Here is a 57,671-nt window from a genome sequence, read left to right as displayed (position 1 = left end):
TGCGGTACGTAGTCCTTGTTGTGCTGCTGTTATTGCAGCAACATAGCCTCCTGGGCCAGCACCAATAACAACACAGTCAAAATCTTTACTCATAGCGAATCCCTAAGTTTAAGTATAAATCGCAAAATTAAAGGCTTTTACGGGGATAGTTTTAAGATGCTTTAGGTCATCGTAATGTTGTATAAGGAGCCTTTTGCTTATTCTAGATCCAAAGATTAATTTTCAGCATTGATTTTTTCCCAATAGGAATTATAATTTAAGTTATGTACTGTAATTGAATATAAAGTATACAAACGAATACATAAGGATAATATTTCTTATGTTGTTAAATTTAGAAGGGGAAAAGTAGGTTATCATGCCATTCGCTAAAGAAGCAGAAGTGCAGCGCACATGCTGGAAATGTGAAGGTAGTGTGTCTATGCATATGCCCCAATGTCCCTATTGTAGTGCATTTTTGCAAGATCCTCCCGTAGCTTCTGGAGGATTTTCTTCTTGTCATATTTCTTTCTCTGAAGGTTCTACTAAGGGGGAAACAGAAGATTTGTTTGCAGTTTCTTCAGAGGATTGGGAAGCTGTTCTCAGTGATCAACAGTCTTTTCAAAGACCAGATGAAAAAACAGAAATGGATTGGAAGTGGCTACAACATTGGCCTCTTGCCGCTCTATTTTTAGGTTCTGGATTGTTAGCTTTTGCTTTAGTCATATTGTTATTTGGCAATACTGAAGGATTAGTACTTAGCTGGCCGAAAAATCGTGCATATTTTTATGGTATTGTCGGGGCGATATGTGCTTATCGTGGGTATTATAAGTTGTCATAGATAAGATGATTACTTAAAAATCCTTCTTTATTCTAGAGATCCACCAATGCTGCTATCACCGCGGTCGTCTTTATAAGAGAGAATGGTTAAGAGGTCTTCTTTATTTAACATATGAAGAATGTTAGAATCTTGCGTGGCAATTACTTTATCTAGGAGACGAACTTTCTTTTCAATGAGGTAATGAATGCGTTCTTCTAGGGTATCCTCGGTCATGAGCTTATAAATAAAGACAGTATTCTTTTGTCCTATTCTATGTACGCGATCCAATGCTTGATTTTCTTTGGCAGGATTCCACCAACGGTCATACATAATGACTACATTTCCCGCTGTAAGATTAATTCCTGTCCCCGCAGCTAGTAGGGAACCTACAAATACACGGCATTCAGGATCCGAAGCGAAGTACGCAATTTCTTCTTTTCTATTTAATGATTTTCCTTGAATTGAAGCATACTTAACACCAATTTCTTCCAGGTATAGTGTAATAATACGAATCATGTGAATATATTGGGAAAAGATAACAACTTTGTATCCTGAGGATAGGGAATCTTGTAGAAGGCGTACGAATGCATTCCATTTTCCTGATTCATGCTCTCGATATTTTTCAGGAGTTTTTAAAAACAGCGCGGGGTGATTACAGATTTGCTTTAAGTGATTCAATAAAGCAAATACATGTAAATAATTTATTGCTTGTTCTTCTGGAGAATCTAATTGTTGAATCTGCATTTTTTCTCGTTTTAATGTAGCAAGGTAGAGTTTTTTCTGTTCTGGAGATAATACACAGGGAATAATAGATTCTACTTTTTCAGGAAGATCGGGAAGAACCAGTTTTTTTGTACGACGTAAAATAAATGGTCGCGTAAGTTTCAATAGCAAATCTTGAGATGAAGCCATCTCCTCACTGATTGTATTGTTGTGAGTTTTTGTAAATAACTTTTTAAACAAGGAATCAGAAGGTAAATAATTAGGCAGAATAATGTCCAAAAGACCTTTAAATTCTAGAAGGTTATTTTCTACTGGTGTTCCTGTGAGTCCTAGCTTCATTTGCACATTTAGGCGACAAAGAATTTTATGAATTTGGCTTGTTTTATTTTTTGCTACATGGATTTCATCAAAAACAGCTACTGTAAATGATAATTTATAAAACTTAGCGTAATTTTGTCTTAACGTTCCATATGAGGTAATAATAATGTCAGTCGGAGGAATGTTTTCTGGTTTGTTAGGCCCATGAAATGAAAAAATACTTACTGTAGGTAAGTGGGTAGCTAATATGTGTTCCCAGTGGGGAAGTACACTTGTAGGACAGACAACAAGAAATTTAGGTCGATCTGTACTTTCTGCAGAATGAAAAACAATATCCAACAGAGCTGCTGCTTGATGTGTTTTCCCTAGTCCCATTTCATCACAAAGAAGCCCCGATAAATGGTGGTTATACAGAAACCATAACCAAAGTAATCCGCTATTTTGATACGGACGGAGTTGATGATCTGTGGAGAAGAGATTTTGAGGAATTGGAGGCAAACACGCTGCTTTCAGCTGAGAGAAAAATGTTAAATCTGCTTCGCTAGCTTGAATATTTTCATGAGGAGATAGGGGAGCTAGAGCATCTAATTTAAAAATATCTGTAACCGTAGCAATGATAGTATCCTCAGAAATTTGGCATTTTTGTGCGATAAACTGTTGGAGAAATTGGAATAGACAGTGTTGAAAATTTAAAAAGCCCGCTGGAGTAAAAGCAAAGCTTTTTCTACTTTTTATTGCCTGAAGCACGCTTCCTATTGGGACGGAACCAACATTCGTCGTTAGTGCTAATCGCAAGTGTAGAGGAGATAGGGGATGAGGACGTTGTATAGCTAGGAGAGTCAATTGGAAGGTTTCAGGAGGACATAGCTCAGGGTCGGTGAATACAAGTCTGGTGTTATGAAAGTTTTGTGCTATAAACTCTGGAATTTGTTCAGATGAAACATTTTTAGGTAATAAAGATAGGGACTGCATATGCGTAGGAAGTAAATGAAATCCATGATTTTCCCAATAAAGAAAAGGACCAAATAATCGGCAGTTTTCCTTTTCCAGTCCTTCAAATATAGGAGTAAGCTGTAAACTAGAGTTCGACGCTTTGCGTACTTCAAATATTAAATTAGTTAAAGGAGGGGGAGAGCTAAAGAAATTGGGAATAGTAAGTAGAAATTCTTCATTATCTGTAATGAAGTTTGGGATATCCTGAGCCTCTACGATTAGGCCATCTTGAACTGGTGAGTCTGATGTGTTTTTTAAAAAGAATCCTTGGCCGGCGTAATAGATCCAAGTGCCATAGTGAATATTCATCACTGCAGAGTTCCCAATAGGATTATAATGGAAAAGGAGGACTCCTTCTTGGGTAATAGCATACGTTAGCTGTCTTTCGGGAGAATGATTCGTAAATACTTGGAATCCTGGCTCACGAATTAATGCCCCCTGATCATGTAAAAATTCTTCAACTTGATCAGCTTTAACTACAAAAGAAGCTTGAGGAGAAAGTAGGCCTGTGACAGTAAATAAGCCTTGGCTAGGTAGATAACAAAAGTCGGGATAAATTAGTTCTCCCTGATTTAAATCTCCTGGAGTATGTAAATAAGCAGAGAAAGAAATAGAACTATCTCGAAGTAAGTGAATATCGTAGTGTATTTGACGCTTTTCATCTTCGTAATGAAGAAAGGATAGTAGCTTTGTTTTAAACTCATGATCTAAAAAAGGAAGCATGTTTATGGAAATAGTTGCCTCTTTTTCAGGAAGAAGCACGTATTGAGATTGAGCTATATAGCCTACAGAGCCAATTTGAGTGATTGGCAAATTCTCGTGATCTTCCTGGATAGGTATTTTTGTAAAGTGGATGGCTGCTTCTTTTGGGGAGACATGGACCTGTGTTATAGAGAAGTCATGATAGTTTCCAGGGAATGTTGTTTGAGAGAAATTAATTTTTGGAAAGATATTTTCTAATGTTTCAAAATTTAGGATCTCACCTGTTAAGACGATTCCTTCCCATTGTAGGGTAAATTGCGTAGGGAATCCTTGACGATTTTCAGTAAAATCTAAACGTGCTCCCGATTCACAACAGAGAAAAAAATATTTAGCTATGCGGTACAGAGAGGATTTTGGAAATGCATTTTCTGTATATACCTCGGGATGAGTTGCTACCTGTATGATAGATAACCAGTGTGCATAGGATTTTGAAGATAATGCGGAAATATTACATACCACATCCTGATGAGATAAAGAATATCGAGAATTCCCTTCGGGGAGTAATTGTGTTTGATTTAAAAAGAACTTTAAAAATAGTGCATACCAAAAAGATTGTGCAAACTTGTAGTGTAGAGGAAGCCAGTTATGGACATCATAAATAGATAAATAAGCAATCATTAAATGGACACAACATTCTCCATCAGGACAACTACACGAGGCAAAAGTTAAATTATGATCACGAAATTTTAGGGTGCTTACCCAATTTCCTTCAGGGGAATCCTCATCGGGAATACGGATAATGTAGCAGTTCCCTGAAAAATCTATGGTAATATCCTGACGATGTTCAGCAAGATATCTTCTTGCTGCGTCGTAAAATTCAGATAAAGAACTTAAAATCATTGTTATTATGCTAACGCACGCATACACGTGCTATTTTAACCTATTAATCGCGAAATAATTGTAAAAGCGAATGTTAAATAAAACAAAGCTCGTACATGACGAAAATTCCATAATTTATACGCAATAGTTCCACATGTTAAAGCAATTAATGCAGGATAACTTAATTGTAATAGAGGTAATAGAAGGGAGCTAATATTTTCAAAATTTAAAATTGAAATGAAGTAAGAGGGTATCAAAGTCAAGATTACCGCATTAGAATATGTCATTTGTTTTGAGGAAATCACGCGAGATAAAAAATCTGCAATAATTCCAACCAAAGCAATTTCGGTAGTTAAACACGCAATAAAAACACAGATCCCAGTTAATAAACTATTTTTCCCAAGAACAATAGTAGAAATCTTTCCTAGAATTTGTCCTTTACTTACATGAGCCAATACACCAGCATGTCTAGAAGCACATAGGGTAAATCCAAAATAGATACATCCAAGAAGTATGGCAGCTAAAACAAAAGCTAATATTAAAGTACGTTTGTCTTTTTTGTTGATTTTTTGAAAATCTAGGGGGGCTTCGTCATCTTTACTATTAGCTAACATTTGTTGAATAGAAATCAATGCGATGGAGCAGAAAAAGAAGGAAGCTAATAAATCCATAGTATTAAATCCTTCAATAACTCCTGCCAGCCATGATTGTTCTTTAGTGAATGCGGGAGCTAAATTGGGGTGCGCTGGGATAGTTAATCCTTTAAAAATGATCCAAAGCAATATAGCCAACATCATAGGGAAAAATACTGTTCCTAGCCATTGAATCAATTTACTTAGCTTACAGGAAAAAATATAAATTAATAAGCAGCATCCTAAGCTAAATATAGGTAAGCTAGGCAACAGAGCGGTCTTAGTATCAGATAGAGATGCTAGGGTTGCATGGGATATAGCAATTGATCTTGGTAAGCCTCCAAAAGGACCTATAAGGCATAAAATAGCTACAACAAATATCGCACCAGGAGTCTTCCCGATCAAAGAAAACAATTTTCGGTAGTCTCCTGAATAGAGTAGCGCACTAAATAAACCCAAAAGAGGAACGCATACTGCAGTAATCATCATTCCCAATCCAGCAATCCATGGATGAGTGTAATAACGACAACCTAAAACAAGGGGAAACACTATATTGCCAGCTCCAAAAAACATAGCAAAGATAGAACCTCCGATAGACCATACGGACAACTTGTGTGCAGAAGGATCCCTACGATTAGAAGCGCGCTTAATCATTATATTTAAAACAATTATAGAATAAATAATTGCTTATTCTAAAATATTTCTCTGTTAGAAAGCAAAATAAATTTCGCATTTATTTAGATAAGCAAGAGTGGAAAAAATCTTAATTTATATAGAGAAACTAGCTTCCTTTAAGCTTACCAGAATTGTCTTGAGCACGAATATAAGCGCATATTACACATTTACTCATCTTATGATGAAGAGCGGGACAGTAGTGCCGCGCATAGTGGATAAGCTGCAAATGAAGCTTAGGAGAATTAGCATTTTCAAAAAAGCGTACAAGGTCTTTTTCTGCTGCTATGGGGCTACGTTTAGTAGAAATTTTCCACCGGTGAGCTAATCTTAAAATATGCGTATCCACAGGAAAGGTGGGTATGTTGTACATAATACTCAAAAATACGGAAGCAGTTTTTCTCCCTACTCCGGGTAATTGCATTAGCAATTCTAAAGAAGCAGGAGGTTCTCCACAGTATTTTTCAACAAGAATTTTCGCTATATGCTGCACATATAGAGCTTTTTTTTGCCCAAGACCACAGGGAGCAATTAATGAGTAAATATCTTCTAACGAACACTGGGCTAGAGCACAGGCATCTTCAGCAAAAGCAAATAATTTAGGGGTAACGCTATTTACGGCTTTATCTGTGGAATTCCCGGAAAGCATGATGGCAATTAACAATTGAAATGGTGTGTTCCATCCAATTAACGAGGGCTGAGGATTAGGGAATAGAGCATCTAAAGTTTTTAAAATGTATTTCTTAATGTGATTATTTCCCAATGCAAAACCTACTGAAAATTTCTCCTAACACAGATTCATTGATTTCTGATCCAGAAAGATTCCCAATGACTTCTAACGATTGCCTTAATTCTAAAGCTACAATCTCAAGAGGCAATTGTTTTGAGAGGTTGTCTTGAGCAGCTAATAGATGAGATTGTACTTTTTGAAGTATTGTGTGGTGACGAGAAGACACCAAAAAAATTTTCTCGCTTTTCCCTAAAGTCTGTTGCTGCATCCATTGTGTTAACCATTCTTTAAGCGAGTGAATACCTTCTCCTGTTTTTGTTGAGATAGCTAATTGAGGTAGGGATGTAGACAGAGTTGGGGGAGAAGCCAGATCGGATTTATTCCACACAAGAAGGGAAGGTTTTTGAAATAAAATATCTGGCAGAGTCGGGGGAGGTTGGGTAGCATCCATAACCCAAAGAATCCCTTCAGCGTGTTGCATTGCTTGAATAGCTCGTTTAATACCTTCTTGTTCAATAGGATTGTTTGTAGTACGTTGACCTGCAGAATCTATGAGACGAATACGCTTTCCTTGTAACGTCCAATTTTCTTCTAGAATGTCTCTTGTTGTACCCGGAATGTTTGTAACAATAGCACGATTTTTATTAGCGAGAACATTCAATAAAGAAGATTTACCCACATTTGGATGTCCTGCTAAAACTATACTTGTTCCTTGTGCAAGGCGTTGACCTTCGTCAAAACTAGACAGTAAATTAGAGGCTATTGTATGGGCTTCAGCTAAACGCTGGCTGGCGTTAGCTAGGTCCGGTTGTTCTTCTTCAGGAAAATCGGCAGCAACTTCGATAAAGGCAAGTGCTTCAATAAGCAAAGACGAAATGCGATGTATTTGTTTTGAAAGATTTCCTTGGAAATGATTTTGAGCAATACGAAAGGCATCTAGATTATCGGCTGAGATCATATTTTGAATAGCTTCAGCTTGGATGAGATCAATTTTTCCGTTTAAAAACGCTCTTTGTGAAAATTCGCCGGGTAAAGCGAGACGAGCTCCTAAGTAAATTAAAGCTTCAAGAATTTGAGAACATGCAAAATAGCCTCCATGGCATTGGAGTTCAATTACATCTTCTCCTGTAAAGGAACGAGGAGATCGCATAATGAGCAGCAATACTTGATCAATGAGCTGTTGATTATGGGTGATTGTTCCTACATGTGCTGTATGAGAGGCGAAGGTTGTAACAGGTCCTGAGAATATACGATCAGCAAGAAGGATTGCCTCGGGGCCTGACATGCGAACAATGGCAATGCTTCCCTCCCCTGGGGGAGTGGCAATAGCAACAATAGTATCGTGTTTAATCATGAAATAGAAGAAAAATAGAACTAACTTGCAGAGTAAGATACCAGATCATCTATTAAAGAGATAGTCTAGATAGACTAGTTTTCAATGATTTTTTATTAATAATTTGGAATATTTTTATTAACTTTTTATAGTCATTTGTTTGGATTACAAGGATTGAATTAAGGTGAAGAAGCCGCAATATATTGATCGGTTAACAAATCGTAAGGTTATTGAGCCTGTCTGTTACGAAAAAACTATGTCTTTGCTCTATAACTCTAAAATAGGAAGATGGATATCTCGTTTGTTATCTCGATCTCCTATTTTCACGCGTATCTATGGCTGGATGCAAAAACAACCATGGACACGTAGAAAAATTGTACGTTTTGTAAACAAGCACAATATTTGTACGGAGGAATTAAAAAAGCCTCTTTCTGAATACTCATCGTTTAATGATTTTTTTACAAGAGAGCTACGGCCTACAGCGCGTTCCATAGCTCCGGGAAAAGATGTTTGCATTATGCCTTCGGACGGCTTTTATCTTGTTTATCCTAATGTTGCCGAGTTTGGTGAATTTGTTGTTAAGTCAAAACGTTTTTCTCTTCCTAAGCTTTTAAGGGACGATGCCCTGGTTAAAAAGTATGACGCAGGGAGTATGGTGTTTTCTCGGTTGGCTCTTTTTAATTACCATCGTTTTCATTTTCCTGCAGATTGTATCCCGGGGAAGGCACGCTGCATTAATGGGTATTTATTTTCTGTCCATCCCATTGCTATGAAAGATAATTTTATTTTCTTCTGTGAAAATAAACGCATGATTACAGAATTGCGGACGGAGTTATTTGGAGATGTGTTGTACTTAGAGGTAGGGGCATTGAGCGTTGGCTCTATTGTACAAACATTTATACCAGGAAAACAATATTTTAAAGGTGATGAAAAGGGTTTTTTTGAATTTGGGGGATCCACAATTATTTTATTGTTTCAGCCCAATAAGATCCGGTTTGAAGCTGATTTATTAAAAAACTCTCGCATGGGATTAGAAACTCGTTGCTTGATGGGGCAGGCTTTGGGGCATGCTTTGAGAGAATAATTTTAAAGACTTTAAAGGTTTTTTTTGGTATTGCAAAGAGAGATAAAAGTGAAATTTGGCAAATTATGTGGCCAGTCATTTTATGGACTTTAGTTGCAAGTTTAACAATAGCTCTGATGTTTAGGATCTATTGTCGCGTTGTCCATTTCCGTAATTATGCGGCTCAGGTTATTCGAGACGTCCGTTTAAGCATGGAACTCAAAGAATGGTCTGCCGCTGAGAAAAAGCTCCTTCCTCTATTAAAAAAACGTTCTTACCGTCGTCAGTGTTTATTTGATTACATGCGCATTCTACGAGCGCTTCAACGCTTTGACGAGGCTGAAATATGCTTAGCTGAAGCCAAGAAACTCCATTTATATGGACCTCGATTTTTTTTAGAAATTGCTTATAAAGCGTATCGTCATGGAGCTTATAAGGAATCTTGTCAGGCTTTTTCTTTAATTACTAATGAGCTTTTTGAAGAGCAAGATGCAGCAAAGTATGCTTCGGCTTTGATGCATTTAGGGCATTTAAATGCGGCTTGTGGTGTTATAGAGCCATGGATTTCGCCTCTTTCCTGCCAGGAAACTTACATTACTGTTGGAGATATTTATTTCGTATCAAAACGCTATTCAGATGCTATAGAATTTTATAATCGTGCTTATGCTCTTGGTCCCTGTCCACTAGAAGTTGTTTATAATTTAGCGCATTCAGCACGAATTTGTGGTGACTATGTTGAAGCGGGAAAGTTATTTCGTAAGTTATTGAGTGAAACTAGCTATAGGGAAGAAGCTTTATTTAATATAGGCTTATGCGAACAAAAACAAGGAAGGTCACGAAAAGCATTATTAATATACCAAAGTAGTGATCTATGGTCTCGAGGAGATGCTTTATTAATGAAACATGCAGCGTTAGCAGCCATGGACCAACGGGATTATCACTTAGCCGAACATTGCTGGAGTTTAGCATTTCAATGTTGTACTTATGCTGAGGATTGGCAATGCGGGTTGAGCTATGGGTTTAGTCTATGTTGTTTAAAAAAATATGCTGATGCTGAAAAGGTGTATCTTAAAGTAATTCAAAGATTTCCTGATTGCCCCACAGCTTGCAAAGCGTTGGCTTGGTTGTCGGGAGTGGGCTATGCTTCTATTGTGACTGCTTCTGCTGGCGTAGAATATGCTAAAAAAGCTTTGCAAGCACAGCATTCTTCAGAAGTGTTGGAGTTATTAAGTGCCTGTGAAGCTCGTACAGGAAATTTTGATGCTGCTTATGAAATTCAGTCTTTTTTAGCAGGGCAAGATATTTCTTTAATTCAGAAAAAGCGGCGCGCACAAATTATGCGAAATTTACGTCAAAAGCTTCCTCTGGATCATCAGCATGTAGTAGAAATGGATACGCTGCTTGCAGCTTAAATTCTTTTTTGCTTTTCTGTGTCTATAAAAAATTTGTCTCTTGTTTTAGGAAGTGAAAAGTAGCACGAAGGAACTTTTGTTCCTTTTATTCATCGGAATCGAGTATGGTATTAATAAATGAATTGGAAGAGTTAAATTATTTTCTAAGCAATTATATTTTGAATTAAGCGACATATGTTAGATTTTCTTAAACGTTTCTTTGGATCTTCTCAAGAGCGTACCTTAAAAAAATTTCAAAAACTTGTGGATAAGGTTAATATCTATGATGAGATGCTTTCTCCCTTATCTGATGAAGAGTTACGCAATAAGACTGTAGAGTTAAAACAACGGTACCAGGATGGGGAGTCTTTAGATGATATGCTTCCTGAAGCCTATGGCGTTGTTAAAAACGTCTGTAGAAGGTTAATAGGCACCCCTGTTGAAGTTTCGGGTTACCATCAGAATTGGGATATGGTTCCCTATGATGTGCAGATCCTTGGCGCTATAGCCATGCATAAAGGTTTTATCACTGAAATGCAGACGGGAGAAGGGAAAACACTAACAGCTGTTATGCCTTTGTATTTGAATGCTTTAACAGGAAAGCCTGTGCATTTAGTTACTGTGAATGATTACCTTGCTCAACGGGATTGCGAATGGGTGGGTTCTATATTGCGTTGGTTAGGTTTAACAACTGGTGTTTTGGTTTCAAGCTCTCCCATAGAAAAGAGAAAAGAGATTTATCGTTGCGATGTTGTCTATGGTACAGCTTCAGAATTTGGGTTTGATTACCTGAGAGACAACTCTATAGCTACCTCTGCAAATGATCAGGTGGGAAGAGGATTTTATTTTGCTATTATTGATGAGGTGGACTCGATTTTAATCGATGAAGCGAGAACTCCTCTCATTATTTCCGGCCCAGGAGAAAAGCATAATCCTGTGTATTTTGAGCTTAAGGATAAAGTTGCTGAGTTGGTGCAGTTGCAGAGAGACTTATGTAATCAGTTGGCCTTAGATGCGCGAAGAGGGTTAGATGCATTTTTAAACGTAGATATCCTTCCTAAAGATAAAAAAGTTTTAGAAGGTATTTCAGAGTTTTGTCGTAGTTTATGGTTAGTAAGTAAGGGGATGCCTTTAAATCGTGTTTTACGTCGTGTCCGAGAGCATCCTGATTTACGCGCTATTATTGATAAGTGGGATACGTATTATCATGCAGAACAAAATAAAGAAGAAAGCCTAGAAAAGCTGTCAGAACTGTACATCATTGTTGATGAGCACAATAATGATTTCGAGTTAACCGACAAGGGTATGCAACAGTGGGTAGAAAAAACTGGTGGCTCGATAGAAGATTTTATTATGATGGATATGGGACATGAATATGCATTGATAGACAATGATCCCAGCCTTTCTCCAACAGATAAAATTAATAGAAAAATTGCAATTTCAGAAGAAGATACTCAAAGAAAAGCACGAGCTCATGGTTTACGTCAGCTATTAAGAGCACATCTGTTAATGGAAAGAGATGTGGATTATATCGTTCGTAATGATCAAGTTGTCATCATTGATGAGCATACCGGGCGTCCTCAGCCAGGCCGTCGTTTTTCTGAAGGGCTACATCAGGCTATAGAAGCTAAGGAGCATGTAACCATTCGTAAGGAGTCTCAAACTTTTGCTACTGTAACATTACAGAATTTTTTCCGTTTGTACACCAAACTTGCCGGTATGACGGGAACAGCAATTACAGAAGCTAGAGAATTTAAAGAAATTTATAATCTCTATGTTTTACAAGTGCCTACATTTAAGACTTGCCAGCGTGTCGATCATAATGATGAATTCTATATGACCGAACGAGAAAAATATCATGCGATTGTGAATGAAATAGTTCGGGTTCATGGGCAGGGTAATCCTATTTTGGTAGGAACAGAATCAGTTGAAGTTTCTGAAAAGCTGTCACGTATCTTAAGACAAAATCGTATTGAACACACGGTATTGAATGCAAAAAATCATGCTCAGGAAGCAGAGATTATTGCAGGCGCTGGAAAGCTAGGTGCTGTTACTGTAGCAACGAATATGGCAGGTCGGGGAACAGATATTAAGTTGGATGATGAAGCTATCATTGTTGGAGGATTACATGTTATTGGTACAAGTCGTCATCAATCCCGCCGTATTGATAGACAATTACGAGGGCGTTGTGCACGTTTAGGGGATCCCGGCTCTGCAAAATTTTTCTTATCATTTGAAGATCGCTTGATGCGTTTGTTCGCTTCTCCTAAGTTAAATGCTTTGATTCGCCATTTTCGCCCTCCTGAAGGTGAAGCGATGTCGGATCCTATGTTCAATAAACTTATAGAAACTGCTCAGAAGCGGGTTGAAGCAAGGAATTATACTATTCGTAAGCATACTCTGGAATACGATGATGTTATGAATAAGCAAAGACAAACAATTTATGCTTTGCGTAATGAAATCTTGCGCTCGGATGATATTCTTGGGTTAGTTACGGAAACAATTTACCATGTTTCTTTGATGGTTGCTTCATTGTTAGTAAGCTCGGATCGTCCTTCAGGACATTCTCTTCCTTTGTTAGAAAATTGGGTAAACTATTCTTTCCCCATAGAGTTAAATGTTAAGGAATTAAAAGCACTGCGTACGTTAGATGGTATAGCAGAGGAGGTTGCTAAAAAATTAGCGGGTGCTTTTCACAAAAAATTTGCTTCTATGGTAAAGGAAATCTCTACTGCTGCAGGATCTGATGTTGATGCTCAGAGTATGTGCCAAGACATTATCCGTTCGGTCATGGTCATGCATATTGATGAGCAATGGAAGATCCACCTTATAGATATGGATTTACTACGTAGTGAAGTCGGATTACGTACTGTTGGGCAGAAAGATCCTTTAATTGAGTTCAAACATGAGTCCTTTTTACTGTTTGAGAGTCTTGTCCGCGATATTCGCATCGCGATTGTTAAACATTTATTCCGCTTAGAATTAACTATGACAGAACAGCGTCCTCAAAACGTTATACCTGTAGTTGCAACATCTTTCCACAATAATGATAATTTTGGACCGATGGAGTTAACTATCGTAGGAGATAGTGACGAGACATAGGAGAAAATGTGGCATTGGGCTGGGCTAGCTTCCAGCCTGTTACCTTCTCTGTAATTTAAATAAATGAAGACCACGGTGACCAAGAAGATGATCCATCTTCAAGATGTCGAATCCAAAATGTTCTATGATTATCCCCAATTAGGAATTGTACACGATGCTTCATATCTAAAGCAGTCATGCAAATAATAATATTATTTAATGATTCCGATCCCTTAGGAAAGTCTTCAGGAGCATTAATAAAAGTTTCTACATCCGTGGTTAGTAAAAAGTCGGGCTCTAATAAAGTATTAAAATCGCATTGCTTACTTTGAATGGCTTTTGGCGGGATAGTAAACCATAACTCCCAATCTCCTCGAAGGCAACTGCGTGTGTAGGCATAGTTATCATTGCTAATATAAAACTGACGAATAACACCTTTTAAAATAGATTCTCCAAGAACTATAAGAAGATCACCAGCATCTTTATCTTCTTCGACATATACACCAGTTTCCTGATATTTATCTAAAGAGAGTGCTTCTTCTGAGCAGGAAAGAAACTCTTCGAGTAGATCTTGTTCTTCTTCAGCTTTTGATGCGTCAAAATGATCATAGTTCATAGTTAAAATCTCCAAGAAATAATTAATTTGTTTTTATTTTTTAAATAATAATAATTTATTTTTTTAACAAATTAATTTGTTCTTTTCGCTTTTTCTTTAAATTCTAAATCAAAAGGTATCCCGTACAAATTAAAAGAGGTTTTTAATGTATTTTTTAAATAATATTCGTAATGTTTAGTTAATAATGATTTTGCATTTATAAATAATAAGAATTTGAAGGGACTTGCTGTTTTGTGAATAGCATAATAAATACGCAGCCGTTTTCCATGAATCACTTGAGGATGGTGCTTTTGTAATGCTGTCATTAGGGTTTTATTTACACTAGATGTAGGGACTTTATTAGAAAGAGTTTTATAAAGTGCGTCAATAGAAGAAAAAATTTGATTGAGGTTACGTTTTGTAGTTGCAGATATGCAAAGGACGTGAGCATTGCCTATATACGTATCTGTGGCGCGTAAGTCACGAATAAAGTGTTCCATGCGTATTCCTCGCATTAAATCCCATTTGTTTATAAGGATAATGTGAGGTTTCTTATGTTTAGTAATTAAAGAAAGAATGCGTTTGTCGTAGGAAGAGAGTTGCTGTGTCGCATCAATGACTAATAAGCAAATATCCGCGCGTGCTATGGCTTTTTCTGTTCTTGCTGAGGAGATCCACTCTATAGAATTTTTCACGCTTTTCATTTTTCTCAAACCTGCGGTATCTATAAATAGATACGAATGTCCGCGATGAGAGTATAAAATATCCACATTATCTCTAGTTGTCCCAGGAGTGTTATCAATAATGCAGCGCTCTTCATTTAAGAGGCCGTTGATGATAGAAGATTTTCCTACATTAGGACGTCCAATGAGCGCAATTTTTAAAGGGCGGAGGTCTTGAGGAGGAGGAGCAACAAAGGGAATTTCAGTATCTTCGTATTCTTCAATTATATTGGCGTGCGTATCTAGATGATGAATATTTTCTATGCTTTCTGGTTCTATGCTGTGTGCAGGGATATGGGCCAGAGATTTGATTTTATCTAATAAGCGATCAATATATTTATCATGACTTGCTGATATAGGAAGAACTTCGGGGATTCCGATTTTATATAATTCGTGAATACGTTTTTCATCTTGTGGAGTGTCTGCTTTATTTGCGACTAAGATGATTGGTTTTTTTAGTGGCAACAGTTGTTTAGCAATTGTGGCATCAGTCTCAGTGATTCCGCAGCGAATGTCTACAACGAGAAGTAATATATCAGCTTCATTCGCTCCTGTTAGTGCTTGTTTATAAATATGTTTTTGAAAATGATCTTCAGAATGCTTATCGACGCCTCCCGTATCAATCACTTGAGCAGGGACACCCCAGCCGGGGATATTTCCATACAAGCGATCACGGGTTGTACCTTCTTGGGCATTAACAATAGCTAAAGATCGCCTGCACATGCGATTGAATAGCGAAGATTTCCCTACATTGGGCCTTCCTAGAATAGCAATTCGCAGCATGATAAACTCAATTAATCCTGTTTTGAATAAATGATAGGAAAAATAATAAAAGCTAAAAAATTAAATCTAAAGAAATAAAATTGATAGTGAAAGTGTTTTTATAATTTTACTTCCAGAAACCTTTTTCTTTGAGAAGAGATAAAATTTTGTCTTTATCAAGACAATCGTGCTCTATAGAAAGGGTTTCAGCTTCTTTGAGAAGGTCTCCAAGTAGGCGACCAGGGGCAATCCCTTGAGAGATTAAGTCGGCAGCGGAAACCAAAGGGGAAGAATTTTTAATTCTTAGTATAAATTTTTCTAATCGATTTTCTAGATCCTGTACCCGAGAGATAAAGTGTTGTTGTTTTGAGGGGTCTTTTTGCATTGCTGAGAATAAGGTTAGCAGTAGGTTCGCTGTAGGAGAGGCTAAAAAGTGGGCCCAGAAGACACGATTATTTTGGATATTTTGAAACTGGGGTAATGCTTTGTACCATAACTCGATAAATTGTAATTCTTTATTTGAAACGCGTAAACGAGAAAAAGCTACATAGGCAGCTTCTTCACTGACTCCTTGAAATAGAGGGAGTAGGAAAAGAATTTCAGGGAAGTCCTTAGGATTAAGTTTTTTAGAAAATTCAATATTTGCTCGTAAGAGACCATAAGGAACATCTCGCAATTCTGGGAAGATGACGGTAATAACTTTTAATTTAATCAGAAGGAGAAGAGCGTCATGGGGTTGTTTGTTTAACATTTTTTTAAGCTCTTGCCAAATCCTTTCAGGAGACACAGAATGGATTAGAGTGGGGGCTTCTTTGATAATTGCGCGTTCTGTTGCGGGATCTAAAGCAAATCCTAAGGAAGAGCTAAAGCGTATAGCACGGAGTATGCGTAACTTGTCTTCTGAAAAGCGTAATTTGGGGTGTCCAATTGCACGAATGACGCGTTTTTCAATATCTTTTTGTCCTTCCACGAGATCGAAGAGTTTTTCTTCAAAAGGATCGTAGTACATCCCGTTAATTGTAAAGTCTCTTCGTAAAACATCCTCTTTCATTGAAGAAAAGACCACGTGTTGGGGATGTCTACCATCTTCGTAATTCCCATCACTACGAAATGAGGCTACTTCAAATAGGCGACCGTCTTCTTTAACAACGATGATACCAAATGCTGCTCCTAATGCTAAAGTATTGGGAAAAATAGTGGAGACAATTATAGGGGAGGCATTGGTAGCTATATCAATATCTTGAATGGGTTTCCCCATGAGCATATCACGAACACAGCCGCCAACAAAATATGCTTGATAACCCGCATTGCGTAACCTTGAAAGAACCTTTTTTGCAACTTCTAGGGTTGAGGTTGTCATGATATTCCTAAATCAAGAAGAAAAGAATTTTTTATGCTATGGCTTCAGGAGTTCTTCTAATAATTATAGGAGCCTTATGTTCTACAATAGTATCTTCTTGAATTCGTATAGCTTCTACTGTGGGATCTGAAGGAATTTCAAACATGAGATCTCTAAGTAGATTTTCTAACATCATACCCAGAGCTCGTGCCCCTGTTTTTGCCTGCTTAGCTTTCTTTGCTATAGCATATAAAGCATCTTTTTCGAAAATTAACTTCACGTTTTCTTCTGCAAATAACTCAACATACTGTTTGACAATAGCATTTGTCGGTTCCGTAAGGATAGCTACAAGTTCATCCAAAGAGAGTTCTTCACAGTTTGCAATGCAATTGAATCGTCCTACAAATTCAGGAATCATACCAAAAGCAATAAGATCTTCGGTTTCTACTTTTGTCAGTAGGCGATCACGATCTTTTTGAGAGAAGTCACCCTGATCATCGGAAAAACCAATGGTTGTTTTCCCAAGGCGTTTGGCAATGATTTTATCTAAATTAACGAAAGCACCACCTACAATGAATAGAATATTTTCCGTATTTACGCGGATGTACTCTTGATTAGGATGCTTCCGTCCTCCTTTTGGAGGTACATTTGCTGTTGTTCCTTCAATAATTTTTAATAGAGCTTGTTGTACACCTTCACCGGAGACGTCGCGTGTAATAGAGACGTTTGCTGTGGTTTTCCCAATTTTATCAATTTCATCAATATAAATAATACCACGTTCAGCTCGAGCTACATCATAATCAGCAGCTTGTAACAACCTTAAAACAATGTTCTCAACATCTTCACCTACATACCCAGCTTCTGTTAGAGTAGTGGCATCAGCTATTGTAAAGGGCACATCTAAAATTTTAGCTAAAGTCTTAGCAATGAGTGTCTTTCCTGAACCCGTAGGGCCCAGGAGTAGCACATTCGATTTCCCATAGCTTATGTGTTTGTTATTTAATAAAGCGCGTATGCGTTTGTAGTGGTTGTATACTGCAACAGCAATGGTTTTTTTTGCTCGCTCCTGCCCAATTACATATTCATCAATATGTTTTTTTATTTCTTTTGGTTTTAAAACTTGAATGTCAGGACTTTGTATTTCTGTTTCTGGAGTGGAGTTTACTGGTTGAGAAGCTACGGGCTTTTTGTCTAAAATTCCTGAGCATAATTTAATGCAGTAATCACAGATATAAACGGAAGGACCTGCAATAAGCTTTTCTACATCTTTTTCAGAACGACCACAAAAAGAGCAAATAGTAAGATTTTTTTTGTTCATAACCACTCTCTAAGAGATAGCATCTTTATCTTTTGTATCTTTTGCTGAGGTAACAACCTTGTCAATTAAACCATAAGCAATAGCTTCTTCAGCTCCCATAAAGAAGTCTCTTTCAGAATCTTCTATAATTTTTTCTACGTGTTGACCTGTACACTCAGCAAGGATGTTAGCAAGGTGACGTTTTAATGTTAAAATTTCCGCAGCTTGTAATTGAATATCCGCGGAAGTTCCTATGATACCTCCAGAAGGCTGGTGAATCATCATGCGACTATGAGGTAGGGCATAACGTTTTCCTTTTGTACCTGCAGATAGAAGTAAAGCTCCCATAGATGCTGCTTGGCCTATACAATACGTATTCACATCACATCCCAGGAAACGGATAGTATCATAAATTGCTAGCCCTGCTGTAATGTAGCCTCCAGGGGAGTTAATAAAAATTTGAATATCTTTTTTAGGATCTTCAGACATTAAAAAAAGCAGTTGCGCAATGACAGTATTTGCAAGCGGTTCAGTAATTTCTTGGCCAATCATTACAATACGATCTTTTAACAGACGTGAATAGATATCCATGGCGCGCTCGCCACGACCTGTGTCCTCGACCACATAGGGAACCAATGTCATGTGCATTTCCTCTCAAAATAGTTTTCTTCTCACACAGCATTACGACGTGCAGAAGCAATTTATAAAATAAATACTAAGGTATTTTTATGCTATCTACTTGCAAACATGCTTACGCAATAAAGTGTTGAATTCTATGTTTAAGACTTTCTTGGGTCAAGTATTTTCCTCAGATGTATATTTTAAGACAGTGCTACATGTTCTTTTGCTTTGGAGAGAACTTTTTCCAAAGCTTTGTGATAGGTCAGACGATCGCGAGCAGCAGTTACTAATTCTTGCAAAACCTCATTAGAAATATCTTTAGGGGGCTGCACGCCAAAACGCTCTCGTGAGCATACATCTATCATATGTTGAAGCTCTTCACGGCTAATAACAAGTTTCTCATCTGAGAATACTTTGTTAGTTAGGAAGAAGAGTTTTAATGTTTTTTTTGCTTCTTCTTCAGCTTCCTTAAGTAAATCAGCTTTTTTAGATTCGAGTTCTTCATCAGAACAATATTGAACTAGTCGAGCATTGAGTAACTTTTCTTTTGAGAACATTTCCACACGTTCTGCGAGCATTGAGGCAGGAAGATCAAAGTCAGCAATAGTAGCAAGAGCATTTTCCGCGTTGGCGAAACGCTGCTGATTTCGCTTGCTCTCGGCTTGATTTTCCAATTGAATACGTAGCTTTTTCGTGAGATCTTCTAGAGACTCAGCTTGTAATTGGCGAGCTTTGTCATCATCCAATTCTGGAGCTACAACTTCAATGACAGAGTTTATAGTAAATATTAAAAGATCACCGTTAAGGAAGGATTGTATATCTGTAGAAGCGATGGTTTCAGTAACACGATCTCCTGCGGTAATTCCTAAAAATTTTTCTCTGAAAGCATCGGACATATCCTCTTTGCATAGCTTGAAGTACCTGTTTTCAAAGATAGGTTTAAGAGTGCTCTCTTCATGTTGGTTCGTCACATGAAGGGATAATGAGATAAAGTCTCCCTCCTGAGAAGGACGTGTTACAGGGGTTTTGGTTGCAAAGAAGTAAGAAATGTTGGTTAACCCTGCCTGTAGTTCTTCTTCAGTAATTTCTTTTTCTTGCGGTTCTTCAATTTCAGGTAACTTGTCCCATGAAATCTCAGAAATTATAGGAAAAGCTTCATAGATAAAATCTACCTGGCCTCCTTCGTGTACATCCACTTTAACTATGGATGTTGACTTAACTGCCTTAGGAGAGAGGGGACGGCGACCTCCTACAGAAGACAGGGCTTGATATGCAGATTGAATTAACAATTGATTTAATTCTCTACTTACCTGGCTGGGGTAACGCGACAGAATCATAGCGTTAGGAACTTTCCCTTTGCGAAATCCCGGAAAGGAAACATCTTTTTTAATTTTTTTTATAGCTTGTTCTTGAAGTTTTCCTACGAACGAAGGCGAAACGCGGACCTCAGCAGTAACACTGCATCCTGGCTGCTCTTCTAAATTAATAGAGAATTGCTCGTTAGAAAAATTTCGAGACACAAAACTACCCCTTGAAGTTTCTCTGGAAGAAAAGCGGGTGATGAGGCTTGAACTCACGACCTTCACGTTGGCAACGTGGCGCTCTACCACTGAGCTACACCCGCACAAAAAGTAGCATTTTAGATATTTGATGAGTTTTTAGCAATGACTAGTCGATTTGTACTTAGGGAGCATGTAGTTCTATCGTAAAATGAGTAGGAATGTTATTGATAAAATTTTTCATTGATTTAGCATGGGCAAACAGGTACAAGTAAGCTGTTTAAAAAGAACTCTGCGGTTTAGAGGAGAAATGCTTAATTTTCGCAAATTACGACGAGATTTTACAGCTAATATTTTGCAGGATGGCAAGGAACTTTTTGACCAAGGAGCTGTGATTAATGCAAAAATTATTTCTATGACTGGAGAGACGGTGTGCATAGGTACACAGGTCCGAGGTGCGTATGACAACGTATATGAATGTGAAATTGAGGTGGATCGTTCGGAATCCGATACTATCGATTCGAATTGTGACTGTTCATACAATTACGATTGTCAACATATTGTGGCTCTATTGTTTTACCTGGAACAATATTTTAATGAAATGGTGGTTGCTTATTCTCAAGAAGCTAATTTGGATACGAATGAAGAGATTAATGAAGATGTGAAAAAAGAGCTTCAGGAGGCATTTGTTGTTGCTGCAACTAGGGAAGAAGAGCGTAAGGATCGTGAGCATCAAAAAGAAATATTAAGTGAATACATTCATGCAGCAAATACATTAAGTATTAATCCCTTTTTCTTACCTAAAAAGGAGTATTTAGACAAAAATGCTGCGGAACTTGCTGTCTTATTTGTTCCTTCTAATAATTCTGATGAAGTTTTCCAGGCAAATCAACATGTAGAGTTTCAGTTAATTCTTCGTCTTCCAGGTCGCTCCAAGCCTTTTTATGTTTCGAATATTAAGACTTTCTTAGAAGGAGTGTTGTATCAGGAGCCGATTATCTTGAGTGGGCGTCGTTTCTTCTTTACGATGCAATCATTTAGTGCTTCTGATCGCAAATTGATTGATTTATTGATTCGTTACGTACGTTATGCAAATCAGGTAACAGAAGAAAAATTATTAAAATCAGCATATCTTACATTAACATCTTTAGGTGTGATTTTATCTAAGATGTATGAACATCAAATGGCCGATCGTAGTGGAACTCAATTAGGTGAAAAAGAAAGTTTTTCAGGGATATTTTGTAGAAATCTTGAGGAACCTTTATACTGGTCAGCTTCTCCTGCGAAAATAAAGTTTAATTTAGATTTTTTTGATACCCCGTATAAAGCTTTATTAGTTACTCCTTTGGTTCTCGTTGATGATGATGAGTTGCAGCCAGAACAAGCGATTCTTTTGGAGTCTAATGTCCCTGGTATTATTCACAATAACGTGTACCATCATTTTGCTCCTCAAATTCGTCGTGCGCATTTACGTTCTTTCTCGCGTTTACGTGACATTACGATTCCAGAAGCTTTATTTGGTTCATTTAGGGAAAATGCTCTTCCTGTTTTTAAAGAATATGCGGAAGTCTCCAATGTTGAGGTTTTAAACTCGTTTGTCACTCTTCCTTATGTTGAGGAGGTTCGTGGTGTATGTGATATGAGTTATTTGGATGGAGAATTAGAAGCTAAATTATACTTTATTTATGATTCTATAACTATTCCTGCGACTTCATTTTCTTTAACATATCAAGATGTCCGTGCATTTATTCGCGAAGACGGTATTTTGGCTAGAAATCTTGTTGAAGAGCGTAAAATCATTGAAGAGGTCTTCTCCGGATTTGTTTATGATGAGCGGGATGGGGCATATCATGTAAAGAGTGAGAAGAAGATAGTTGAATTCATGACAGAAACGATTCCTAATAACCAACATCGGATTACGTTTAATTGTCCTGAAACTCTGTCGGATCAATTTATTTATGATGAAACAGTGTTTGATCTTTCCTTTAGAGAAAGTTCTGAAATTGATTCTTATGAAGCAGAACTTAAGGTGAATGGGCTTCTGAAGGGGATTAGCTTAGATTTGCTATGGGATTGTGTTAGTGCTAAGAAGCGCTTTTTGGAGCTGCCTAAGAAGGGACATAATGTTAAGACAGGGCGTAAAGGTAGGCCAGGGGCAGCTAAATTACCATGTATTTTGGTTTTAGATTTAGAGAAGATTTCTCCTGTAGTACAAATTTTCAATGAAATTGGTTTTAAGGTTTTAGATGACTTTGTAGAAAAGTGTCCTCTTTGGAGTTTAACAGGGATTTCATCAGAGCTTTTTGAGGGACTTCCTGTCAATTTCACAATGACAGAGAAATTAGCTGAAATACAGAAACAAATTCGTGGTGAAGTTGCCTTTGACTTCCAAGAGATTCCTCAGCAGATTCAAGCAACCTTGCGTAGCTATCAAACTGAAGGGATTCATTGGTTAGAGCGTCTGAGAAAGATGCATCTTAATGGTATTTTAGCTGATGATATGGGATTAGGCAAGACTTTACAAGCAATCATAGCAATTACGCAAAGTCGCTTAGAAAAAGGGGCGGGATGTTCTTTAATCGTTTGCCCTACCTCTTTAGTATATAACTGGAAAGAAGAATTTCGTAAGTTTAATCCCGAGTTTAAGGTAGTTGTTATTGATGGAGTTCCTGTTTATCGTCGCAAGCAGTTAGCAGATTTATCTAAATATGATGTAGCAATTACTTCTTATAATTTGTTGCAAAAGGATATCGATATTTATAAAGACTTTGTTTTTGATTATGTTGTCTTAGATGAAGCACATCATATTAAAAATCGTACGACACGTAATGCAAAATCTGTAAAGATGATTCGTTCGGGGCATCGGTTAATTTTAACTGGAACACCTATAGAGAATTCTCTTGAAGAATTGTGGAGCCTATTTGATTTCTTAATGCCGGGCTTATTGAGTAGTTATGATCGTTTTGTCGGAAAATATATTCGTACGGGCAACTATATGGGGAATAAAGCAGATAATATGGTTGCTTTGAAGAAGAAGGTAGCTCCGTTTATTTTGCGACGTATGAAAGAAGATGTTTTGGAAGATTTACCTCCAGTATCGGAAATTTTATATCATTGTCATCTTACGGAATCGCAACGGGAATTATATCATTCTTATGCTGCCTCTGCAAAGAAGGAGCTTTCACGTTTAGTTAAACAAGAAGGATTTGATCGTATACATATTCATGTGCTTGCTACTCTTACGCGGTTAAAACAGATTTGTTGTCATCCTGCGATTTTTGCTAAGGATGTTCCTGAACCAGGTGACTCCGCAAAGTACGACATGCTTATGGATTTACTTTCTTCTCTTGTGGAATCGGGGCATAAAACGGTGCTTTTCAGCCAGTACACGAAGATGTTGAGTATTATTAAACAGGATTTAGAACTACGTGGTATACCGTTCGTATATTTAGATGGTTCTAGCAAGAATAGGTTAGAATTAGTCAACCAATTTAATGAAGATCCTGGGTTATTAGTATTTTTGATTTCTTTGAAAGCAGGCGGTACGGGTTTAAATCTTGTGGGGGCAGATACCGTAATTCATTATGATATGTGGTGGAATCCTGCTGTAGAAAGTCAAGCTACAGACCGTGTGCATCGTATAGGTCAAAGTCGTTCTGTATCTTCATATAAGTTAGTTACTTTAAATACTATTGAGGAGAAAATTCTTACTCTCCAGGATAGGAAAAAGAGCCTTGTAAAGAAAGTGATCAACTCTGATGATGAAGTCGTTTCTAAGTTAACTTGGGAAGAAGTTCTAGAATTGCTACAGATCTGATACTATGGCCCCACATCGAAGTTTATTTAAAATAAAAAACCTATCAAATCGCTTATATAATACAGCTTTAGGCCGTTTTGATAGGGTTTTCAATTTTTTTTCTGGTAATGTCGGTATTGATTTAGGAACAGCGAACACTTTGGTTTATGTGCGAGGTCGTGGGATTGTTCTGAGTGAGCCTTCGGTAGTTGCCGTTGACGCGCAAACACACACGGTTCTTGCTGTAGGGCATAAAGCGAAAGCTATGTTAGGTAAAACCCCACGAAAGATTATGGCTGTTCGTCCTATGAAAGATGGGGTGATTGCTGATTTTGAGATTGCTGAGGGTATGTTAAAAGCATTAATTAAACGCGTGACCCCTTCGCGTAGTATGTTTCGTCCTCGGATTTTGATTGCCGTACCCTCGGGAATTACGGGGGTAGAAAAACGTGCTGTTGAGGATTCTGCGTTACATGCAGGTGCTCAAGAAGTGATCCTGATTGAAGAGCCCATGGCTGCGGCTATTGGGGTGGATCTTCCGGTACATGAGCCTGCAGCGAGTATGATCATTGATATCGGGGGAGGAACAACCGAGATCGCTATTATTTCCTTAGGGGGTATAGTTGAATCTCGTTCTTTACGTATTGCTGGTGATGAGTTTGATGAATGTATTATTAATTACATGCGTCGTACATATAATCTGATGATTGGTCCAAGAACTGCAGAGGAAATTAAGATTACTATTGGGTCTGCCTATCCTCTTGGAGATCAAGAACTGGAAATGGAAGTCCGTGGGCGAGATCAAGTTGCAGGGTTACCAATAACGAAAAGAATTAATTCTGTAGAAATTCGAGAGTGTTTAGCTGAACCTATTCAACAAATTATTGAATGTGTGCGTTTAACCTTAGAGAAGTGTCCTCCAGAACTTTCAGCTGATTTAGTTGAACGCGGTATGGTTCTTGCAGGAGGAGGCGCTTTGATTAAGGGATTGGATAAGGCTTTGAGTAAGAATACAGGACTTTCTGTAATTACCGCTCCTCATCCTTTACTTGCTGTGTGTCTAGGAACAGGTAAAGCGTTGGAGCATCTAGATCAATTTAAGAAACGCAAAGGGAATATAGTATGATGGGTGCGTGGAATAAAGAGATTCAGCATAAAGAGTTAAAAACATGGATAGAGGAAGTTTCTGTTTTAGTTACTCCAAAGGATATCTATTTATGTGATGGTTCAGATGAGGAATACGCGAGGTTAAGTGCTAAGATGCAGGAGCAGGGGATTTTTATTCCTTTGAATCCCGAAAAGCACCCGAATTGTTTCCTAGTGCGTTCTTCTCCTGAAGATGTTGCTCGTGTTGAACAATTTACCTTTATTTGTACTCCGAAGAAAGAGGACGCTGGTCCTACGAATAATTGGCGAGATCCGCAAGAGATGCGGAAAGAGTTACATGGACTTTTCCGTGGATGTATGCAGGGAAGGACGCTGTATATTATTCCTTTTTGTATGGGGCCTTTGAATTCCCCTTTTTCTCTTATTGGGGTGGAAATTACTGATTCCCCCTATGTCGTGTGTTCGATGAAGATCATGACGCGTATGGGGGCAGAAGTGCTGAAGTTTTTAGGAACGTCTCGTCCATTCCATAAGTGTTTACATAGTGTTGGGTATCCTCTATCTCCAGGTCAAAAAGACGTTGCCTGGCCGTGCAATCCTAAGAATATGCGGATTGTTCATTTCCAAGATGATAGTAGTGTGATGTCTTTTGGTAGTGGCTATGGAGGGAATGCTTTACTTGGGAAGAAGTGTGTGGCTTTACGTCTAGCTTCCTATAGAGCGCGTCACCAGGGATGGCTTGCGGAGCATATGTTGATCATTGGGGTTACAAATCCTGAGGGGAGAAAGAAGTATTTTGCTGCTTCATTCCCTAGTGCATGTGGTAAGACAAATTTAGCTATGTTATTGCCAAAGCTTCCAGGATGGAAAGTTGAGTGTGTGGGTGATGATATTGCATGGATACGTCCCGGCAATGATGGAAGGCTTTATGCTGTAAATCCTGAGAGTGGTTTTTTTGGTGTTGCTCCAGGAACATCGGCATCCACCAATCCCAATGCTTTAGCTTCTTGTCATGCGAATGCTTTATTTACAAATGTTGCGTTAACTCCGGATCAGGATGTTTGGTGGGAAGGATTAACTAGCCAACCTCCCGAGGGTCTTATCGATTGGCAAGGAAATCCTTGGACAGGAGAGGGGCCTGCAGCACATCCGAATTCGCGGTTCACAGCTCCTGTACAACAGTGTCCCGTTCTTGATCCTCAATGGAATAATCCGGAAGGGGTTCCTTTAGATGCGATTATTTTTGGTGGACGTCGTTCTGATACAGTTCCTTTAGTTTACGAAGCTTTAAGTTGGCAGCACGGTGTAACTATTGGAGCGAGTATGTCTTCAGCAATTACAGCAGCTATTGTTGGGGAACAAGGGAAATTACGGCATGATCCTTTTGCCATGCTGCCTTTCTGTGGTTACAACATGGCACAGTATTTTGATCATTGGCTATCGTTTGCTAAAAATACGCAATTACAATTACCACGTATTTATGGTGTGAATTGGTTCCGTAAAGATAAAAATGGTAAGTTCTTATGGCCTGGATTTAGTGAGAACCTCAGAGTTTTGGAATGGATCTTTCGTAGAACAGATGGAGAGGACATAGGCGAACGAACTCCTATTGGTTACCTACCTAAGGAATTTGCTTTGAATTTGGAAGGGTTAAATCTACCTTCGCAAGTTGTTCAGGATCTTCTTTCTGTAGATGTTTCTGGGTGGCTGAAAGAAGTTGTGAATGTTCGTGAGTATCTTAAGATTTTTGGATCAGATTTGCCTCAGATAATTACGGATGAATTACTGAGAATAGAAAATGAATTAAATACTCGAAGTCATTAGTAATTTATAGTTTAATTTGCAGGAGTTTTTTTTATTTTTTAAAATAATTTTTTTTATTTTAAAATTAAAAAAATGATTAATTGTCTTCTGGATAAATTACTGTGACAATACAACCTGCATACATTACTTTTAATCGCAATATTACAGCAGCACTGCTTGGTAATCAAGTGGATGCACCAATGGAATTGTCACAAGCTGCTATTCTTTTTCAGCAATTAGATTTAAAAGCGAAGGGGTTGAAGAGATCTTTGGGGTTGTTGCAGGAGGTGCAACCTCAGCGTTTACCTTCAGTTCCTTATTCTGAGATTCCTGGTAATATTCTTGAACTCTCTCCTTCTTCTCTGATTTCTTTGCCTAATCAAGATCCCACAGATGATGAACAGAAGGCAATTTTGGATAATCCGAATTTAGCTTCTGCACAATGTTATATTTCTGGGTTAGAGGAATCGTTTGCAGATTGGTTAACACCTGTAGATCAGGGAGGAATAGCTGATCCCTCCGAAGCTGAAACCGAACTTGTTCGGGAATTTCAAGTAAAACTCAGCACATTAAAACAGTTATTTACTGTGGGGAGTCAGCCTACAGAAGAAAATTATAAAGCATTGTATGCCTTACCAAGAGAGTTTGTCGCTGCGGTTGAGGAACTTCAAAAAACGAATTCTTCATTAAAAAATAAAGTAATCAATTTCTGGAATAACCTGATGTTAGTGTACAACTCGATGGTCTCACTTACCTATCCTGTTGTTGATGATCTAGCTGCGCAAATGGCGGACTTAGCTTTAAATGTTGAAACGGCTAATCGCGTGATTTCTATCATTCGGCAATTTGCGTATTCTATTAAAGATTTCTTTACACCTCTATGGAATCTTAATAGTAGTGTCAGGAATACAGCAGATACCTATACAGCTTTAGAAGCCGGTATGAGCAAGACGTATATCTTACTTGGAGATTTATACCGTCAGCTTATGGAAGGATATGCTCCGAATTCTGAAGACGCTCTTCCTCAAGAGATTAAAAACGGTATTGATATTTTTTTAAAGTCTCTTAAGGACATTTCATTAAGTCTGGTGCAAAATCAGAAATGTTATTTAAATAATCTGCTTTCTTTCTTATTTGCTTATGCTGTTGCAACGGAAATAGCTGCGGAGAAATCTCAAATTAACCAGAGTGAAGTAACCACAGCCCTTAATCAAGAGAAAGCTTACTGGGCTCAAAGATGTATTTCGGACTTTGATATTACTACAGCTTTTACAGCTTTAGTATCTACTCCTTTTACCTATTTCCAGGTGAGTCTTTTTGATAGTAATAGTACTACGAATATATCTGGGGCAAATCCTCTGTTCTTTAAAGAGGCTATTGAGATTGTTACGACCTATGGCGATATCATGTCTCGAGATGATTACTCAAAGGTTCTTAAAGGAATGGAAGACAGTGTTCAGGAAATTCAAAATAAAATTAATGAATGGACAACACAATCTGCAGAGTTGGCAAAGCAAAAGCAGGGCTTAGACCCTTCCCAATTGAATTATTTCGATACGATGAATGCGGATAAAAAGACTTTCGTTGAAAGTTCTCCTTTGCAAACGATTTATAAATCTTTGATGCTAGATAAGTATTTACCTAATCAACAACGGATTTTAGAGACCTTGGGGGATCAAATGATCTTTTCCAACAAGGCAGCACGTTATATGAATAGGTTGATTAGTGTTATTACTGCTTTTCAAACATCGGATGTGTATTATTCTATGACAATTTATTTACGTCAGATGAATTTGCAAGATCTTCCTGATGCTATTGGAAAGGCACGAGATGCTTTCCAGAAAGAGGGAAAGCGTTGTGCTACGGACAGGAAGCGCTGTCAGAATGCAATCGAAGAAATTGGTAAAATTTTAGAAGAATTAGAGACAGATACTGAGATCACCACAACACAAAAACGAGAATTGCGATTGAAACTGAAGGATTATCGTGCACAATTAGAGATGTTATTGCGTAATTTAGATAGTTTGGATTGTTTCCTTAAACATGTAAGCTTGGACCCCGAACAAAATCCTGATGATGTTGATACAGCTTTTGTTGTGAAAATATCAAATACTACGGTTCCTGGATATGATCGTATTCTTTCTATTTTAGAAAGTTTTGTGATTGAAGGTGGTGAGAATGCTGTGGTTTCTGGTGGCGCGAAGCAGGTATTACAGAGCATGGAGTCTACTCAACAGGATTATACTACATTTAATCAAAACCAACAGCTTGCCTTACAGTTGGAATCAGCAGCGATTCAACAAGAGTGGACTATGGTTAGTGCTGCTTTAGCATTACTGAATCAAATATTTGCCAAATTAATACGTAGAATTTAGAACATAATAGGTCTTATTATGCATACCTCCCCTATACAACAACAATCATGTATGCGCATTACTGAACCTGCATTTACAGAACGTCGGGTATCTCCTGCTGAAGTTGCTGCTGATTATGCTAAGATTAATGAAGTCGCCTCGCAATTAAAAATCATGCAAGATTTGTTGCAAGAGGCAAGCCATTTTGGGATGAGTAAGGAGTTGTTTACTTCTTTCAAAAGGGATGTTTTAACTGTAGGTTCTGAGTTATCTGTGATTCAGGGAATGTTAACAGAGAAAGAGAATGTTGAGACTCGTAAACGGGAAAATAAAGCATTTCAGAAATATCTTGATAATAAGCTAGCACCTAAAGCATTAACAACGGCTGAAGAATTAAATCCTCTTCCTGATTCGATTATTAATAAGATGCCTTTTCAATCTGCATTCGCGTATATTTTGTTAGATAAGTATATTCCGTCACAAGAGAGTGCTTTATATGCTTTGGGTAGAGAGCTGAACCTTGCAGGATATGCTCAAACCCTTTTTAGTCCTCTTTTAGAGGTAATTAAAACATTCAATTCCTCTCCTATTGCCTACAATTTAGGTTCATATATTGGTCAGACGTCAGGAACAGCAAATTTTGCCTATGGTTATGACATGATCAAGGATCGTTATGAGGAAGAGAGATTGCAGTTACGTAATGATTTGCAAAACGCTACAGATGCTCAAGAACTTCTGCAGAAAATTGCTCAAAAAATTCGTGACAATAATAGTCTTCTAGAATCTCAAAAAACACAGCTTTTGAATGTTGTCCAAAGTTACAATGACGAATTAGATGTCTGTATAGAGGATATGAAAAATCTGATGTTAAATTTAAATGCTCTAGTTTTTATTCCTGGTAATAGTGAATATGAAGCTTCCTATACTATTATGGGTAGTGGGTTTTCTATTGTTGCTTTACAAAATTTAGAGCAGCTTGTTGTTGATGGGGAAATCAATATAGATACAGGAGTAGCCAAAGGAGGATTATTAAACTTTTTTAATACCTGTCTTTCTGATGTGCAAAATTATGGAGATTTAGCACAAACACATCAATTGATGTTAGAATTGCAAATGCGCGCTATGCAGCAAGAATGGAGTATTGTTTCGGGTTCTTTAAAGTTATTGCACAATATCTATCGGACGTTAATTAATGGATTCACTTAAAAATGTAATCCAGCCATAACGTTAATGGCACGCTGACAACCCCAGCGACCTTCGATGTTGTAGAAGAAATTATCTGTAACGCATGCGGTAATACCACAGCAAAAATTCACCCTGTGGAAATTCGTGATTTTACGCACTTTAAAGTGAAGATTTGTAAACTGATCTTCTAGTCGTTCGAAACTATTTTTAGGTGCAGTGCGTGAGGCATTGCCTACAGTTACAGCAACATAAGGAAGGATATAGTCACTAATATAGGTGGTAAGGCCAATATTTGCAGACCACTCTTTATAACTGAGTTTACCACTAGAGTCTTCGAAATAGACTTCAGGGTTGGCCTGGCTGTTTACAATGATGTAATTAACTGGGCAGGCGGCGTGGCGGTAATCCGCACCAATACCAATGAAGGAAACACCGTCTTTCCAAATAATTTTTTTCACGCTTAGATCCCAAACGAAACCATAATTAGTTTGTAGCTCAACCAAGCCATCGGTAACTTGAGATTCTGATGCTAAAGGAGAAGAAGTATAATCCCGATAAGCGTTTAAAGGAAGACGAAAGTATTCACGTAGCCCTCCAATTTTCACATCAAAGCTGACGTCTAGTAAAGGAATTGCAGCGGGTGAGTTATCTTGGATAGCAAAAGAAGCGAATATACAGCTAGAGCTGACTCTGGAATCCATGAGATCAAAGTTAAAGTCTTTTAGTGTAGAAACCACTTGGGGAGTAGGACCAGTCCCCGTAGTTGTTACGGAAGTCACTACAGGAACATTTTTCACACTAGCACTTTCAGAGAAGATATAATCCCCAGAAAATCCAATTTTCAAGCTTCCAGAAAGTGCGGCAAAGATATTCGTACCATTACAAATTTCAAATGAGCAAAAATTATTGTATTCAGGATTAATTCCTGGAATAACTGGATAGGCGGGATTCCCTGCTGCCATAGCATAAAGGGATGAGGATGAAAAAGTTCCCCATAAAGTTAAGAAAGTCAGAGATACTAGACGTAGATGCTTTTTCAGCTTACTATTCATTTAGTAGATGGCCTTATTTGCTATGTGTAATTAAATTCACCATTTACCAAATGATACAAAAATGTACAAATGAAAACTCTGAAGAGATAGAACTGTTGTGTAGGGGATTCTACACACGATTCTTGTTATAAATATTCTTCTTTTGTGCTTCTTTGTAATAGAGCTGCGATTGCTTCCTTAATGTCTAAGTTTTCGTAAAGAACACGGTAAACACCTGTAGTTATTGGCATGTCAATATTATGATGATTCGCAAGTTGGTGTGCAGATAATGCTGTGTAGGCGCCTTCAACAACCATACCGATTTCTTTTTTTGCTTGCTCGAGGGTAAGTCCTAGAGCAATTAATTTCCCAAATTTTGTATTTCTACTTAATTTAGAAAAACATGTAGCACAGAGATCGCCTAGACCCGCGAGTCCATTTAGAGTATCAGGACGACAATCCATGATGGTTGCGAACTTTCGTATTTCATGGAGGCCTCGAGTGACTAATCCTGATTTTGCATTATCTCCAAACTGGAATCCATCGGAAATCCCACAAGCAATAGCAATGATGTTTTTTAAGGCTCCTCCTAGGGCAACGCCTCTGAGGTCACTGTTAGGATATACTCGGAATTTAGGGGTTAAGAATGCCTTATGAATTTTTTTCAGAGTTTCAGGGTTATAGGCACTAATGACTACAGAACAAGGACAATTTTTTAGTACTTCGCTGGCTATGGAGGGACCACTAAGATAGCCTAAATACTCTTTAGCCGAGTCCCCAAAGATCTCCAGAACAATTTCGCTGAGGAGCAGTCCTGTGTGTTGCTCAATGCCTTTAGAAGTAATGACAAAAGGAACTTCTAAGTTTGTAAGAGTTTTGAGTTGTTCAGATACAGGGCGTATTCCTGCTGAGGAAACACCCTCTACGATCATAGAAGCATCTTCTAGTGCTTCTGCCATATTTGTTGTAAAGGTCAGGTTCGGATGTATGGGGACATCAGGTGCTAAAGGATGATGTTTTTGAACTTGTAAGTGCTCAATTAACTGAGGATTACGAGCCCATCCCGTAACACGGTATCCTTTATTCGCTAGTAGGGAAGCTAAGCAAAATCCCCAAATTCCCATACCTAAATAGGCAATTTTTTCTTTCATGAGGCCTCAAAAAATGGTTCCTCGAAAAACGCTTTATTTTCCCAATGCAGGAAAGTAGAAGTTGAAGGATAATAAAAGTCCGCTTCTAATTCAAATGTTGTGTTTGGAGAAAGTTTTTTTCCTGTGACTTTGTGAAAAATTTGTCGTTCTCTTTCGGATAGAGCTTCTCGGACAGTAGCTAAACTATGATTTCCTTCAAAATTTTTTAGGGGAGCAAAACATTCTTGACGTGGATAGACAAGAGTTTGACAGCGTTTGCTATAGAGAAATAAATCAAAGATAAACTCTTCAAATTTCCAAGAATTTTTTTCTGAAGAAGGCAACATGCCTAGGTGCTTTGCATGTTTTTTTACTTTATATAGGGGGAGTTCTCGACAAGCAGCATGAGCAATGAAATCCATGGATAAGCAATATAATCCAATATTAGCTAGTCCATATTTTAATGTTCCATCTGGGTTAGTTGCAAACCGCTCATGTTGTGGAATTTCTGAATATTCAATAACAGAGGTTTTTCCTGAGTCGTGGGATTCAATGAGAATTCCCACATCTTCGATAGCAGTTTGACGGAGAGCTGCTTTTATGGAGACTTCATTATTTTCTATAGCATGGAAACCACAAAGTTCGACATCGAAAGGCAAGGCAAGAGGATTATCAATAGGGATTACACTAACCATTTCAATCCCAGCCGATTTCCATTTTTTCCATAAGCCCGAAGTATAAAGAAGAGTAGCTAGGCAGCCATTGCCATTAGGACCTAGAGAGAGTGTATCTTTATCTTCTAAGAAGAGATCTCCCGATAAAGAAAGAAGAGGCCATAATGGCTGGCAGAAGAAATCAACTTGAGCAGGGTCTAAGTGAAAATAGTTATTGGACTCAAAATACGAGAGTGTCAGACGGTTGTTTAGAGGAGAGGTCATAAATGCTAAAGGAAGAGGCTGATTAGCAAGTTTACTTGCGGCTCTAACCTTCTCTGCTACTAATTGAAATAATGGCTTTTTTTTAATTGGAGATACTGGGAAGAGTCCTTTAGGTCCGTCATATTTTAACCGAGATCCTTGTCCACCAGCAAGAACAACGCAGGCTACTTTTTTTTCTTTTAAGAGTTTTGTTCCTACTTGGGTACGTTCTGGGATTTCCCCTGAAGAGGCAAACGAAGTTAACGGACGGAAATCTTTGGGTTTTTTTCTTGGAGAAGTGATGAGCTTACGCTGCTTAAAAAAGAGATTATTATCTATGGAAACTATTTGATTATAAAGGCGTTGTTTTTGTTTTGAAGATAGAGAGGACCAAAACTCAAGAAGATGTTCTTGATTTATAGATTTAAGTTTTTCTGTTAATACGGACATTTCCATGATCGATGGAAAGATTGCAGAGTTGGTCATTACAGTTAGCCTTGCGTTCCTATCTCTTAGTGTTAGAATACTTGTTATTGTTGATCTTTTCGATGATTTTTCTGCGATGAATTACTGCCAATAGCTTATCCTGGTGCTCTTGTAGATGTTTGCAGCAGATTTGGCGATGTTTATAAATAGATACTTGTAATGTTTGCAAGTGTTCTAACAAAGAAGTATGATGTTCCACATTATTACGGTATAAAAATTGTTCTTTTCTGATGTTAGCGACTAATGTCCTGTACTCTTTGATACGAGTAAGTTGTTGAGATAGATAATATTTTTCGTTTTTTAAGTATTGTATTTTTGATGTGAAATTATAAATTTCTCTCTTTAATAGAGTAGAAAGACTAATGAGTTTCTGATTCAATGTTCCCTAAATGCTCGAGTTCTTTTAATGTGTTTTCTAACTGGCAGTAGCTTGATAAAGGCTGGGATAGGAAGTTCTTTATACTAGGAAGAATTTTAATTGCTTCATCTAAGTTTTTATCTTGTCCAGGGACATAAGCTCCTAGTTGAATAATGTCCAAAGCTTCATGATAAGCTTTTAATAAAGCTCGGAGTTTTTCGGCAGCGGCATAGTGATGAGGTAAAGCGAGTTTTTTTGCAGATCGAGATAAACTAGATAGAATATCAATGGGTGGAGATGAAAAAGCTTTTCCTTGGTTGGTTAGGAAGAAATGTCCGTCCAGTAGAGATTTTAAATAATCAGTAAAAATATCTGGATGGTCTAAGTAGTGTAAAATTGCATATAATGCTGTGATGGAACCGCGATCATTATTTCCTGCACGTTCTATGAATTCTGATACATGGTAAAAGACAGAAGCTGCATAGTGGTGTGCTGTTAGAGTTTCTCCGGTTGCTAAGGCAACCTCTTGAAGAGCGGCTATCCATCTGGATAAAGAATCCATGATAAATAGCACGTCATGGCCTTGGTCACGGAAGTATTCCGCTATGGTCATAGCAGCGCGACCTGCAATGACTTTAGTAGGAGCTGTTTCATGTGCGGGAGAAATAAGAATAATGGTGCGTTGTTGTTGCAACCCCACGGAATGCTGTTCTATATATTCACGGACCTCTCTACCTCTTTCTCCAATGAGGGCTATTACATTAATTGTAGATTGTGATCCCGTAGCGATTGCTGACAATAAAGAAGATTTTCCGCTTCCAGGTTCTGAGAAGACACCGATCCGTTGTCCCTTTCCTAGGGTTAAAAAGGCATCAATTGCTTTAATTCCTGTAGGGAAAATCTCTTGCACAGGCTTACGAGATAATGGAGAGGGTGGAGAAGAGATTAATGGCTGAATACGTGTTTTAGGAAGATTTCCTTTATTATCCACCGGATGCCCAAAAGCATCTATAACACGACCTAGTAAACTGTCAGAAAGATGCAATGAAGGAGGGCGACGTAACGGAATCACCTCGGTTCCTAAAGCAATATGGTGCATAGGAGATAGGGACATGAGTAAGGTAGTTTGGTTGTGAAAACCGATGACTTCTGCTAGGAGGTTGGGATATTTTTGTGAGTGGATTTGGCAGAGTTCTCCCAGGCAAGCAGATAATCCTTGAGCCTCTAAAAGATTCCCAGATACTTTAGAAAGAAGTCCGCATGTACGATAGGGTTGCCAATAATGGAGTTGATTTTTTTCGTAATCTAAGTTTGTCATGCTGTTAAAACAGAAAGCAAATGCTCTAATTCTTCTCCAATTTCTTGTCTGAGGATTCCTGAAGGGGTTTCCATTTTATATCCTGATTTTTTACAGGAAATATCGGGGAGAAATTCTGCCTGTTTAATGAGAGGGATTTCTTGTTTGGTTAACCAGTCTGTGAGTTTTTTATAGTCCTCAGGATGGAGGAAGATCTTGATGGGAGATAGCGACTTTAGTGTTATGTGGTGTTGCAGTGCCGAAGAAATCAGTAAAGCGAGTTCTTCGCTATTATCTAATTTTCTATAAAGGAATTTTTCACAGGTAAGAATAGCGAGTTCAATGAGTTCTATTTTAAGTTGTTGGGGAATTTTCTCTATTTCTGCAAGCATATGTAGAGACAATTTTCGGAAGATTTGTATTAAGGATACTAATTCTTCAGGAGTATTATAATCTACAACCTCTCCTTCAGGAAAGTCATCTTCCCAAGGACTTTTTTGCGATGTATTTTCAGTATTAGCTAGGGAACCAGAGGAGGAGGACAGTGTCACAGGGCACCTAATTCTTAATATTTAAACTTCATCACTTGATTTTTAATATCTTCGGGCAGTCTATTCAGAAGTGCATTCGCTTTTTTAGAATCTAAATATGACAAGATGAGCCCGATTTTTTCTGGAGATTCTTTTTGTAATACCTCTATCAGCTTTGTAATATTTATTCCCTGTTTTATTTTGGATTCCGGAGGAATCTTTTCATAAGCATAGAAAGCAAGATAAAAACTTGCTAAAGCAATGATGCCTAAACTGGCAAATAAAATAGCACTGCCTATGAAGATTTTATGTAAAGGGGATGTCTTTGTGATAAGATTAGAAGAAAACGGAAAACGTTCAATAGTTGTTGAGCATGAATCTCCGCAGATTTTTCCTATAGTTTCTTGAGTGTGAATGAGTAGATTTTCTCTTGCTTCCTTAGAAAGTTTTTCTAAATACTTTTCATTAATTGTTAGTTGTATGGTAGGAAGAGACGGTGTTTGCACATAAGTTAAAGCAAAATGTTCTTTAGGAAGAATTTTTCCTAAATAACCTTCACATGTAGTAAGTAATAAAGAGGAAGGTGTAACTTCTCCAGGAGAATAGGTGTTGCCTAAGGTATCAGAGAGGGTGATATTTTCTTTCTTAAGATTGGGCACACTGCTTAACAAATAGTCTGTGATAGAAGATAAGAGTGAGGGAGAAAGAAGCTCTTTTTTATGGGGAGTAAGGATCACAGATATTTGTGTCGGATGTAAGGATTCTTCTTCAGAAGATAAGGATAGAGCAACTGTAGCATGTGCTATGGATTGAAAAGTTGTTAAATCCTTTTCTATTTGCTCTTTTTTAGCCAGGGACTCAAGGAATTTGATATTACCTATTTGGCTAAATTGAAACCATCGGGGAGATTTTTTTTCAGATGGTAAATTAGACGATGGTATAGGAGATGAGGAAGTTTTATTTAAAAAGAACGCGCAACTTAAAATAGCCAGGATCGCTATAAAGCTTACAGGAGAAATTCCTAGAGACACACATTTTCTTTTTAAGAATTGAAAAAACACAACAATCCTCAAGACAATAATGAAATAATTATAGAGTTATTAACATTTCATTATTCTCTACAAAAAATGAGAATTATTGACAATTTGGTAGCTTTTCAAAGTTAATAATCCGTAGTAGAGTGTGGTGGGGAAAAGTTTAAAGACTCCTCATTTACTTTAATTTGTAATTCGCTATACACATAAGCGCGTAATAATTCTCCTATGGAATTTAATGTGGATCCTATAGCTGAAAAGCATCCGGAGCAATTTCCCGCGTAAGCGATAGTCACTATGTTACCTTCGAGATGTTCTATGGTTACACTGCCACTGTCTAAAGCTATATAGGGAGAAATTTTTTCTTCTGTTAAGGAGCGCAAAGCCTGAAGTTTTGCTTCCAGAGATAGTGCTTCCCAGGCTTCTTGCGTATAGGGATGAGCGTCTTCAAAATTATGAGAACGTAGGGCATCGTTTAGGGGGGGGGAGCCGTCTTCAATTGCGGTATCTATACATTGTTGAACAGCAGAATCTAAAGCATCAATAATGCAGTGGTATAGAGGAGTATAGTGTTCGGGGAGAGCAGGGATATCCGGATGTGTACGGAGTTCCTTATCTATGGCATTTACTGATAGATCATAGGCTTGAGCATAGGTTTTCCCTGTAACTAAATTGCAAGTAGTTTCTGCTAAAACAAGAAGGAAGGGATGGCCGAAGTATTGAAATTTTGCATCGACAATCTTGCCATTTGTTTTATCAACAAGCCAATAGAAGATCACAAGATTCCCCATAAGCCGGTGTCCTTGATGCCCAATAATTAATTGAGTATTTTTAATTTCAGCGTCTTCTGAAGAAAATGTCCCGGAGCAATAAAACTTATAGAACGTTTTTATAACTTTAGGTGAGACATGTGCCCACAAGGCTATAGGTTGAAAAGGAATTGTCATATTGAACTCGTCAAAGCAGATTGTAAATGCTTACTCCCTTCTTGGATAGCTTCACCTAGAGAGGAAAACTGGGTGTCTTTGGTTCTTTCTGTGAAGGAAAAATGTAAGGCTTCATGGCAGAGAAAAGGAGAAACTCCACAATTTTGTAGTACTTGCGCTAATGGAGGAAAACGTTCGTAGCCTAACCCAGGATATATTCCTTTTTGGTGAAGGAAAAATGCTAAGCTTTCTGCGGGAATATTAGGGAAAGTAGCAAGCAAAACATTGGGGAGTTTATTTTCTAACTCGGGGAATAGAAATTGGACATCTAAAGAAGTTTCTTCAAGTGCTTGAGTAAGTTTTTTACGTAAATTTATTGATGCAAGCATTAAAGAAGAAAAGGAGTCTAGTCTTTCTTGACATGCAATTTTTAGTGCGGCTACTGAAGCTAAACATAGTTGTCCGGGCTCTTTTTGGGGTAGCCATAGATGGAAAAATCGGCTTAGAGATTTCTTAATAAACATTCCACCGAGATGACCAATTCCTCCTAAAGCAACTGAAGAAAAAGTTAGAATATCTGCCTTGAGCATTTCAGGAGTTATTGGGGCACGTCCTAAGATATCGCAGAGATCGAGATGGAACACTAGACCGCGATCTTGGCATAAAGGCTGCAGCTCATGGATAGGTTCAATCAACCCAGTCATTCCATTGGCTGCAGATAGCGAAAAGAGTAATGTCTGAGGTGTCAAGGCATCAATGAGTTGGTTGGTTGAAAGTCGCCCTGAAGAGTTTACCGTGACCCAATCGTAGGTAGCTCCCAAGCTTTGCCGATGACAAATGGCATCTATAATGTATTGTTGCTCATGAGAAGCAACTAATAGATGGTTTTTCCCATGGAAATAAGTACGATTTTCTAGTAATGCGGCTACGATAATAGCTGTAGCGTGGGGAAAGTGTGGAATAAAATGAAATTCATGAGTGGATGTAGAACACCCCACAAGTTGGCGCGCGATTTCCTCAGTATCATTAAGGAGTCGTAAAGCAGATGATGGGGTCAGAGAAAAAGGATCAGAGTACAATACAAAATCCTCCCGCACTGCGGATGAGGGAGGAATCGCTTGTTGGTTATTTAACCAGATAGTCCGGGATAGCGTTCGAAGGTGTGGTTTGTCCATGAATATATTAACGGTTTACCTGTAGGAATTTCTAAAGAGAGTACCTCTTCCTCACTTAATTTTTCTATATCCATAATCAGGGAGCGCAAGGAATTCCCGTGGGCAGAAACAAACACATGCTTTCCATTTTTTAGTAGAGGGACAATATTTTTTTGAAAATAAGGAATGGTTCTCTCCCCTGTATTATAGAGGCTCTCCCCTTGAGGGGGCGCTACTTTGTAACTTCGTCTCCATAGCCGTACTTGCTCTTCTCCAAATTGTTTTGCAGTTTCCTCTTTATTTTTTCCTTGAAGCTCTCCGTACATTCTTTCGTTTAATGCGCTAGAACGGTATAGGGGGATCATGTTGCTTTCTTCATTGCTGTAGATCTTGCTCATGAGTTGATGCTGTGGGTCGTCGTGGATAATGTAAGGAATTTTTTTAGAATTATGATGGGTCATAGCAAGTAACGCAGTCATAAGACTTCTTACGAGAGAAGAAGTAAAGATACAGTCGATGGGAAAATCCCTAATGATATGTCCTGCTTGCTGGGCTTCATCTATACCTTGTTGGCTGAGGGGGATATCAACCCATCCTGTAAAAAGATTTTTTTCGTTCCAAACGGACTTTCCGTGTCTTAATAGAATAAGAAATGTCATGGCTTCCTAAATACTAAGGTAATACATAAGCATAAAGACAAAGGAACTTTTGTCTAGAATAAAGCGTGTTTATAACAATATTTTTTATAATTTAAAGAACTGTAGACCTCTATACCCCATCTTAGGCAAAATATAAGTCTCGAATGGAGAGTGTTATGATAAAAAAAGTACGTCTTAATAAGTTCTTAGCTTCTGCAGGGGTTGCTTCACGAAGAAAATGTGACGAAATTATTTTTTCGGGACACGTATCGATAAATGGTCGTGTAGCTTCGGGACCTTTTGTCCTGGTAGATGAGGAGAAAGATACTGTCAAGGTGAACGGTCGCTTAGTTAAACAAACGAAGAAAGTCTACTTTATGGTACATAAACCTTTGGGATATCTATGTTCCTCTGAAAGAAAATTTCCAGGATCGAAATTGGTTATTGATTTGTTTGCTCATCTCCCGTATCGGGTATTTACTGTAGGAAGATTGGATAAGGAAACATCGGGATTACTATTAGTCACGAATGATGGAGAGTTTGCTAATAGGATGATCCATCCCTCGTTTGGTATTACGAAAGAATATCTGCTCAAGGTGAATCGTGATGTCACAGGGAAGAATCTCCAAGATTTAATGGAAGGAGCTATAATTGACGGTAAGAAAATACGCCCAGTTTCTGTAGAAAAGGTACGTCGTGGAACGATTAAAATCGTTGTTAATGAGGGGAAAAAGCATGAAATTCGCTTATTTGCAGAAGCTGCGGGGCTTCCTCTTTTAGAATTGAAACGTATTCGTATCGGAGGACTAGTTCTCGGTGGTCTTCCCTACGGGGAATACCGTGAACTTACAGATGCTGAGATTCTCGCTTATATGTCCGGCTCACAAGTTTAGTGTGTTTATGGTTTTTTCTATGCAACCTATGACAATATTTTTTTCAGTTCTGTTTTCTAGTGTTTGTCTTGGTGTTGTTTTTGGCGCGTATTGCCAGTTATATTATCTTATTCAGACTGTCTTATTGTCTTGGAAGTTGCTAAGTCGTCATGCTATTGCTAAACGTCAAGCATTACTTTCTCTAGCGGTTTTTGGAGGTTACTCTACGACACGTCTATCTCAAGAAATCGATTTTCTTACTCAATATCATCATATTTCATGGAGGCAGTTTTTAAAATATGGGTATGACATTCTCTTCGCATTTAGTGAAATGGAGGATGCTCAGCAACAGCTGCTTAAAGAGATTTTAGAGTCTCTACAAGATAGAAACGAAAAGGAAATTATTCCATTTATAGAAGATTTTTGGGCAAGCGATAATTTGTTTGCTTTTGAATCCACAGCTTATGAACAAGCTGTAGAGAAGTACCTAAAGCAACGCTCGCGGCCGATATTTTGGCTTGTTTCTCAAGTATTTCATTTTTTAGATTTACCCGCTGTATGCTTCTCTCGCTAATGTGTGAGGGAATGCTGAAGAAATGATTGTTTGAGCGTGGTAGGCTAAAGTATCTTTGACTTGTTTTAAATCAATGCTGTGTTGAAGAAGTATAGCTAAGGAAGTTGCTGGTTGTTGAATACTTATAAGATCCTCAGGCAGGCTATTTCCATTGATTCCTATTCCTAAAACAACTCCTAGATAGCCCTGGGAAGGAAGGGTTTCACTAAGAACTCCACAGAGTTTTTTCCCGTTTACTAAAATATCGTTTGGCCATTTTATTGTAGCATGGAGAATCTCTAGATCGTGCAGAAGTTGTAAAACAATGTCAGTCCCTAAACGAAATAACCGGCTAATATCGAGATTGAATTCTGTGATGAAAAAGCATAATGATAGAGTAATATCCTTACTGGAAGATATCCAAGAGCGATTAAATTTTCCTTTGCCTTCTGTTTGATTTTGTGTAGAGACAATAGTAAGAACATAGGGATTCCAAAGATGCATTAACTGTTTAGCTGTTTCATTTGTTGATGGGGTTTCCGCTATTTCGTAATGCACAATTTTCATATTTTTACAGGTAATTTCATTCTTTAATGATTAAGTATTATGAGAAATATTAGATATTTCAGCTATGTGAATTTGTGGGTGTTTTTTATCATTATTTTACTCATGGCTATTAGTGTAGTTGTTATTTCATCCATGGATACATCTGCATTGTTCATGGCACCTTCAAAAGGGGTATTTACTCAAAAAAGCATGATGCAAATACGTCATTTTGCTTTGGGGTGGATGGTCTTCACTATTTGCATGTACCTTGATTATCATAAGCTAAGAAACTGGGCTTGGCTACTTTACTCATTAATGATTTTAAGTCTTGTAGGGTTATTCTTTGTCCCTACTGTGCAAAATGTGCATCGTTGGTACAAGATCCCTTTTATTGGTTTGAGCGTACAGCCATCAGAATATGCTAAGCTAGTTGTTGTGATTATGTTGAGCTATACTTTAGATGTGCGTAAATCCGTGATTGCATCTAAAATAACAGCAGTTCTTGCTTGTCTTGTGGTAGGCGTTCCTTTTTTTTTGATTTTTAAAGAACCAGATTTAGGAACAGCTCTAGTTTTGTGCCCTATAGCCCTAGCTATTTTCTATTTAGGGAATATCCACCCTCTATTTGTGAGAATTTGTTCGATTATCATGGGTCTGGGTATTTTGTGTTCTTTGCTTATTTTTTCTGGCATTGTTCCTCATGATAAAGTGAAGCCTTATGCATTAAAGGTGATTAAAGAGTATCAATACGAACGTTTAAGTCCCTCTAATCATCATCAACGTGCCTCTTTAATTTCTATTGGATTGGGAGGAGTCAAAGGACGTGGATGGAAGTCAGGGGAGTTTGCAGGGAGAGGTTGGTTACCGTATGGATATACAGATTCCGTATTTTCTGCATTGGGGGAGGAATTTGGCTTAGTAGGTTTATTTTTTGTCTTATGGTTATTTTACTCCTTAATTTGTTTTGGTTGTCGTACTGTTGCTGTGGCTATAGATGATTTTGGCAGGCTTTTAGCAGCCGGAATTACTGTGTATATTTCTATGCACGTTTTAATCAATATCAGTATGATGTGTGGGTTGCTACCTATTACAGGAGTCCCCTTAGTGCTCGTGTCTTATGGAGGCTCTTCAGTAATTTCCACTATGGCCTCCTTGGGTATTTTACAAAGTATTTATAGCCGGCGCTTTGCTAAATATTAAGTTATTTTAGCAAGCGTAAGGCATTAAGCCCTACGATAATTGTACTGCCCTCGTGAAGAATCACGGCTAGCCATAAGGGAATGATTCCCAATGATGCTGGCCAAGAGACACAGAGAATAATAAAAAGAGCTAGTCCTAAATTTTGGGTGACAATTTTACGAGTTTGTTTTGCTTTTCGAATTATCCACGGGAGGGAAGAAATATTGTCGTGAAGAAGCACGATATCGGCAGCTTCTATAGCAGTAGCGCTCCCTGCTTCTCCCATGGCAACCCCTACTGTAGCTTGCGCTAAAGCTGGGGCATCGTTAATTCCGTCGCCCACCATAAGAATCTGCCGTTGTTTTGCAAGTTCTTGTATTTTATGTAATTTATCAGCAGGAGATAAGTCAGAAAATACTTCAGAAATCTCTAAGAGTTTTGCTGTGTTTTGTGCACTGACGTAGTGATCTCCTGTGAGCATGCTAACGCTATAGCCTTCTTTTTTTAATTCCTGCACAATCTTTTTTGCATTGGGACGAGGTGTATCTTTGAAATAAAAAAGAGCACAGTGCGAACTTAGGTAAGCAAGAGAACAAATTTCTCCTCTTTGTTTTGCTAGAGCAACATGGTGTTCAATTTCTTGAATATAGTTCGAGGGGATATTGTGTAATGCGGAGGTAACTCGACCTACAAAAGCTTTTACTCCTTGAAAAATTCCCTCTACACCTTGTCCTGGAATTGTATGGTATTGGTCCGCAGTTCTAGGAACAATATGGTTATTTGTTAAGTAGGTAACAATGGCTTCCGCAATTGGGTGGGTCGAGGATTGCTCTAGGGCTAATATCGAAGGTAAGAAATCCGGATTATCTGGCCCAAAGATGTCGCATCTGATGCAAGTAAGCTCTCCTGTAGTTAATGTCCCTGTTTTATCCATAACAATAGAATTACATGAGGCTAAGCGATCTAAAATAACCCCTCCTTTTAAAAGGACTCCATGTTTTGCACAGGCATTGATCGCACTTAAATAAGCAATGGGAATAGCGATAATTAATGCGCAAGGCGAGGCAGCAATTAAAAATGCTAAAGCACGATATAAAGCGCTGTGAGGACCTAAAAAGGGAATAGAAGTAAATAAGGGGAGTAAAATAGCGATAGCGGTAGAAATAGCAAAAATTGTAATAGCATATTTTGAAGAATATTTATCCAAGCGTTGTTGTAGGCGTGGTTTAGATTTTTGTGCTTGAATGACAAGATTGATGATATGAGCAATTGTAGAATCTGCTCCTGTTTTTAATACACGAAGATCGAAGCTCCCCTCAAGGTTATGTGCTCCTGCAGGAACGAATGACCCCTGCTGACAGGATTTCGGTGTTTTTTCTCCGGTGAGGTGCATGAGGTTAATTGATGAAGATCCGTGAATAATTTGTCCATCTAAAGGCACTACCTCGCCACTTTTAATGCGAATAATATCTCCCACCTGAACTTGATTCACAGATATTTTTTTCAGATTGCCTCCCTCAAGGACAACCCAGGCAATTTTAGGAGCTAAGTGCTTTAACGAAACTAAAGTACTTTTAGCTTTGCCCGATACCATTTGCCCTAAAGATTCGGATATTGCAAACAAGACAAGGAGTAAAGCTCCTTCTAAAGCACCACCAATAAAAATGGAACCAAAGGCTGCGGATGTCATCAAAATATCAATATTGACAATTTTTTTAGAAATGTCATCCAAGGACTTAATTAGAGCTGGAGTCCCTGCGAGGAAGAAAGTCAGGATAATAAATAAATGAGATACATTTTCCGCATGAAACCAATAGGTAGTTAAAGCAAAAAGGTATGTGCCTAAAGAAAGGAAAGCAGATTTTAATGATAAATTTCGACTGAGCGAACGATTTTTTGGGGATAGCATAGGACTAGTTTCTTCAGACATTCCTGATTCAAAAAAATTGTTTAAAATTTCAGGAGAAAATGGAGTGGAAAAGAGTTTAACAAACACTGGGCTACCTAGATGATTCCATTATAATAGTTTTATACATGTACATATCATACTAATGGATGTTAAGAAAATTCCCAGGATCCAAACTACTTCAGAAATAGCGTCATTTCCAAGGATTTTAGCTTTAATTAACGAAAGGATTCCAATAAGCACAGAGGAGAAAATGCCTGCTACTGTATAGCTCGCACAAAGAATTAGAGGGAGGAAGCAAAGAAGCCCTAAGCATCCACCCAGCATTCGGGTTCCTCCCTGGTATAGGGGGTGAGGGAAACTCTCCATAGAGATATGGAATTCTTCGCGAATCATGGTATTGAGCAAAAGAGTAGAGTCTGAGCTAATATAATCCACGATTTCTTCAAGCAGAGGAGACTTAAAGCCGTGATTGCGGTAAATAACAGCCAGTTCTTGTTTTTCTTGTTCTGGATGCGCATCGATTTCTTCTTTTTCTTGGAGCATATGCCTATGGGTAAGCTCCATATATGACCAAGCTTTTTTTGCTTTTAGACAGCTTTGATAAAAAATAAAGCCAAAACTTAAAGAAATAAATAATTTAGTTTGGGGAAGCTGTGGTATGGGCATAAGAAAAAATAATGTTCGGATAAAAAATAAGAATACTCCTATAGATAAAGCATCATCTACCAAATGATATATAAGACCTTTTCTTGTAGTGTGTGGTTCTCCCATACATACGCGGTGTCGATCTCGAATATCTTCTATATGTTCTTCTGGCGTGCAGTTATTAAAGTGAGCGTATTGTTTAGCTGACATGGATCCTACCCGATATTATTATGTTTACCTAAATTTAGCTATTCTACGGGAACTAATTGTTCTTGATTGCCTAAATAAGGGCGCAAAACTTCAGGAATAATTATGGAGCCATTTTTTTGCTGGTTATTCTCTAAAATTGCAATAAGTAGGCGGGGTGTAGCTAATCCTGAACCATTAAGAGTGTGGACAAAATGGAGCTTTCCTTGCTTGTCTTTGAAACGTGTTTCCGAACGTCGAGATTGAAAATCCGTACACTTGGAAATAGAAGAAACTTCGTAAAAAGCTTGCTGTCCCGGTAGCCAAACTTCAGCATCAATAGTTTTAGATGCTGTAAATGACATATCTCCAGAAGAAAGTAGAGATAAACGGTAGGGAAGTTGCAGCTCTGTCAAAATTTCTTCAACAATGCCTAGCATTTTTTCAAAAGCAGCTTCCTCTTGATCTGGAGTAGTAAAGGCAAACATTTCTACTTTATTGAATTGATGTATGCGGACTAAGCCACGTTCATGAGCACCTGCGGCGCCAGCTTCTCTACGGAAGCAGGGAGTGTAAGCAGCATAATATAGAGGGAGATCTGTTTCGTTTAAAATCTCTTGAGAATGAAATCCATTGAGAACAACTTCTGCAGTTGGAATAAGATAGCGATACTGTTCCCCATCTTCTACACGATAGTACTGACCATTAAATTTAGGTATTTGCCCAGAACCAAATAAAATATCATGTTTTACCAGTAAAGGTGGAAGCCAAAGCTGCATTCCATGAGATTGTTGTTTCTGTAATAAATATGTGAGCAGAGCCCACTCTAAAATAACCCCTTGATTTTTATAGGCTACCCATCCGGATCCTGAAGTTTTTGTAGGGAGCTTAAAATCAAAAATTTGTAATTTTTGATTCAACTCCACATGATGTTTGGGAGGGAAAGAAAATTTTGGTAAAGAACCCACGTTTTTAATTACTTGATTTCCAGTTTTATCAGGACAGAGGGGCACATCATCGTCGGGATAGTTTGGAAGACAAGCCATTAAATTATGTAAATCTGAACTTTTCTTTTCAAGAATGTCTTCTAATGAGGATATCTTGTTAGATAGTGCCTTGACTTCACAAACCATTTCAGTAGGGTCAGCATTTTTAGCTTTGGATTTGTGAATTTCCTCTGAAAGAGTCTTTCTTTGTGCTTGCAAAGCTTCAACATCCGTTTTTAATTTTCGGACTTCCTTATCTAGGTTAAGAATGGGAGACAAAGAAATACTAGGATCTTTTTTACGTAGACGAGCTTCACATTCTTCGGGAGTCTTGCGTATTAATTTTATATCTAACATTCTAGTGTCTCTTGTTTTAGATCCTTTATGCTAGGCTTAGTATATGGAAGATTTCTCCGAGCAACAACTATTTTTTATGAGAAGAGCCATTGCTCTGGGTGAAATGGGAAGAATTTCCGCTCCTCCAAATCCTTGGGTAGGTTGTGTAATCGTAAAAAATGCGAAGATTATTGGAGAAGGCTACCATAAAGGACCAGGGCAACCTCATGCAGAGCGAGAGGCATTCTATTCTTCTAAAGTTTCCGTAGAAGGGGGTGATGTTTATGTGACTTTAGAGCCCTGTTGTCACTATGGAAATACTCCTCCTTGCGTGGACTTGTTAATACAACACAAGGTGCGGCGAGTGTATGTTGCTCTTGTAGATCCTGATCCTCGTGTTTCGGGTAAGGGCATGGCTGCTCTTCGGAAAGCAGGGATTCTTGTTTATGAGGGATTGGGAAAGGAAGAAGCTGCGTTGTCTTTACAACCCTACCTTCATCAAAGGCGACAGAGATCTTCTTGGATTTTAATTAAGACCGCATCGACTTTAGATGGTCAAGTTGCGGATGCTAAGGGAAAGTCACAATGGATTACTTGTTTAGAAGCCCGTCGTGATGTGGGGAAATTACGTGCCGCCTCTCAAGCAATTGTTGTGGGATCTCAAACAGTAATCCAGGATAACCCATGGCTAACTGCGCGCACGGAGTCAGGGGAACTGTATGCTCGACAGCCTAAACGTATTGTTTTAGATAGTGTAGGAAGGGTTTCGCCCCAGGCTCGGATATTTCATAAGCCGGAAAGTGCTTTATACGTTACTACAACACTTTGTCCTCTAAAGCATCGAGAAAATTTTCAGAATCAGGGTATTGACATATTCGTCACTCAACCCTGGGAAGGAAAAGTGCATTTGTTGGAGCTAAGTCAATATTTATCAAATCAAAATATTTTGCAAGTGATGATTGAAGGAGGTCCTACCCTACAAACAGCGTATATAAAAGCCAACTTAGCTCACGCGATTGTTTTGTATATAGGAGGTAAAATTCTCGGAGATCAGAGAAAGAATATTTTTGGAGATTTAGGGTTACAACTAAGTTCTTCTAGGAAACTTCTTTTGAAATCTTCAGAAATTCTAGGAAATTCTTTAAAGACATTTTGGGAGTTTGTTTAGCTAATTAGAGACGGGGAGAATAGATTGAAGAGAAAAGCATCTTCCAGTAGCATTTTTTCAGAGAGTGGGTGGATTCTCGGGAGGAGGGAGCTTCCATGGTCAAGCCTGATGATGCTGTTGGTGAGGGGTGCTTTGATTCTATAGAGCAGGCATTAGAGGATATTGCGAAAGGCAAATTTGTCATTGTTGTCGATGAGGTAGACAGAGAAAATGAAGGTGATTTAGTAATCGCAGGTGAGAAAATCACCGTAGAAAAGATGACTTTTCTTCTTCAACACACCACAGGGATTGTTTGTGCTTCTTTGGATAGCCATCGGTTGCAACAGCTAGATATCCCCGTAATTTCCGATAATCAGTGTCATTATAATACTCCCTTTACTTTATCTGTTGATGCTGCACAGGGAATCACGACGGGTGTATCGGCAGCAGATAGGACGCGTACTGTTGAATTGTTATCCAATCCTTGTAGTCGCCCCGAGGACTTTGTTCGTCCCGGCCATTTTTTCCCTTTAGTAAGTGCTCCGGGTGGGGTGCTTAAGAGAGCGGGTCATACGGAAGCAGCTCTTGATCTTATGCGTTTGGCTCATATGCAACCCTGTGGCGTACTCGCAGAGCTTGTCAATGAAGATCATACGATGATGCGTCTTCCCCAAATTTTAGAATTTGCGAAGAAGCACAGCCTTTCCGTGATTTCTATCACAGATTTAATCGCACACCGTATGTTGTCTGAAAAGCTAATTAACCATGTTTCTTCTGCCCGTCTGCCTACAGAATATGGAGAATTTGATATTCATGTCTATGAGTCTGTCCTTGATGGTGTACAGCACATTGCTTTGGTAAAAGGTGATGTTCGAGGAAAGCAAGATGTCCTTGTTCGTGTGCACTCCGAATGCCTTACGGGAGATATTTTAGGATCTTCTCGTTGTGATTGTGGGAAGCAGTTGCAGTTAGCTATGGAATTTATTTCCCTTGAAGGACAGGGCGTTATTGTTTACCTTCGTGGGCAAGAAGGCCGAGGTATTGGTTTGGGACATAAAGTGCGTGCCTATGCTCTACAAGATCGTGGATATGACACAGTGGATGCAAATTTAGAACTAGGGTTTCCCATAGACTCTCGAGACTATGGTATAGGAGCCCAAATTTTATTTGACTTGGGGTTAACAACGATTAGACTAATTACCCACAATCCTCATAAATATTATGGTTTGCAAGGATTTGGATTAAAGATAGTCGATCGTATTGCGCTGCCAATACATATGTCAGAAGATAATGCGTATTATTTACGAACAAAAAAAGAACGACTGGGACATTGGCTAGACTTTCCTCCAACATGAAATTTCTTTAGGAAGTGATATGAAAGAATATAAAGGTAGAGCATTAGCACAGGGTGCTCGGGTAGCTATTGTGGGATCTTGTTTCCACGAGCCTATTGCTGATTCATTAGTCATAGGAGCCCAGCAGACATTTTTAGATTTTGGTGGTTCGCAAGATGATTTAACAATAGTACGCGTCCCCGGAGCTTTTGAGATTCCCTGTGCATTAAAAAAACTTCTTACCTCCCAGTCTTCCTATTCCGCTATGGTTGCTTGCGGTGTTTTAATTAAAGGGGAAACAACACACTATGAGCATATTGCAGATCAAGTCGCAGCAAGAATCAGTGAGTTATCTGTAGAGTATAGTCTACCCATTACGTTTTCTGTGATTACTGCCCCTTCAATAGAATTGGCATGGCAACGTGCTGGACACCATAGGGAAACTCATTTGGGGAGATCGGGTATGCGGACAGCACTAGAAATGGTTAACTTATTTACACAAATATAAAATCATATGATTTGTGATCCTATAGAGCAATACTGACAGAACCATTTAAGTGAACACGAACGGCAACGTTTTCTGAAAAAATATCCAACCCACCGCAAGAGCCCGAAGTTTGTGAGAAATCTAAAATAGTTGCTTGATCAAGGAGATGTTTTCTTAACATTTCTTTGTGAACTTTCAAGCTTTTTATAAGCAAAGACAATACTGTAGTGTAAACTTGACGTAAGCGGTTGTCTGGATTGGATGCTGATATTCCTTGACCCGCTTGCAATAATCCAGAGATAAGATTCGGCAGACCACGAATAACTAAAGGAATATGTTCTCCTTGAGCAGTATAAAAATTATTGGTTAAGCTTTCTATGTCCTCAGGAGAGAGATGCTTAAAACTTGAAGCTAAAGACATGGCATCTGTAGGCGATAGTTCCATTAATGTAGCCAGGCGAACTAAAACCATATCATTTTTGGAAGAACCTTCAAAACCTAAGCGATTAGCGCGATAAGTAAAATACCGAGAAAAGGCCTCTTCTACGGTAGCATGTTGTTGTAACATAGATAAAAGAGGAACAAAATTGTAATACAATTCTTGAGAACATGTCTTCTCACCACAGACATCTAAAGCATGAAGATATAAGTCTAAAATAACTAAAGGGCGTTTTGCTCTTCCCGTAGAAAGAAGCTGGGAATTTGGTGTCGTTGTAAGGTTAAATAAAGCGTGGTAATCTGCTAAACATCGTAAAGATAAGAATACTTCCTTTTGCTCTGGCGAAAGTCGAGAAAACGAAGGACTGAGATCTGGAAATGCTTGTAAGACATGTAAAGCTTTAAAATAGAATGCATCAATATGAGATTCTGAAAAATAGGGTTTAAAAAGAGCAACAGCTTTTAATGAACATCCTAAATATTTTAGAATAATGGCAGTTTCTAAGATTTTTAACGTATTATCAAAATGTTTCGGAGAGTTTAAAAAAAGCATCAATTGCTTATGGATAGTTTGAAATTGTTTAAATGATAAGCTGTCTTCAGGAGACTGTAATTGGCAAAGTTGGCCGTAAGCTTGTCTTGATCCTTGAATAAATAAATGAAGATAAATCAGACTACGTATAGCTACGTCCAGAGTAGGAATTTTCCTTTCAAATAAAGATAAAGAATAGTGGGTTTTAAAATTTCCTGAGAGGACGTTGTTTGAGATCGTTGAAGGTTCTGCAAGCCATAATAATTCAGGATATTGTCGGAGCTTAGCTTCTATCCAAGCGTCAGAGCCTATTTTTGTTTTGTTAAAAGCAGGAGACGACGTAAGTAAAGATGAAATGGAGTCTCCGTAAGAAACCGAGGGTACACTTAAAAGGCAGCACAGTAAATAAACGCCCCGTATGGTAAGGATTTTTAGCATAAGATCCCCTCGTAATCTATATTTCATTTATTCAAGAGCTCAACAAAACCCCATGTTGATAACAAAATGACCAATAACAAATCAACCCGAGAAACTCAAGAGACGTTTTCTTCATTGTAGGAAGAATATGCTTTACATATACATGAATAATTCACCTACCTTTTTAAATAAATAGAGGATGTATTCATTTTTAATTTTAATTTATTATTTTATTAATCTAACGAACATCGAATGTTTTCCTCATAGAAAAAGTCGTAAGATAGCGAGAAAGACTATCCATATAAATCTAATATGATTTATACTTAAGAAGTACTCTATTAATTGTGTTGACAAGAGTTAATTAGCCAGTGTTTTCTACTAACCATTTAAAAAATAGAGAAATGAGTCAGGATAAAGATGTTGTTGCATCTTTTGAATTGCATTTCCTTGGTTTTTTAGAAGAGAACACAGTACAGCGTTCTTCCCAGTCCTGCTGTACTCACGGCTACTTGTCCCAACCCTCCTGTGAATTGAGTACTATAGTTTCAAAGTGTCTTGATGCACATAAGCTTTCTATTTCTACTTCTACCTCCGTGTTAAGTTCAATCGGGCGAATCTCCACCCACACCTGCCTTGTGCAAGGGGAAAGGAAGCTGGAGCTTGGAGGGAACAATGGTGCAACTTTCTTAGAGCTCTGAGAATTCTAGAGCTTCCTTTCCCCTAAGAAGAAGCCGGTTTGTAGATGTTTTCAATGATAAAAAGAGTATGAGAGTTAGCACTCAAGTGGAGATAGCATGTTATATTTTTTGGAAAAGTTTAATAGTTATTTAATTTCATTTGGCATTTTCCCCATCATTATATTTCTTGGTGGATTATTTACGTGGAAATTAAGAGGTTTGCAGTTTACTGGTCTAAAGCTTGGGTTTAAATTCATGGTAAGCAGTAAACAAGCCTCTTCTGAAGAAGGGCAGATATCTCGTTACGAAGCTGTCGCTGGTATTTTAGCTGGTAACTTTGGCACAGGAAATATTGCAGGTATGGCAGTAGCATTGGCTTGTGGAGGCCCTGGAGCTTTAGTATGGATATGGGTTGGGACTCTTTTAGGAGCTATTGTTCAGTATTCGGGATCTTTTTTAGGAGTGAAATACCGAAAATTTCATTCTCGTACGAAAGAATTTATTGGTGGCCCTACCGCATGCTTAGCCTATGGTTTGGGTAATAGGTTTCTTGCAAGTTTATTTTGCCTATTCACAATTATCACAGCATTTTCAGCAGGAAACTGTGTGCAAATTAATTGTATAGTTCCTTTATGTAGTGACACTCCGTTAGTTAAAGTTGTTCTTGGAGTGATTATAGCATTGACAGTTGTTCCTGTTCTTATTGGAGGGAATCATCGTATTTTACGGTTCTCAGCAAAAGCTATTCCGTTTATAGCAGGTTTTTATATTATCTCTTGCTTTATTATTCTTGCGCAACATAGTGCACAAATTTTACCTGCTGTAAAATGGATACTGTTCTCTGCATTTGGAGTCCAATCTGCTATCGCAGGCCTTGGCGGCTATACGTTGATACAAGTCCTTTCCACGGGAATGAGCCGAGCTATTATGGCTACAGACTGTGGTAGTGGTATGGTTTCTATATTACAGTCAGATTCACGAAGTAACAATCCTGTTATCGATGGATTAGTTACACTACTCCCTCCTATAATTGTTGCCTCTGTGTGTTCGATTACGATGTTAGTTCTTCTTGTTTCTGGAGCCTATACATCGGGTTTGGAAGGAACTTTAATGGTATTACAAGCGTTTACAAGTGGCCTAGGCTCCTTGGGAGGAGGTATTGTTATTCTTGCCATGGCCTTGTTTGGTTATACAACAATATTAACTTGGTTTGCTTGCGCTGAGAAAAGCTTATCATATATTTTCCCTGGGAAACAGGCAAACTTATGGTTAAAGTTTCTTTACGTTTTTATTACGCCTCTAGGCGGGGTCATTGATACGCGTTTGGTATGGGGACTTGCAGATACAGGATTTATTGGTATGGTAATTTTGAATTGTATCGCTCTAATTGTTCTGATCAAGGATGTATTAGAAACGAATCAGCAGGTTGCTCTTCTTAAGCTAGAGAAAGATCTTGAGATGGGGACGGTGCAGCGTTAAATATTCTGAGTAGTTCTCGGGGAGAGAACTACTCAGAATCTTGTAGATTCGATAAAGAACTTGATCAGTACAATTTCTTAGTATTTCTTAACATTCAAATTTCTATAAGACGCCTCCCCCTTAGAGGAAGAATCTTACTTTATTAAGCTTCTTAATAATTATCAGCGTATATTTATTTTTTTAATCGTTTGTGATATAATTAATTAGTTTTAATTTTAATTTTTTAATAAAGTAATGAAAAAGTCTATCTATAAGTATGGTTTTAGTGGTTTATTATTTCTCGTGAGCTTGAGTGGTTGCTGCTTGAACCCTTATGGATCCAAGCAGTCCTCAAAAAACTCACGTGATATAAATCAAGAATCTGTTACACTACACAGTAGTGAAAACAAAACTCCTCGTTCGCGAAGATTATTTTCGCGACGTAGTCAGAAAAAGAGTACGTCTCAAGTGCAGATGAATTTTAAGAAATACGAAGATCAGGTAACAGAGCAGGATAAAAAAGATATTTCCTTTGTCGTAGCGGCTGCTGCTGAAAAATCCTCAATATCTTTAGCTATGTCTCAAGCTGAGCTTAAGACAGCGTTGCATCGTATTAAAGAATTGCATCCCCTAGCTTTGTTAAAATTTGTAGCTGAAAATTCCTCATTGATTGAAGGTATGAAAAAAATGCAGAGCCGAGATTGGATCTGGAACATGTTTCTGAACGAGCTAAAAGAGGTATTTTCTCAAGCTGTAGCACAGGGAATTATCAGTGATGAAGATATTAACGACTTCGCTTCTTCTCTCCATCTGGATAAAGAGATTGTTTCTTCTGTTGTTCAAGGAGAGAAATGGCCCGAGCTTTTGGATATGGTAATGCAAATTTCTTAGTCCTAGCTAAATCACGTGCTTTTTTAAAAAAGAAGCTAATGATTTCTTTTATAAGACAATTGAGTTCAAGATTGTTAACACGTCTAGTAGCGTATTTCTCACATGAAAATTAGAAATCTTCCCTTGCTGGTAAGAGTATAATCCTTCTATGTAGATTCATATTGTTGTAATGGGAGATAAAAAAGTTACTCTTCTTATATTGAATGAAGAACCTCAGATTGGTATTTTGCAAAACTAGAAATGCGATGCTTATTGGAGATATGCTATGCAGTTACTTTCACCAGAATTTTCCTATGGACAACCGATTCCACGAAAATACACGTGCCAGGGATTAGATATTTCCCCTCCCCTAATATTTAGTGAAGTACCTTCAGAGGCTAAAAGTTTAGCCTTATTGGTTGAAGATCCTGATGTTCCAAGTTATGTCCGAAAAGATGGTTTATGGATCCATTGGATTGTATACAACCTTTCTCCGTCCATAACTAATCTTGCAGAAGGCGCGAATATTTTTGCTGTTCAAGGATTGAATACGTCAGGGAGCGTAGGCTATCAAGGCCCTTGTCCTCCAGATAAAAAACATCGCTATTTCTTCTATCTCTACGCTCTTGATGTAATTTTACCAGAAGAAGAAAACGTGACCAAAGAGCAGTTGCTGGAGGTCATGGAGGGACATGTTTTAGAAACTGCGGAGTTAATGGGAACATATGAACAAAGTTAAATCAGCTATTCTTCTTCAGGAATAAATTCCGCACGCTTTCTGCGATGTTTCCAGTATAGAGGGCCGTAGTGATAGCAAAGTTCCTCACCGGCTTCTATAGTTTGCATGGTGCGTATAATGATATGAAATAATCCATCTTGAAAAACACCAATAGCCTCGACATTAGGTTGATCACTATGATTAATAAAGCGTGTGAAGTTCCCTTGGGAACCACTATCAATGGTGAAGTATTTCCAAAACCCTGGAGAAAGAGGATAACGAAAACAGTAATCATTTTCATCTAACCAAATGGCTTGGCGATAGCGAAGTATCCCTGTGTATTCGCCTATGTAAGTCCATGCAGGAATTCTTTCTCGAGCAAAGACTCCATAACCTATATACGCATTAATCCAACATATAGCAATAGGGGGCATGGGTGGCGTGATTAGATCACGTTTATGTAGCTCCCCTAACCATTTGGCAAGAGGAGAAATTGAATGTTTTTTTTGAGCCTTACGGCATAGTTTACGTACGTGTGCCTCTACTTGCCAACTTTTAAAGGTAAGGTAAGGAAGAAATTGAAAGTTTAATAATTGACAGGCCCTTTGCATAGTGTAAGGGCTGCTTTCTTTCCAGTGATGATTTAAAGAAATGTATATAGTTTTCATTTAGAGAAGATGTAAATTTCATACGTTTGTTAAAGATCCATTGAAGTAAATGGGATCAGATGTTTTATGTTTTTCCGCAATTACAGGGATCAAGGACGTCACGTTTTCTATCAAAGAACATACTGTAGATACAGCGAGTTCAGGTGAATTCGATTCACTAGATAGATGGGCAAGATAGATTTTCTTTATTTTAGGAGTAAGAATTTTCTGTAATAAGGTGCCACATTCTTGATTTGAAATATGACCCAATTTGCTTAATACACGTTTTTTGTAGATATCAGAGCGCGAAGATTCATGTACCAATTTAGGATCATGGTTGGCTTCTATAAACAAGTAGTCACAATCGTAAAGTTCGTGGATAATCCATGAAGTTATCCAGCCTAAATCAGTACAAAATCCAAGCTTCTCTTGATGATAATGAAAAACAAAACCTACAGGATCGATAGCATCATGAGGAACATTAAAGGTTTGAATGTGTAAATCATAAAAAGAAAATTTCGATCCTGTAGAGAAAATCTTAAATATTGGATGAATGCCTAGAATCTGGCATAAACTACGAGCAGTTTCTAAATTACAGATAATGGGAGTATTATACGTTTTAATGAAGCTTTTAATTCCGGAAATATGATCGGAATGTTCATGAGAAATAAGAATAGCTTGAATGTCTTCAGGATGAACATTTATGGAAAGAAGACCACGAGTGACCATTTGCTTGCTAATTCCTAAATCTATTAGAATTTTACAAGATTCTGTCCCCAAATACGTACAATTTCCCTTGGAGCTCGAAGCTAAAGGAAAAAAACCTTCCATAAACTATCCTTCTTGTGGGGGCATTTGTATTAATACTTGGCGGGGCTTAGCTCCTTCTGAGGGACCAATGATTCTTTCTTCTTCAAGTTGATCTATCAAGCTCGCAGCTCTAGCATAGCCAATTTTTAGTTTCCGTTGTAAGAAAGTCGTGGAGGCATTTCCTGTCTGAAGAACTAAGGTTTTTGCTTGATGGTATAAAGGATCTCTCTCCTCACTATTTGTGGGGACAGTTGTTTCATAAGTATCAAATGAAGGAATCACATACTTTGTTAGGAAACGAGAACACAGATCTTTAACGACTTTATTAATATCTTCGTCACAAATATAAGCTCCTTGAAGGCGCATAGCACCAAACGAGGAAGGGGAAACAACTAACATATCACCATTCCCCATGAGATTTTCTGCTCCGGGTTCATCAATGATGATTTGACTATTGACTTTGTTCGCAACTTTAAAAGCAATTCGAGAGGGAAAATTTGCTTTAATCAAACCTGTAATTACATCGCGTGAGGGACGTTGTGTAGCTAAAATTAAATGAATACCTACGGCTCGAGCCATTTGAGCTAAGCGGATAATGGGAGTTTCAATATCCTGAGAAGAAGAAAGCAAGAGGTCAGCTAACTCGTCAATAATTCCTACAATAAAGGGCATTTTTTCTGGAATTTCTTTATCATAAGAAGCTTCAATTTCTATATTGCGTTCTCGTGAATTAAATGCTTGGATATTACGTACACCTAAAAATCGTAAAATTTCATAACGCAATTCCATTTCCTTAACTAACCAGATCAAAGCGCTATGTGCATCACGAGCTTCTGTAATGACTGGCGTTAACATGTGAGGAAGCTGGGAATAGCCTGTTAATTCTACTTTTTTAGGGTCAACAATGACTAATTTAATATCCGAAGGTAGTGATGTCATAATTAATGACATAACAATAGTGTTAATGCAAACAGACTTTCCTGATCCCGTAGTTCCGGCAATAATTAAGTGCGGCATTGTGGCTAAATCT

The 57,671-nt window shown here is 38.1% G+C and carries 47 protein-coding genes and 1 tRNA gene (2 of these 48 running past the window's edge); 19 read left to right on the top strand and 29 right to left on the bottom strand.

Annotated features, from left to right (window positions below; genetic code table 11):
* Positions 1-93, bottom strand: the 5' end (the start) of a protein-coding gene (gene lpdA, locus M787_RS01505; RefSeq protein ID WP_021828698.1) for a dihydrolipoyl dehydrogenase. The gene continues 1,299 nt to the left of window position 1, outside the view; only the first 93 of its 1,392 coding nucleotides appear in the window; the start codon lies at positions 91-93; its stop codon lies beyond the left edge, outside the window.
* 262 nt (positions 94-355) lie between these two features.
* Here lpdA and M787_RS01500 point away from each other — a divergent pair, with 262 nt between their 5' ends.
* Positions 356-817 (top strand): phage holin family protein, encoded by a 462-nt coding sequence (locus tag M787_RS01500; protein WP_021828697.1) that lies wholly within the window; start codon positions 356-358, stop codon positions 815-817.
* Positions 818-844: 27 nt separating this feature from the next.
* Here the strand turns inward: M787_RS01500 and M787_RS01495 are convergent, their stop codons facing one another.
* The 4 genes from M787_RS01495 to mnmE all read right to left on the bottom strand — a co-directional run bounded on the left by M787_RS01495 (position 845) and on the right by mnmE (position 7,799).
* Positions 845-4,432 carry a DEAD/DEAH box helicase gene (locus M787_RS01495; RefSeq protein WP_021828696.1) on the bottom strand — a complete coding sequence of 1,196 codons (3,588 nt, stop codon included), beginning with the start codon at positions 4,430-4,432 and terminating at the stop codon, positions 845-847.
* A 35-nt stretch (positions 4,433-4,467) separates the two neighbouring features.
* The gene (gene brnQ / locus M787_RS01490; RefSeq protein WP_021828695.1) at positions 4,468-5,697 is read right to left on the bottom strand and encodes a branched-chain amino acid transport system II carrier protein; all 1,230 of its coding nucleotides are present in this window, start codon (positions 5,695-5,697) and stop codon (positions 4,468-4,470) included.
* Positions 5,698-5,824: 127 nt separating this feature from the next.
* Complete coding sequence (locus M787_RS01485) at positions 5,825-6,478, bottom strand: endonuclease III domain-containing protein (RefSeq protein ID WP_021828694.1); 654 nt, start codon at positions 6,476-6,478, stop codon at positions 5,825-5,827.
* Entirely contained in the window at positions 6,468-7,799 is a 1,332-nt protein-coding gene (gene mnmE / locus M787_RS01480) for a tRNA uridine-5-carboxymethylaminomethyl(34) synthesis GTPase MnmE (RefSeq protein WP_021828693.1), read from the bottom strand. The genes M787_RS01485 and mnmE overlap by 11 nt, the downstream gene beginning before the upstream one ends.
* Before the next feature lie 163 nt (positions 7,800-7,962).
* Here mnmE and M787_RS01475 point away from each other — a divergent pair, with 163 nt between their 5' ends.
* The 3 genes from M787_RS01475 to secA all read left to right on the top strand — a co-directional run bounded on the left by M787_RS01475 (position 7,963) and on the right by secA (position 13,334).
* The gene (locus M787_RS01475) at positions 7,963-8,862 is read left to right on the top strand and encodes a phosphatidylserine decarboxylase (RefSeq protein ID WP_021828692.1); all 900 of its coding nucleotides are present in this window, start codon (positions 7,963-7,965) and stop codon (positions 8,860-8,862) included.
* 65 nt (positions 8,863-8,927) lie between these two features.
* The gene (locus M787_RS01470; RefSeq protein WP_021828691.1) at positions 8,928-10,253 is read left to right on the top strand and encodes a tetratricopeptide repeat protein; all 1,326 of its coding nucleotides are present in this window, start codon (positions 8,928-8,930) and stop codon (positions 10,251-10,253) included.
* 174 nt (positions 10,254-10,427) lie between these two features.
* A complete protein-coding gene (gene secA, locus M787_RS01465) occupies positions 10,428-13,334 on the top strand; it encodes a preprotein translocase subunit SecA (protein WP_021828690.1) in 2,907 nt (968 codons plus the stop codon).
* A gap of 55 nt (positions 13,335-13,389) precedes the next feature.
* On the opposite strand, the gene M787_RS01460 is transcribed toward secA, so the two are convergent.
* The 7 genes from M787_RS01460 to M787_RS01430 form a co-directional block, all read right to left on the bottom strand.
* Positions 13,390-13,929 (bottom strand): hypothetical protein, encoded by a 540-nt coding sequence (locus M787_RS01460; RefSeq protein ID WP_021828689.1) that lies wholly within the window; start codon positions 13,927-13,929, stop codon positions 13,390-13,392.
* A 71-nt stretch (positions 13,930-14,000) separates the two neighbouring features.
* Positions 14,001-15,413 (bottom strand): ribosome biogenesis GTPase Der, encoded by a 1,413-nt coding sequence (gene der / locus M787_RS01455; protein WP_021828688.1) that lies wholly within the window; start codon positions 15,411-15,413, stop codon positions 14,001-14,003.
* 106 nt (positions 15,414-15,519) lie between these two features.
* Positions 15,520-16,752, bottom strand: coding sequence for a CCA tRNA nucleotidyltransferase (locus tag M787_RS01450; RefSeq protein WP_021828687.1), 1,233 nt, complete (start codon positions 16,750-16,752; stop codon positions 15,520-15,522).
* A gap of 31 nt (positions 16,753-16,783) precedes the next feature.
* Positions 16,784-18,049: an ATP-dependent Clp protease ATP-binding subunit ClpX gene (gene clpX, locus M787_RS01445; RefSeq protein WP_021828686.1), complete on the bottom strand. Its 1,266-nt coding sequence runs from the start codon at positions 18,047-18,049 to the stop codon at positions 16,784-16,786.
* Positions 18,050-18,058: 9 nt separating this feature from the next.
* Positions 18,059-18,670 (bottom strand): ATP-dependent Clp protease proteolytic subunit, encoded by a 612-nt coding sequence (locus M787_RS01440; protein ID WP_021828685.1) that lies wholly within the window; start codon positions 18,668-18,670, stop codon positions 18,059-18,061.
* Positions 18,671-18,849: 179 nt separating this feature from the next.
* Positions 18,850-20,169, bottom strand: a complete 1,320-nt coding sequence (tig, locus tag M787_RS01435) for a trigger factor (RefSeq protein WP_021828684.1) — start codon at positions 20,167-20,169, stop codon at positions 18,850-18,852.
* 32 nt (positions 20,170-20,201) lie between these two features.
* Positions 20,202-20,273 (bottom strand) — tRNA-Gly (locus M787_RS01430).
* Between the two features lie 185 nt (positions 20,274-20,458).
* Here M787_RS01430 and M787_RS01425 point away from each other — a divergent pair.
* From M787_RS01425 to M787_RS01405, 5 genes are all read left to right on the top strand, one after another.
* The gene (locus M787_RS01425; RefSeq protein WP_021828683.1) at positions 20,459-23,965 is read left to right on the top strand and encodes a DEAD/DEAH box helicase; all 3,507 of its coding nucleotides are present in this window, start codon (positions 20,459-20,461) and stop codon (positions 23,963-23,965) included.
* A gap of 4 nt (positions 23,966-23,969) precedes the next feature.
* A complete protein-coding gene (locus M787_RS01420) occupies positions 23,970-25,070 on the top strand; it encodes a rod shape-determining protein (RefSeq protein ID WP_021828682.1) in 1,101 nt (366 codons plus the stop codon).
* Complete coding sequence (locus M787_RS01415; protein WP_021828681.1) at positions 25,067-26,875, top strand: phosphoenolpyruvate carboxykinase (GTP); 1,809 nt, start codon at positions 25,067-25,069, stop codon at positions 26,873-26,875. The genes M787_RS01420 and M787_RS01415 overlap by 4 nt, the downstream gene beginning before the upstream one ends.
* A gap of 101 nt (positions 26,876-26,976) precedes the next feature.
* Positions 26,977-29,229, top strand: coding sequence for a CT620/CT621 family type III secretion system effector (locus M787_RS01410; protein ID WP_021828680.1), 2,253 nt, complete (start codon positions 26,977-26,979; stop codon positions 29,227-29,229).
* A gap of 18 nt (positions 29,230-29,247) precedes the next feature.
* Positions 29,248-30,414 (top strand): CT620/CT621 family type III secretion system effector, encoded by a 1,167-nt coding sequence (locus tag M787_RS01405; RefSeq protein WP_021828679.1) that lies wholly within the window; start codon positions 29,248-29,250, stop codon positions 30,412-30,414.
* On the opposite strand, the gene M787_RS01400 is transcribed toward M787_RS01405, so the two are convergent.
* The 9 genes from M787_RS01400 to M787_RS01355 form a co-directional block, all read right to left on the bottom strand.
* Entirely contained in the window at positions 30,411-31,445 is a 1,035-nt protein-coding gene (locus M787_RS01400) for an outer membrane protein B (RefSeq protein WP_021828678.1), read from the bottom strand. The genes M787_RS01405 and M787_RS01400 overlap by 4 nt on opposite strands.
* Positions 31,446-31,570: 125 nt before the next feature.
* Positions 31,571-32,575: an NAD(P)H-dependent glycerol-3-phosphate dehydrogenase gene (locus tag M787_RS01395; RefSeq protein ID WP_021828677.1), complete on the bottom strand. Its 1,005-nt coding sequence runs from the start codon at positions 32,573-32,575 to the stop codon at positions 31,571-31,573.
* Positions 32,572-33,957 (bottom strand): UTP--glucose-1-phosphate uridylyltransferase, encoded by a 1,386-nt coding sequence (locus M787_RS01390; RefSeq protein ID WP_021828676.1) that lies wholly within the window; start codon positions 33,955-33,957, stop codon positions 32,572-32,574. Before M787_RS01390 ends, M787_RS01395 begins: the two co-directional genes overlap by 4 nt.
* Positions 33,958-34,316: 359 nt before the next feature.
* On the bottom strand, positions 34,317-35,633 hold the full coding sequence (locus M787_RS01380; protein ID WP_021828674.1) for a FliI/YscN family ATPase: 1,317 nt from the start codon (positions 35,631-35,633) through the stop codon (positions 34,317-34,319).
* Entirely contained in the window at positions 35,630-36,157 is a 528-nt protein-coding gene (locus tag M787_RS01375; protein WP_223200940.1) for a FliH/SctL family protein, read from the bottom strand. The genes M787_RS01380 and M787_RS01375 overlap by 4 nt, the downstream gene beginning before the upstream one ends.
* 20 nt (positions 36,158-36,177) lie before the next feature.
* Positions 36,178-37,203, bottom strand: a complete 1,026-nt coding sequence (locus M787_RS01370; protein ID WP_021828672.1) for a secretory of YscJ/FliF family protein — start codon at positions 37,201-37,203, stop codon at positions 36,178-36,180.
* A 101-nt stretch (positions 37,204-37,304) separates the two neighbouring features.
* A complete protein-coding gene (locus M787_RS01365) occupies positions 37,305-38,123 on the bottom strand; it encodes an iron-sulfur cluster assembly scaffold protein (RefSeq protein WP_021828671.1) in 819 nt (272 codons plus the stop codon).
* Positions 38,120-39,277: an aminotransferase class V-fold PLP-dependent enzyme gene (locus M787_RS01360; RefSeq protein ID WP_021828670.1), complete on the bottom strand. Its 1,158-nt coding sequence runs from the start codon at positions 39,275-39,277 to the stop codon at positions 38,120-38,122. The genes M787_RS01365 and M787_RS01360 overlap by 4 nt, the downstream gene beginning before the upstream one ends.
* Positions 39,232-39,915, bottom strand: a complete 684-nt coding sequence (locus tag M787_RS01355; protein ID WP_021828669.1) for a 2,3-bisphosphoglycerate-dependent phosphoglycerate mutase — start codon at positions 39,913-39,915, stop codon at positions 39,232-39,234. Before M787_RS01355 ends, M787_RS01360 begins: the two co-directional genes overlap by 46 nt.
* Positions 39,916-40,073: 158 nt before the next feature.
* Between M787_RS01355 and M787_RS01350 the strand changes: the two genes are divergently transcribed.
* Both M787_RS01350 and M787_RS01345 read left to right on the top strand, forming a co-directional pair.
* A complete protein-coding gene (locus M787_RS01350) occupies positions 40,074-40,787 on the top strand; it encodes a pseudouridine synthase (protein ID WP_034734906.1) in 714 nt (237 codons plus the stop codon).
* 28 nt (positions 40,788-40,815) lie between these two features.
* Complete coding sequence (locus M787_RS01345; protein WP_034734908.1) at positions 40,816-41,340, top strand: hypothetical protein; 525 nt, start codon at positions 40,816-40,818, stop codon at positions 41,338-41,340.
* Here the strand turns inward: M787_RS01345 and M787_RS01340 are convergent.
* Positions 41,314-41,886, bottom strand: a complete 573-nt coding sequence (locus M787_RS01340; protein WP_021828666.1) for a biotin--[acetyl-CoA-carboxylase] ligase — start codon at positions 41,884-41,886, stop codon at positions 41,314-41,316. The genes M787_RS01345 and M787_RS01340 overlap by 27 nt on opposite strands.
* Positions 41,887-41,925: 39 nt before the next feature.
* On the opposite strand from M787_RS01340, the gene M787_RS01335 reads away from it, so the two are divergent.
* Positions 41,926-43,065, top strand: a complete 1,140-nt coding sequence (locus M787_RS01335; RefSeq protein WP_021828665.1) for an FtsW/RodA/SpoVE family cell cycle protein — start codon at positions 41,926-41,928, stop codon at positions 43,063-43,065.
* Position 43,066: 1 nt separating this feature from the next.
* On the opposite strand, the gene M787_RS01330 is transcribed toward M787_RS01335, so the two are convergent.
* The 3 genes from M787_RS01330 to serS are packed head-to-tail and all read right to left on the bottom strand — an operon-like array spanning position 43,067 to position 47,127.
* Positions 43,067-45,040 (bottom strand): cation-translocating P-type ATPase, encoded by a 1,974-nt coding sequence (locus tag M787_RS01330; protein WP_021828664.1) that lies wholly within the window; start codon positions 45,038-45,040, stop codon positions 43,067-43,069.
* Positions 45,041-45,061: 21 nt separating this feature from the next.
* Positions 45,062-45,808: a VIT1/CCC1 transporter family protein gene (locus M787_RS01325; protein ID WP_021828663.1), complete on the bottom strand. Its 747-nt coding sequence runs from the start codon at positions 45,806-45,808 to the stop codon at positions 45,062-45,064.
* A 38-nt stretch (positions 45,809-45,846) separates the two neighbouring features.
* Complete coding sequence (gene serS / locus M787_RS01320) at positions 45,847-47,127, bottom strand: serine--tRNA ligase (RefSeq protein WP_021828662.1); 1,281 nt, start codon at positions 47,125-47,127, stop codon at positions 45,847-45,849.
* Positions 47,128-47,170: 43 nt separating this feature from the next.
* Here serS and ribD point away from each other — a divergent pair, with 43 nt between their 5' ends.
* From ribD to ribH, 3 genes are all read left to right on the top strand, one after another.
* The gene (gene ribD / locus M787_RS01315; protein ID WP_021828661.1) at positions 47,171-48,274 is read left to right on the top strand and encodes a bifunctional diaminohydroxyphosphoribosylaminopyrimidine deaminase/5-amino-6-(5-phosphoribosylamino)uracil reductase RibD; all 1,104 of its coding nucleotides are present in this window, start codon (positions 47,171-47,173) and stop codon (positions 48,272-48,274) included.
* A 95-nt stretch (positions 48,275-48,369) separates the two neighbouring features.
* A complete protein-coding gene (locus tag M787_RS01310; protein ID WP_021828660.1) occupies positions 48,370-49,608 on the top strand; it encodes a bifunctional 3,4-dihydroxy-2-butanone-4-phosphate synthase/GTP cyclohydrolase II in 1,239 nt (412 codons plus the stop codon).
* A 19-nt stretch (positions 49,609-49,627) separates the two neighbouring features.
* Positions 49,628-50,095 carry a 6,7-dimethyl-8-ribityllumazine synthase gene (gene ribH, locus M787_RS01305; protein ID WP_021828659.1) on the top strand — a complete coding sequence of 156 codons (468 nt, stop codon included), beginning with the start codon at positions 49,628-49,630 and terminating at the stop codon, positions 50,093-50,095.
* Between the two features lie 19 nt (positions 50,096-50,114).
* On the opposite strand, the gene M787_RS01300 is transcribed toward ribH, so the two are convergent.
* Complete coding sequence (locus M787_RS01300) at positions 50,115-51,482, bottom strand: hypothetical protein (RefSeq protein WP_021828658.1); 1,368 nt, start codon at positions 51,480-51,482, stop codon at positions 50,115-50,117.
* A 347-nt stretch (positions 51,483-51,829) separates the two neighbouring features.
* On the opposite strand from M787_RS01300, the gene M787_RS01295 reads away from it, so the two are divergent.
* The 4 genes from M787_RS01295 (at position 51,830) to M787_RS01280 (ending at position 55,205) form a co-directional block, all read left to right on the top strand.
* Complete coding sequence (locus tag M787_RS01295; RefSeq protein WP_064317833.1) at positions 51,830-52,159, top strand: hypothetical protein; 330 nt, start codon at positions 51,830-51,832, stop codon at positions 52,157-52,159.
* Between the two features lie 96 nt (positions 52,160-52,255).
* Entirely contained in the window at positions 52,256-53,617 is a 1,362-nt protein-coding gene (locus tag M787_RS01290) for an alanine/glycine:cation symporter family protein (RefSeq protein ID WP_021828657.1), read from the top strand.
* A gap of 234 nt (positions 53,618-53,851) precedes the next feature.
* Positions 53,852-54,487, top strand: a complete 636-nt coding sequence (locus M787_RS01285; protein WP_021828656.1) for a DUF8085 domain-containing protein — start codon at positions 53,852-53,854, stop codon at positions 54,485-54,487.
* A gap of 265 nt (positions 54,488-54,752) precedes the next feature.
* Positions 54,753-55,205 (top strand): YbhB/YbcL family Raf kinase inhibitor-like protein, encoded by a 453-nt coding sequence (locus tag M787_RS01280; protein WP_021828654.1) that lies wholly within the window; start codon positions 54,753-54,755, stop codon positions 55,203-55,205.
* A gap of 5 nt (positions 55,206-55,210) precedes the next feature.
* Here the strand turns inward: M787_RS01280 and M787_RS01275 are convergent, their stop codons facing one another.
* The 3 genes in view from M787_RS01275 to M787_RS01265 are tightly spaced (at most 18 nt apart) and all read right to left on the bottom strand, a layout consistent with a single transcriptional unit that may run on beyond the window.
* On the bottom strand, positions 55,211-55,852 hold the full coding sequence (locus M787_RS01275; protein WP_021828653.1) for an SET domain-containing protein: 642 nt from the start codon (positions 55,850-55,852) through the stop codon (positions 55,211-55,213).
* An 18-nt stretch (positions 55,853-55,870) separates the two neighbouring features.
* Positions 55,871-56,662, bottom strand: a complete 792-nt coding sequence (locus tag M787_RS01270) for an MBL fold metallo-hydrolase (protein WP_021828652.1) — start codon at positions 56,660-56,662, stop codon at positions 55,871-55,873.
* Between the two features lie 3 nt (positions 56,663-56,665).
* Positions 56,666-57,671: the final stretch of an FtsK/SpoIIIE family DNA translocase gene (locus tag M787_RS01265; protein WP_021828651.1), read on the bottom strand. 1,391 nt of this gene lie beyond the right edge of the window; 1,006 of the gene's 2,397 nt are visible here — the last part of the coding sequence; its start codon lies off the right edge, out of view — the gene reads right to left on this strand; its stop codon occupies positions 56,666-56,668.

The sequence above is a fragment of the Chlamydia gallinacea 08-1274/3 genome (assembly GCF_000471025.2).
Lineage (GTDB): Bacteria > Chlamydiota > Chlamydiia > Chlamydiales > Chlamydiaceae > Chlamydia > Chlamydia gallinacea.
Note: the sequence above shows the minus strand (reverse complement) of the source record. Positions and strands in the feature narration are given on the sequence as shown.

Bases quoted from the DNA above. Each gene is read 5' to 3' on its own strand.
- M787_RS01500 (WP_021828697.1), top strand. From the start codon at position 356: ATGCCATTCGCTAAAGAAGCAGAAGTGCAGCGCACATGCTGGAAATGT.
- M787_RS01495 (WP_021828696.1), bottom strand. From the start codon at position 4,432: ATGATTTTAAGTTCTTTATCTGAATTTTACGACGCAGCAAGAAGATAT.
- brnQ (WP_021828695.1), bottom strand. From the start codon at position 5,697: ATGATTAAGCGCGCTTCTAATCGTAGGGATCCTTCTGCACACAAGTTG.
- mnmE (WP_021828693.1), bottom strand. From the start codon at position 7,799: ATGATTAAACACGATACTATTGTTGCTATTGCCACTCCCCCAGGGGAG.
- M787_RS01470 (WP_021828691.1), top strand. From the start codon at position 8,928: ATGTGGCCAGTCATTTTATGGACTTTAGTTGCAAGTTTAACAATAGCT.
- secA (WP_021828690.1), top strand. From the start codon at position 10,428: ATGTTAGATTTTCTTAAACGTTTCTTTGGATCTTCTCAAGAGCGTACC.
- M787_RS01460 (WP_021828689.1), bottom strand. From the start codon at position 13,929: ATGAACTATGATCATTTTGACGCATCAAAAGCTGAAGAAGAACAAGAT.
- der (WP_021828688.1), bottom strand. From the start codon at position 15,413: ATGCTGCGAATTGCTATTCTAGGAAGGCCCAATGTAGGGAAATCTTCG.
- M787_RS01450 (WP_021828687.1), bottom strand. From the start codon at position 16,752: ATGACAACCTCAACCCTAGAAGTTGCAAAAAAGGTTCTTTCAAGGTTA.
- clpX (WP_021828686.1), bottom strand. From the start codon at position 18,049: ATGAACAAAAAAAATCTTACTATTTGCTCTTTTTGTGGTCGTTCTGAA.
- M787_RS01440 (WP_021828685.1), bottom strand. From the start codon at position 18,670: ATGACATTGGTTCCCTATGTGGTCGAGGACACAGGTCGTGGCGAGCGC.
- M787_RS01425 (WP_021828683.1), top strand. From the start codon at position 20,459: ATGCTTAATTTTCGCAAATTACGACGAGATTTTACAGCTAATATTTTG.
- M787_RS01420 (WP_021828682.1), top strand. From the start codon at position 23,970: ATGGCCCCACATCGAAGTTTATTTAAAATAAAAAACCTATCAAATCGC.
- M787_RS01415 (WP_021828681.1), top strand. From the start codon at position 25,067: ATGATGGGTGCGTGGAATAAAGAGATTCAGCATAAAGAGTTAAAAACA.
- M787_RS01405 (WP_021828679.1), top strand. From the start codon at position 29,248: ATGCATACCTCCCCTATACAACAACAATCATGTATGCGCATTACTGAA.
- M787_RS01400 (WP_021828678.1), bottom strand. From the start codon at position 31,445: ATGAATAGTAAGCTGAAAAAGCATCTACGTCTAGTATCTCTGACTTTC.
- M787_RS01395 (WP_021828677.1), bottom strand. From the start codon at position 32,575: ATGAAAGAAAAAATTGCCTATTTAGGTATGGGAATTTGGGGATTTTGC.
- M787_RS01390 (WP_021828676.1), bottom strand. From the start codon at position 33,957: ATGACCAACTCTGCAATCTTTCCATCGATCATGGAAATGTCCGTATTA.
- M787_RS01380 (WP_021828674.1), bottom strand. From the start codon at position 35,633: ATGACAAACTTAGATTACGAAAAAAATCAACTCCATTATTGGCAACCC.
- M787_RS01365 (WP_021828671.1), bottom strand. From the start codon at position 38,123: ATGACAATTCCTTTTCAACCTATAGCCTTGTGGGCACATGTCTCACCT.
- M787_RS01360 (WP_021828670.1), bottom strand. From the start codon at position 39,277: ATGGACAAACCACACCTTCGAACGCTATCCCGGACTATCTGGTTAAAT.
- M787_RS01355 (WP_021828669.1), bottom strand. From the start codon at position 39,915: ATGACATTTCTTATTCTATTAAGACACGGAAAGTCCGTTTGGAACGAA.
- M787_RS01345 (WP_034734908.1), top strand. From the start codon at position 40,816: ATGACAATATTTTTTTCAGTTCTGTTTTCTAGTGTTTGTCTTGGTGTT.
- M787_RS01340 (WP_021828666.1), bottom strand. From the start codon at position 41,886: ATGAAAATTGTGCATTACGAAATAGCGGAAACCCCATCAACAAATGAA.
- M787_RS01335 (WP_021828665.1), top strand. From the start codon at position 41,926: ATGAGAAATATTAGATATTTCAGCTATGTGAATTTGTGGGTGTTTTTT.
- M787_RS01325 (WP_021828663.1), bottom strand. From the start codon at position 45,808: ATGTCAGCTAAACAATACGCTCACTTTAATAACTGCACGCCAGAAGAA.
- serS (WP_021828662.1), bottom strand. From the start codon at position 47,127: ATGTTAGATATAAAATTAATACGCAAGACTCCCGAAGAATGTGAAGCT.
- ribD (WP_021828661.1), top strand. From the start codon at position 47,171: ATGGAAGATTTCTCCGAGCAACAACTATTTTTTATGAGAAGAGCCATT.
- M787_RS01310 (WP_021828660.1), top strand. From the start codon at position 48,370: ATGGTCAAGCCTGATGATGCTGTTGGTGAGGGGTGCTTTGATTCTATA.
- ribH (WP_021828659.1), top strand. From the start codon at position 49,628: ATGAAAGAATATAAAGGTAGAGCATTAGCACAGGGTGCTCGGGTAGCT.
- M787_RS01300 (WP_021828658.1), bottom strand. From the start codon at position 51,482: ATGCTAAAAATCCTTACCATACGGGGCGTTTATTTACTGTGCTGCCTT.
- M787_RS01290 (WP_021828657.1), top strand. From the start codon at position 52,256: ATGTTATATTTTTTGGAAAAGTTTAATAGTTATTTAATTTCATTTGGC.
- M787_RS01285 (WP_021828656.1), top strand. From the start codon at position 53,852: ATGAAAAAGTCTATCTATAAGTATGGTTTTAGTGGTTTATTATTTCTC.
- M787_RS01280 (WP_021828654.1), top strand. From the start codon at position 54,753: ATGCAGTTACTTTCACCAGAATTTTCCTATGGACAACCGATTCCACGA.
- M787_RS01275 (WP_021828653.1), bottom strand. From the start codon at position 55,852: ATGAAAACTATATACATTTCTTTAAATCATCACTGGAAAGAAAGCAGC.
- M787_RS01270 (WP_021828652.1), bottom strand. From the start codon at position 56,662: ATGGAAGGTTTTTTTCCTTTAGCTTCGAGCTCCAAGGGAAATTGTACG.